This window comes from Bacillus rugosus, assembly GCF_023238245.1.
GTDB classification, from domain to species: Bacteria; Bacillota; Bacilli; order Bacillales; family Bacillaceae; genus Bacillus; species Bacillus rugosus.
The window spans coordinates 1336029-1392216 of sequence record NZ_CP096590.1 but is presented as its reverse complement, the minus strand read 5'-3'; the positions used below and the strand labels follow the sequence as shown (position 1 = coordinate 1392216).

The window sequence follows — 56188 nt, the reverse complement described above, 5'->3', positions numbered from 1 at the left end:
TGTGTGAAATTTTTACATCAATTATAAAAGCAAAGACTGGCTCTTGAGCCAGTCTTTTTTTGATTATCTCACCTTTTCTGTCGTCTCAGCATTACGATACAAATGACAGGCGACAAATCGGCCCGCTTCGATTTCCTGAAGCTGAGGACGGGACTCCCCACATTCAGGCATCGCCTCCGGACAGCGGGTCCGAAACACGCAGCCGCTCGGCGGATTGACCGGGCTCGGCAGCTCCCCTTTTAAAAGGATGCGCTCACGCTTGTCCTCCAATTCAGGATCTGGAATCGGAATCGAGGATAAAAGCGCCTTTGTATAGGGATGCAGCGGTTCACGATACAGTGTTCCGCTCTCTGTAATTTCCATCATGTGCCCTAAGTACATAACACCGATCCTGTCACTGATATGCTTCACCATCGATAGATCATGGGCAATAAATAAAAACGTGAGCCCTTTCTCTTTTTGAAGCCGCTTCAGCAGGTTGACCACCTGCGCTTGAACCGAGACATCAAGTGCAGAAATCGGTTCGTCTGCCACGATAAATTTAGGATTCAGCGAAAGTGCTCTGGCAATCCCAATTCGCTGTCTTTGTCCGCCGCTGAATTCATGGGGATAACGGCTGCCAAAATCGGGGTGAAGCCCCACCGCCTCAAGCAGCTCGTCCACGACGAGAAGCCGCGCTTTATGGGTATTGTAAAGGTGGTGAATTTCCATCGGCTCCAAAATGATTTCTCGAACGGTCATGCGCGGATTAAGCGAAGCATAAGGGTCCTGAAAAATCATCTGCAGCTTGCGGTTGAAGGCAAACTGCTCTTTCTCACTCAGTGCATGAAGGTTGGTGCCGCGGTATTTCACAATCCCTTCTGTCGGTTGATAAAGGCGCATCAGCACCCTCCCTAAGGTTGATTTCCCGCACCCTGATTCACCGACTAGCCCAAATGTTTCTCCTTCATGAATCTGAAAGGTGACCCCGTCGACGGCTTTGACTGTCCGCTTTTTCCCTGCGTCAAAATGCATTTTCAGCTGGCTGACCTCTAGCAGTGGTGTCATGTGTCTCCCTCCTCATTCTGAAAAACAGCGGCGTGCCGCACAAAGCTCTTTTTCATATTCTGTATTTTTCAGCGTGATGATTTCGATCGATTTCCCTGTCTTAGGAGAATGAAGCATTTTTCCGTCTCCTATGGACAGACCGACGTGATGAATTGCTCCTTTTCCTTCCTCATAAGCAAAAAACAACAGGTCACCGGCTTTCATATCATCAAGTGGGATTTCCTCCCCCGCCTTTGCCTGATCTCCTGCATCACGGGGGATGCGGTATCCATTGGCCTTAAATATACTGTACATAAACCCAGAGCAATCAAATCCAAACCCGCTGATCCCTCCCCACAGGTAAGGAAGCCCGAGAAAAAACGCTCCCGTTTGTATGATGTCTTCAGCAGTCCCTTTCTGTTCGCGGACAGGCACTGCATCAGTTTGCTTCACAAACCGTTCCCCAAAAACAGTCGAAACCTTAAAATATCCGTTTTCTTCTGCAATGAGGGGGAGAACCGTCAAAAAGCTCAGTTCAATCTCTTTTTCTCCATTGCTTCTGTACAAAAATGCAGCTGGTTTGCTGATCATGATATCGTTTTGTGTATGGATGGGACTTGTTTTTTTCAGCTGGTTCTTTTTCATCCATCCCGGATATCCGCGCGGATCCTTTCGGGATGGCTGGCTCGGCACGATCACTGAAACCCATTCACCCTGTTCTGCCGTCACCAGTACCTTTTCGCCAAAGAGACCCTGAGTTTGGATCACATTGTCTGTACATAATCCAAGCCGCTCATCATACGTCATGCGCTCCAGCCAGTCTCTGATCAATACGGTAGGACGAAGCATCGCTTGATCAGATGGTCGAGGTGAATCAGGCGCTGTCCAGATGTTAGCGACTGCTGATATGACAGTGTGCATCATAGCTCTTTTGCCCCTTTCAAAAGCGCAGCTCCGGTGATTCCGAGACCCGGTCTTCCAGGCATCGCAATCGTGCTGCCGCTGTATGTGATGCCGCCTTTGATGACATCTGTTTTCAGCATCAGCGGCGCGTCAAAATCAAAGCGTGTGATGTTTCTTTTGCTTGCCGCAAAATGCGCCGCGGCCGTAATGCCCAGCTTCGTTTCGATCATGCTGCCGACCATGCACTCCACTCCGCACGCCTCTGCCATGGCATTGATTTTCTCTGCTCCGCTGATGCCGCCCGCTTTCATCAACTTAATATTGATCAAGTCAGCGCTCCGGGTTTGAAGAACGTCGAACGCCTGCCGCGGCGTGAACACACTTTCGTCGGCCATAATCGGTGTGTCTGTCGCATCTGTCACCTTTTTAAGCCCAGCGATATCATCTTTATGGACAGGCTGCTCGACCAGCTCAATGCCAAGACCGGCATCCTCCATTTTCCGAATGGCTGTTACTGCTTCCTTTGGCGTCCACCCCTGATTAGCGTCTAATCGAAGTTTCACGGCTGATCCGACACGTTTTCTAATTTCCTGAATACGGGCGATATCTGTTGTGATATCATCTTTGCCGACCTTTATTTTCAGCGTTTGAAAGCCTTGTTTGAGATAATTCTCGGCATCCGCTGCCATCTCTTCAGGTGAGTTGACACTGACGGTATAATCTGTTTCCAGCGTATCTCGGTATCCGCCGAGCATTTGATAAAGCGGGAGTCCGCACATCTGCGCCCAGCCGTCGTATACCGCCATTTCTACAGCCGCCTTAGCACTCTGGTTTCCTGTAAGGAGATGCTGGATGTCGTGCAGAATGGCCTCACAGCCAGACAGGCTTTTTCCAAGCAGTGCCGGCTTCAAGACATTGTGAATTGCACTTTCAATGCTATCCATGCTGTCTCCTGTAATCACTATCGTCGGAGGCGCTTCCCCCCATCCGATCGCGCCGCTGTCATAAGTGATCCTTACAATGACAGATTCAGCCGTATGCACAGTGCGTAGCGCGGTTTTAAACGGCTTTGTCAGCGGTACGGCGATTCGGTTTGTTTCTATTCGAGTGATTTTCATGTCTTCAGCGCCCCTTCTGAAACGCCCGCCTCGATGACGACTGTTTTTTGTGCTGTATTCATTGCAGCTTGCGCACCGATCGGAATGGCGAAACTCGGTGAGCAGTGGCCGATTTTAAATCCTCTCAGAGCAGGCTTGCCTGCTGATACAATATAGTCATCAAGCACCTGCTCAAGCGACAGAGATTTCTCCCTCTTCACCGGGACACAGTTGTGAAAATCACAAACAAGAATTCCGGCTGCGTCAGTCAGTTTCCCTGCCATTTTCAGCTGATTCAGCATCCGATCGATTTGATACGGCTCCTCGTCTATATCTTCAATAAACAGAAGCTTCCCTCTCGTATCAATTTCAAACGGTGTACCCAGCGTAGATGTCAGTAAAGAGAGATTTCCTCCGACAAGCTCACCTTCCGCTTTTCCGGGAACAAGCACGGTCAGCGGAGAAAGGTTCTCTGTATATGTGAATTCCGTCTCTTGAAAGAGCTGCTCATACGACGCTTTTGTCAGTGGATGAACGTCGTCGAGGCCAATATCTGAACTGAGCATCGGGCCATGGAAGGTGACAAGACCTGTGTTTTGATGGATGGCAGTATGTAAAAACGTAATATCGCTGTATCCCCAGAAGATTTTAGGATGTTTGCGGATTAAGCTGAAATCAATGCCGGCGGCGATACGTCCTGTCCCAAAACCCCCGCAAGCGCACAGCACTGCTTTTACCTCCTCGGCTATGAACATCTCATGCAGATCAGCCAGCCGCTCATCATCCTGTCCCGCTAAATAGCCGTGCTGGTTTTTTAGTGCCTTGCCCAATTTCACCTGAAGTCCGAGCTCTTTTAAAAATAAAAGCGCGGTGTCAAGCTTTTTTGGATCCGGCGGGCTTGCAGGCGCGATCACTCCGACTGTGTCACCCTTTTTCAGCGCTTTCGGCTTGTGATTCAACTGAATCACTCCTTTCATTTGCTCTGCACCCTACGTATACGTGCAAGAAAGAGAAAAAATACCGCTCCCTCGCATAAAGAAGCAGTATTTTCTCAATCGCCAGCGTTAGTTTTTATCTGCCCATTTTAAATCGATATAGCCGACAGGATGCCGGACGATCCCCTTTACATTTTCGTTTTGCAGGTTGACCTGATTATAGAAATAAACCGGAATGATCGGCGCTTCATTGATCAGCAGCTTTTCCGCTTGATGCATTAGGGAGAAACGCGTTTTTTCATCGGCTTCATGTTTCGCCTGCTTGATCAGCTGATCGTATTCTTTATTGGCCCAGCCTGTGCGGTTCATCGAATTTCCTGTTTGGAAGGCTTCGAGAAAACTGATAGGGTCCGCGTAGTCAGGCAAAAATGAGCTTTGAGAGAATTGGAATTTCAGCGCTTTTTGATCCTCTAAAAATACATTCCATTCCATATTGGCCAGCTTCACATCGACTCCAAGAGTATTTTTCAATTTTTGCTGGATCGCCTCGGCAATCTTTTTATGCTCCGGCTTTGTGCTGTAAGTAAGAGTAATCGCAGGAAGTTTATCATAGTTTTCTTCCTTCATGCCCTTTTCCAGCAGCTGCTTCGCTTTGCTTTCATTTGGCGTGACCAGGTCTCCGCCCGCTTCACGGAAATCCTTGCCGTCAGGCTGCGTAAATCCAGGCGATACAAAGGCGTGCGCCGGTTTTTCGTTATTTTTCGTGACGTACTTTACAATTTCCTCTTGATCGACAGCCATCGCAAAGGCTTTTCTGATGTTTTCATTTTGGAACGGCTCCATGTTCACATTAAATCGGTAGAAATAGAGGCCGGCCTGGTCAACAATGCTGACGTTGTCCTGATCCAGCAGCTGATCGCTTAACTCAGCAGGGACATAAGCGGTATCCAGTTCCCCAGACTGAAACATCTGGTAATCTGTATTTCTGTCACTGACCATCGCCCATTTCACCTTATCAAGCTTCACGGTATCTTTATCCCAATACGTGTCGCTTTTCTCCATTGTGATGCTGTCATCATGCTTCCATTCCGTCAGCTTAAACGGACCGTTCCCGACAAATGTATCGGCCTCAGCAAACCACTTTGGATTTTCTTTATCAACCTTTTCGTTTACTGGAAAATACGCTGGATTGGACACGACGCTGAGAAAATATTTTTGCGGTGCTTCAAGCGTTACTTCAAGGGTTCGATCATCCTTTGCCGTCACCTTCACATCGTCTTTTTTTCCTTTCCCGCTGTTATACGCTTCGCCGCCTTCAATAAAATAGCCGAGAAACGCAGATGAAGCGCCTTTTTTCGGATCAAGCATCCGTTTCCACGCGTATTCAAAGTCTCCAGCCGTTACCGGATCTCCGTTGGTCCATTTCGCATTTTCCCGAATCGTAAATGTGTAGGTTTTTTTATCTTTTGATACAGACCACTTTTCCGCCATTGCAGGCTCGGGCTCATTCTCTTTGCCAAGACGCGTCAGCCCTTCCATGATGTTATTTAACGGCTGCCACGACACATTATTAAAACCGATCGGGGGATCGAACGAAGTCGGTTCATTTTCGTTATTTAAATACAGCACCTTTTCCCCGCTTGTTTTTGCCTTATCATTACCGCTTTCTTTTCCAGCTTGTTCGTTTGCTGTACATCCCATCAGCGCAAATGAAAGTCCTAATGCAAGGCCCACACCCCATAGCTTTTTTACTCGTTTCATCCTCTTCCCCCTTTTCATGATCAATCCTTCGCACCTCCCGACAGCATCGCATGTTCGGCCCGTTGATCTTGCAGCCAGCAGTTGACGGTGTGCGTGTCAGATCTGATGGTCTGGGCCGGGTATACCCTGTCACACACGATCATCCTGTTCGGACAGCGGGCGGCAAACGGGCAGCCTGGCGGAGGTGAAAATAAATCCGGCGGCGTTCCGTCAATCGGAATCAGCTCCGCGCCATCCATATCCAACCGCGGGACAGAGTTCAGCAGCCCTTTTGTATAAGGGTGCTGCGGCTGATAAAAAATATCTTTTCTCGTGCCGATCTCCGCCATTTTCCCGGCATACATAACTGCGACTCTGTCAGCAACCTGGGCAACGACCCCTAAATCGTGTGTAATCAGGATGACAGACACATTCGTTTTTCTCTGAATCTCTTTAAACAGCTCCAAAATCTGTGCCTGAATGGTCACGTCAAGAGCGGTGGTCGGTTCATCTGCGATTAAAATATCAGGCTCGCAAATCAGTGCCATCGCAATGACAATCCGCTGTCTCATGCCGCCGCTGAACTGGTGGGGATACTGCTTCAGACGCTCTTCGGGATCGGGAATGCCGACCAATGACAGCATGGAAAGCACCTCTTCCCTCGCCGCCTTTTTGCTCATGTTTTTATGGCGGAGGAGCGCTTCCCCCAGCTGGTCTCCGACAGTCAGCGTCGGGTTTAACGCCGTCATCGGGTCTTGAAAAATCATAGAAATGTCGGCTCCCCTTATGCTTCTCATTGCTTTGTCAGAGAGACGGCAAAGGTCTTTGTTTTTAAATAGGATGCTGCCGTCCGTCACTTTCGCCGAATAGGGCGGAAGCAAGCCCATGATGCTTTGAGAGGTAACGCTTTTGCCGCAGCCGGATTCGCCGACGATTGCAAAGGTTTCACCTTGATACAAATCAAAGCTCACCCCTCTGACCGCCTGAACCGTCCCGCCGTAAGTCGTAAAAGAAACGTGCAGATTTTTGACTGACAGAACTTTTTCCATACAGCTACCTCCTCAGCTTAGGGTCGAGGGCATCCTGCAATCCGTCTCCAAGCACATTAAACGCATACATCGTCAAGGAGATGAAAAAGGCCGGAAAAAACAGGCGCCACCAATGCCCAGACAAAATCGTTGGCAGACCGTCATTCGCCATCACACCCCAGCTGGCAAACGGAGCCTGTATGCCGAGGCCAAGGAAGCTTAAAAATGATTCTGCGAATATAGCGGCAGGTACGGTTAATGTCATTTGTACGATAATCGCTCCCATTGCATTCGGCAGCAGATTTTTCCGGATAATGCGAAAGGTTTTCGCACCAAAGGTTTTCGAAGCGAGTACATATTCATAATTTTTAATCTGAAGCACCTGGCCTCTTACAATTCTCGCCATGCCGACCCATCCGGTCACAGTCAGCGCCACAACAATGGTCCCCAGTCCCGGCCCCATCAGCACCATCAGCAAAATGACAACAAGGAGATACGGCAGCCCATACAGCACTTCGATAATCCGCATCATGATGCTGTCAGTCCTGCCGCCTTTATAGCCGGCAACGCCTCCATAAATGACACCGATCACAAAATCAATTAACGCTGCCATCACTCCGACAAATAACGAAATCCTCGCTCCATACCATGTTCGGGTAAACACATCCCGGCCGAGCTCATCGGTGCCAAACCAATGATCGGCTGAGGGCGGAAGATTTTGCTCGGTCAGCGATTGGCGCGCGACACTATGGGGCGATAAAAAGGGACCGATAACTGCCATGACAAAAAGAAATAAAAGAATAAAAAGTCCAGCCATCGCTAATTTATTTTTCTTCAGCCTCCTCCAGGCATCCTGCGTGTATGACAAACTCGGCCGCTTGACCGAATCGGCTTCTCGATTGTTTTCCTTGTTCGAGGCAAACCACTCATCCGGCACCTGAATGTGCTGCTCTGGCTGGCGTTCATCCGTTTGTACAGGGAGATTCACACGCTTCACCCTTTCTTATGCAGTTTAATGCGCGGGTCCAGCAGACCATAGGCCAAATCGACCAAAAACAGCATGATGATCAGAATGACGCTGTAGAAAACGGTCGTTCCCATAATCACGGGATAGTCCCGCTGATTAATGCTTTCAACAAAATATTTTCCCATTCCCGGAATAGCAAAGATTTTTTCAATGACAAAGCTTCCTGTTAAGATGCTGGCAACGAGTGTGCCCAGTACAGTAATGACGGGCATGAGTGCATTTCTGAGTGCGTGTTTTACGATAATTTTGAACGGAGAAAGCCCTTTTGCTTTTGCTGTGCGGATATAATCCTGTGTCAGGACTTCGACCATGCTTGACCTTGTGAGCCTTGCAATAATTGCCATCGGCCCTACGGCAAGCGCTGCGGTCGGAAGCACCATATGGATCGGGCTCGTCCATGTGGCAGCGGGAAATAGTTTGAGATTGACGGCAAACTGCTGAATCAGCAATGTTGCCAGAATAAAATTCGGGATGGAGATGCCGAGTACCGCGAGACTCATCGCAGCGTAGTCCAAAAAGCCATTGCGGCGGAGCGCCGCGATTACGCCCAGCACGAGCCCAGAGATCACGGCAATGACAATCGCTGTCATTCCAAGCTCAAAGGAAACGGGAAATCCGCGTTCCAGCATATCATTTACGCTGTCTGACGGTTTTTTAATTGAAGGTCCGAAATCGAATGTAATGATGGATTTTAGGTAGATGATGTATTGGAAAATGAGAGGATCGTCTAAGTGATAGTAGGCTTCGAGATTTTTTTGAACGGCTTCATTTGTGCCTCTCTCCTCGTTAAAAGGAGATCCGGGAATGACCTTCATGAGAACAAAAGTCAGAGTGGTAATTACCAAAATCGTAGCTGCCATTGCCCAAAAACGCTTCATCATGTATCGCGCCAAAGCCTCAACACCCCTTTAGCAGAATGATGTCCGCATCGCAAGCTCAGTCATGACAAGCATCGCCCGATAGGCTTCAAGCATGTCCTTCGCCTGAAATTGAACGGTTGTGGTTCCCGGCTTTATTTCAGTTCCCGGCATCAGATTCGCCCATTCTGCCTGGCCGTAATTGGCGAACTCAATGCTCAGAACCGGTCTGTCAGGCGGTGTGAGCGGTTTGACTTTGTCCTTGTTTTGCAGGGCAAATGCGGTTTTTTCTGTCAGCAGCCGGCCGGCTTTCGCAGGTGACAAGCACTTCACTGCTGATCTTGAAATGGTTTGTTTGACAGCTGCTGTCGTAATATTCGGAATGAGCTCTTCTGCTTCCTTCGCCGCCCGGTCATCTCCGGCTACCATTAATACCGGGACCTCATAATAACCGGCAACGTATGCATTTAACCCAAGCTCACCGACAGGCCGATCGTTTATGTAAAAATGCCGGACGCCGAAAATCATGCTGTGTGACATCACACCGGGAGTCGAGGCTCTCGCATGATAACCGAGAAACAAAGCGCCTGTAAACGTATCGTCCAGCCCCTCTACCATTGAAAATGGTTTGACGTCACCGGAAATCAAATCGGCTTCAGGGTGAAGCTTTTCAACCATTAGATTATTCATCTTCGAATGGCTGTCATTGACCAGCACCTCGGTACACCCGCTGTTAAATGCTTCGGCAATACAGTAATTTGCTTCTTCAGTCATGATAAGCCGTCCGCGTTCATAATTGCGCTTGCCGGAATCCACAAAGGTATCGTCCGGAAGACCCGAAATACCTTCCATATCTACTGACATGTACAATTTCATAACGCTCCTCCTTTTTTACTAAATTATGAATATTCTAACAAATTATATTAAAAAAAGAGGAAAAATGCAATATAGCTGGAGAAAATCACAACGATTCAATGATAAAAAAAGAATCCTCTTTCAAGGATTCAGGTCTGTTTCTCTGTTTGTTCTGTAAGCAGTTCATATTTTTTCAAGGTTCTTTCAAACACCTCATCAAAAACGTCCGGCACAGAAGCGCGTATCACCTCAGCTCCCTCTCCGGTAATTCCGCCTTTCGTCGCGACACGTTCCAGCGTTTCCTCGAAAGACATCTTCTTTTCGATCAGCAGCTTGCCAGTTCCGTATAGTGAATGAATCAGAAAATCAAAGGCTTCTTCTTTGGACAGGCTGCTGTTTCTGACCGCAGACAGCGCCAGTTCTTCGAAGACTGCTGCTATGAAGCCAGGTGCCGAGCTCGTTAAATTGCTGGCGGCATCCAAATTCGATTCTTGGATTTCCCGTACACGGCTGAAAACCGATAACAGTTCATTCAGACGTTCTTTTTTATCTGCTGTCAGCGCTTCACTGTGAACGACAAGCGAGATGCCCGCTTCTGCTTCGGATGTAATGGCAGGAATGAAACGTGATATACCAGCTTCCGTTTCAGCCTCCAAAAGACGCAGCGGCACACCGGCGGCAATGGATACGATATGCGTATTCCTGTTCACATACGGGTGCAGACGGCGCAGTGTTTCAATAACATTTAGCGGCGGGACACATATAAACATCAAACGGCACGTTTTCACCCAGTTCTCGAGCGAATCAGCTGATACATTTGGATAATCTGACATCAGCGCCTGCAGCCGCTCCCCCTTCGTTCTTGTTTCAATAAAGAGCTCATGCTCCTTGATTTGTTCATGCTTCAACAGCTGCCTGGCGATCATATCGGCCATGCTGCCATATCCAATCAATCCAATCTGTACCATCAACTCAGTCCTTTCGTATACAATATGAAGTGTACCGTTTTCCGCACTTTTTCACAATTTCCCATAATCTTTTCATTTTTATCCCACAGTTTTTGTTTATGATAAACTCAAGTCATAAACCTATCATAATCAAATAGAAATTAGTGAAAATAGAGAAACGGAGTGAACATGATGGATAACTATCGAGACGAAAACAGAACGGAAGGTAATGAGAGTGAGGTCTTTCTAGCAAAAGAGAACGATAGCACCTCCTACTCAGCCCGCAATGTCATTCATGATCAGGAGAAGAAAAAACGAGGGTTCGGATGGTTCAGACCGCTGCTTGGCGGTGTGATCGGCGGCAGTCTCGCCCTTGGCATTTACACGTTTACACCACTTGGCGACCATGATTCTCAGGACACTGCAAAACAATCATCCAGCCAGCAGCAAACGCAATCGGTTACAGCTAAAAGCACGTCCTCTGAATCTGGCAAAAGCTCGTCAAGCTCAAGCAGCTCATCTGCATTCAAGAGCGAGGATTCTTCTAAAATCTCAGATATGGTGGAAAACATTTCACCGGCGATTGTCGGTATTACAAATCTTCAGGCTCAGTCAAACAGCTCTTTGTTCGGCTCTAGTTCATCTGGTTCAAGCGAAGATACAGAAAGCGGTTCAGGATCTGGTGTCATTTTCAAAAAAGAGAACGGCAAGGCTTATATCATTACGAATAACCACGTTGTAGAAGGGGCATCTTCACTGAAGGTATCTTTATATGACGGCACTGAGGTGACAGCAAAGCTGGTAGGCAGTGACTCGTTAACGGATTTAGCGGTCCTTCAAATCAGTGATGACCACGTAACAAAAGTGGCAAGCTTCGGTAATTCATCTGATCTCAGAACAGGCGAGACCGTCATTGCGATTGGAGATCCGCTCGGAAAAGATCTGTCCCGCACAGTAACACAGGGAATTGTAAGTGGTGTGGACAGAACGGTTTCAATGTCAACATCAGCCGGTCAAACAAGCATTAACGTGATTCAAACTGACGCAGCGATTAACCCAGGTAACAGCGGCGGTCCATTGTTAAATACTTCCGGAAAAATTGTCGGCATTAACAGCATGAAAATCAGTGAAGATGATGTTGAGGGCATCGGATTTGCAATTCCAAGCAATGACGTAAAACCGATTGCAGAAGAATTGCTTTCTAAAGGTCAAATTGAACGCCCGTATATCGGTGTCAGCATGCTTGATTTAGCACAAGTGCCGCAAAACTACCAAGAAGGCACACTGGGCCTGTTCGGCAATCAGCTGAATAAGGGTGTTTACATCCGCGAGGTCGCTTCCGGCTCTCCTGCTGAAAAGGCTGGATTGAAAGCGGAGGATATTATCATCAGCCTGAAGGGCAAAGAAATCGATACAGGCAGTGAATTGCGCAATATCTTATATAAAGACGCAAACATCGGTGACACTGTTGAAGTGAAAATTCTCAGAAACGGCAAAGAAATGACGAAAAAAATTAAACTCGATCAAAAAGAAGAAACCACTTCTTAAGAAAATAAAGCCTCAGACCGAAAAAGCGGTCTGAGGCTTTTTAGTGGACAAAAGACCTGTTTCTTTATGAAACTTTCTGCCGAGACATTCGTATATCATACAGACTGACATCACTCTAATCTGATACTTGAGGCACCGTTTGAGAAGGAGGGTTGAACATGAAAACCGTGGGATTGAGCATGATCTGCGCAGGATTGGCTTTTCTGCTGCTGAGCTTTCTACTTCCTGAATCAACATTGGTGTGGGGAGTTATAATGGGTGCCAGTATTCTATTAAACATAACTGGTACGGCTCTAATCATGCGTTTGTTAAAAGCCCCTCAATATAACAGCTGACATGCAGCAAAGCCTAAGACGAAAGCTTTTAGGCTCTGCCTTTTTTATTTCAGCATGCCTGAACTGCAGTGCAAGTTCACAATCTCCTATATCCATAAATCGATCAGCATCTTTTCCTTTGATCACCGCGCAGAATATAAAAAAACCCCTGTCCGTTACAGACAGGGGTTTCAGGTTATGACATATGCTGGTCTCTATAGAGTCTTTTATTTTCAATTCCATACGATTTCTGCACGATGTAAAGCGGCCTGTCTTTAGCTTCATCGTAGATTCTGCCGATATATTCGCCGATCATGCCGAGAATTAGAAGAACGATGCCGCTGAACAGAAGCTGGATTACAATAAGGGATGACCAGCCCGTAATCGTGCTGTCTGTGAATAGCTTCAGATACAGCACGATAAACATATACAGAAATCCCGCACCTGACATTAACATCCCCGCGTAGCTTGCCAGCTTCAGCGGTTTGTGTGAAAATGTCGTGATGCCATCCATTGAAAGCTTCAGCATTTTCTTCAGCGGGTACTTTGTTTCTCCGGCAAGCCTTTCATCACGTACGTACTCGACCGCTGTCTGTTTGAAGCCCACCCAGCTGACGAGCCCTCTGACAAAAGGATTTTTTTCTTTTAATCTCTTCATTTCATCACAGACTTTTCTGTCCATGAGGCGGAAATCCCCCGTATCAATCGGGATATCAATATCGGTCATGCTGCTGAGAAGCCGGTAAAACATAGCCGCAGTTTGTTTTTTGAAAAATGTTTCCCCTTTTCGTTTTGTCCGTACGGCGTACACGACCTCGTAGCCTTCCTTCCACTTTTCAATCATATCTAAAATTAGTTCAGGAGGGTCCTGCAAATCGGCGTCAATGACGACGATTGCATTCCCCTGTGCGTAATCCATCCCCGCTGTAATGGCGATCTGGTGCCCAAAGTTCCTTGAAAAATCAATGATTTTCACTCTCGGATCGATCAGGCTGTGTTCTCTTAAAATCTCAATACTGCGATCTTTGCTTCCATCATTGACAAAAAGCAGCTCGTAGTTTTCCTTCGTTTGATCCATGACCTCTTTTAAGCGCTGATAGGTTTCATGAATGACAAGCTCTTCGTTATACACGGGTACAACAACTGAATATTGAATATGTCTGCTCATGTTTTTTCCTCCTATTCATCAGCATTTAGTTCGTATAATGTAGCTGACTGATTCATTCCGCCAGGTCCGCCGCCCATTTGGCTGTTTTCGCCTGAAGACTCGCTATTGCTTGATGTATCAGCCGAATCAGTATTTTCTGTTTTCTGATCAGATGATGATTGTTGATTAGAACTTGATTGCCATTTATCTGAAGACACTTCTTTCCCGTTTTTCTCAACCCATTCAACAATGTCATTGTTTCCGCCTCTTCCCATTCCAGAAGCCAAGAAGTATTTCACTTTCCCTTCTTTTACAAGCTTTTTGAATTGAGTCAGCGTGATAGCCGGGTCAGATCCGCTGAACCCGCCAATAGCCATGACAGCTTTTTTCGTATTAATAATATATGGCGCCGCTGTGTTCGAGTCGGTTGTGGCGAATAGGTATTCAGCTCCAGCGTTATTCTCCTCTAAATATTTGATCAGTTTTTCATTTACAGTTGCATCAGACATTCCCATGCCTTTTCCGCTCATGGATGCGAGCTGAGGACCTGTTTCAGGCTGTGAGCTGTTGCCCCCGTACAGAAGCGGTGTGCTTGCCCAATAAATCGGCATCACGAGCAATGCGAGAAGAGCTGCAAGTGATACATAATAACTGATCGGTTTTTGGCGCTGTTTGAACAGCAGCAAAGCAATCGCTGACACCACGCCGATAACACCTACACCGATGCTCCAGCCTGCTCCGATTTGATCGTTGTAGTTTCTGAGAATAAACAATTCAAACCCTGTTGTCGCAATAATCGTTGCCGGCAGAAGCCAGGATTTCCAGCCTGTCTGATTGCGGTACAGGTGAACAAGGGCAACCCATCCCGCACCGACAAGAGCGGCAATCGGCGGTGCCAGCATAATGAGATAATAATGATGGAAAAATTCTGCGACACTGAAGAATCCGGCAATCGGTACAAGCCATGCAACCCAGAACACCGTTTCCTTCTGCTCTGCAGATAATCTTCTTCTTTCTCTCGCGCCTGCGATCAGTAAGCCTGCAATTCCAAAAATCGCAAATGGTATTAGCCAGCTGATTTGATCAGATAATTCTTGTTGGAAAAGCCGCAGCGGACCAGGTGTTCCCGTTCCGAACATTCCTGAACCTGATTGCATTTTCGAGCCGGTTCCTGTACCGCTTTTCCCTCCGTCTCCGCCAGGGCCGCCAGGGCCGTCACTTGGAGGGCCGACTTGACCGCCGCTTGGCATTTGACCATTTGATGGAGGTGCCGTCATATTGCCATTTGATGATTTGTCATTACTTGATGAACTGCTGCTTGATGACTGATTAGGCGGTGCTTGATTTTGTGTTGAACTGTTATCTGAGGAAGACATTTCTTTTGAAGCGTCTCCGTTTGGTCCGCCCTGACCGCCGCCGGAATTTTGGCCTGTCAGCCGCTGAATCCCGTTATAGCCGAAAGCCAATTCCAAAACAGAGTTTGTCTGGCTGCTTCCGATATAAGGCCGCTTGCTTGCAGGGATATTGTCAACAATGAGTGGCCATGATAATGAAACGGCTGCTAATACGGCTAAAGCACTTACCAAGGAAATGATTTTTTTCTTTATTGTGGCGTTTGCCGCAATCAGATAGAACAATAAGAAGGCCGGTAAAATCATATAAGCTTGCAGCATTTTTGTATTGAAACCTACTCCAACGATGAAAAATGCTGCTAACAGCCAGATCAGCTTTCCTTTTCTGATGGCTTTAAAGAGAAGCCATGTGGCAAGTAATAAGAAAAATACCAGTAATGCATCAACATTGTTTGTACGTGCTACAGCTACAGCAATCGGTGTACATGCCATAACAAATGAGGCAATGCGCGCCGCTGTTTTTCCGAATGTCGGCTTAATCAGCAAGTACATAAGCAGGACTGAACCTACACCTGCTAATGCCTGAGGCAGAATGACGCTCCACCCATGCATACCAAAAATCAATGCGCTGATCGTTTGGATTTGGTACGTAATAGGCGGTTTATCAACTGTTATAAAACCGGCAGCATCGAACGAAGCATAAAAGAAATTATGAAAGCTTTGCATCATACTGGTAACTGCCGCGGTGTAATAAGGATTCACCGTGTCGTCCTTCCAAATGTTATAGATATTTAAAAATGCAGATGCGAGCAAAATGAGGATGAGGACGATATCCAGCTCGCGTTTTTTCTTTTCCACTTGTTTTTCACTCCTTTTTGTCTAACTTTGAAATAGTGTAACAAGCAAATATGAATAAACTATTAATAAACAAAGACAATATTTTTGCCGAGACCATTTCATGCCAATCGTCCATATATACAACGGGTTTTAAGCCATTTCTCCCAATCGGTAGCTGATATTTCCTCCCCAACAATCCATTCTATCTATGTCAAAATTTATTATGATCATAAAAAAGCCTTCCGGCAGCGCCGGAAGGCAAATCAATCACAATTTAATGTATCGGTTTCAATTTTGCTTCAATCTCAGCTCTTCGATGCTCAAGGTATGGCGGAAGAGCGATTGTCTGGCCAAGCTCATCAAGGTTTTCATCAACCATAAAGCCCGGTCCGTCTGTTGATAATTCGAACAAAATGCCGTTCGGCTCTCTGAAATACAGTGCTTTGAAGTAGTAGCGTTCAACGATGCCGGAATTGCTATAGCCTTCCCGGCTGATGATCTGGTGCCACCCGGCAAGTTCTTCTTCATCTCTTACCCGAAACGCAACATGGTGAACACTTCCTTTGCCTTGACGCTCGCGAGGAAGATCGTTTCTTTCTATTAAATGGATTTCCGTTGCCGCACCACCTTCTCCAGATTCCAAAATGACGGCAGTTCCTTGTCCTTCGACTGTTTCACGGCTGATTTCTGTAAATCCAAGAATGTTCGTCAATACGTGTAAGGTTGGTTCAGCGTATGGAACAGTCAGCTCAACCGGCCCTAATCCGCGAAACGAAAATTCTTCCGGAATGCCGCTCTGTTTAACAGGCAGACCATAGCCTTTTCCTTTCTCATCAGCAGTCAGCACAAGGCGCTGTCCTTCATGATCTTGGAATGCCAATATGTCACGTCCGGCTCTTTGGACGATGCCGCTATGCTCCACCTCATGCTCTTCAAAACGTTCTTTCCAGTAATGCAGGGCTTCTGTGCTTGGAACGCGCAAACCAATAGAAGAAATACTGTTTGTTCCTGCATGAAACGGTGCAATGCGGGGGATCTCGAAAAACGTCAGCTCAGTTCCCGGATTTGCCACTTCATCTCCGTAGAACAGATGGTACATTGTCGGTTCATCCTGGTTGACGGATTTTTTGACGAGCTTTAATCCTAATACTTTCTTATAGAAATCTAAGTTTTTTTGTGCGTCGGCCGTTAATGCTGACACGTGGTGAATCCCGTTGACTTTCATATACTGTCCCTCCAGGTCATTTTATCTCGATTTCGAGATATTATATCATAGTTGTATATTTATTGTTCTAATTACAAGGTATTTTATTCGCATGGGAAAGTCAACATATCAGCTTCGACGAAGGTTCGTTATTTTGCTGGGTTCTCATCACATCCTCTTTTTCGGTTAAAACCCGCTTGAAAAACACGAACTTTCCAAGTGTAAAGTCACACATTCATTCGTTTATCACTTATTAAATTAGGTCTTTTCACAGGTTTATCAATCAACACAAAGCAAATATCGAAAATCAGAAAATTTATTTTATTTCACTTTTCTAAAATAGGGTTTACAATATGAAAAATAGATTCTTCATTTTGAAGCTGCAATATTATAGGAGGTTAAGGACATGCATACTGAAGACAACGGTTTGAAAAAAGAGATAGGCCTCTTGTTTGCCCTTACTCTTGTCATCGGAACCATTATCGGTTCAGGTGTTTTTATGAAGCCTGGAGCTGTGCTCGCTTATTCAGGTGATTCAAAGACAGCACTTTTCGCCTGGCTGTTAGGCGGTATTTTAACATTGGCAGGCGGCTTGACAATCGCGGAAATCGGAACGCAGATTCCAAAAACCGGCGGACTCTATACGTACCTTGAAGAAGTGTATGGCGAGTTTTGGGGATTTTTGTGCGGCTGGGTACAGATTATCATTTACGGTCCGGCGATTATCGGTGCGCTGGGTTTATATTTTGGATCTTTAATGGCGAATCTTTTCGACTGGGGATCTGGACTATCAAAAGTAATTGGAATTATAGCAGTTCTCTTTTTATGCGTCATTAATATTATCGGTACAAAATACGGCGGCTTTGTCCAAACGCTGACGACGATCGGAAAGCTGATTCCGATTGCATGCATCATCATCTTTGGCCTTTGGAAAGGCGATCAGCACATCTTCACAGCAGTAAACGAAAGCATTTCCGATATGAACTTCGGGGCAGCCATTTTGGCTACGTTGTTTGCTTACGACGGATGGATTCTTCTGGCCGCACTCGGCGGAGAAATGAAAAACCCCGAAAAGCTGCTGCCACGTGCAATGACGGGCGGATTATTAATCGTAACAGCCATCTATATTTTCATTAATTTTGCATTGCTTCACATCCTGTCTGCGAACGAAATTGTCACACTTGGCGAAAATGCGACAAGCACTGCTGCCACCATGCTGTTCGGGTCAATTGGCGGAAAGCTGATCAGTGTCGGGATTATTGTCAGCATCTTCGGCTGCTTAAACGGAAAGGTCCTTTCTTTTCCGCGTGTGTCATTTGCGATGGCGGAACGCAAACAGCTTCCATTTGCTGAAAAACTGTCACATGTGCACCCGACGTTCCGCACACCATGGATTGCGATATCCTTCCAAATTGCCGTGTCTTTGATTATGATGCTGATCAGCAACCCTGATAAGCTCTCTGAAATCTCTATTTTCATGATCTACATTTTTTATGTGATGGCCTTTTTTGCGGTGTTTATCCTCCGCAAGCAAACAAAGGGAGAAAAGCGCGCCTACAGTGTTCCGCTTTACCCATTCATGCCGATTTTGGCCATCGCAGGCTCACTCTTTGTGTTAGGCAGCACACTCATCACAGATACACTGAGCTGCGGATTATCCATCCTCATCGGCCTTGCCGGACTGCCTGTTTATTATGGGATGAAAAAACGAAAAGCAAGCTGATAAAACGGTTCCCTTGTTTAGGGAACCGTTTTTTGGTGAAACAGAAGATAAAAGTTGACAGGAAAAACACAACTTTTGATATACTTTTTACGTTAAGCAGAAAGGTTTTGCAAACTTGAGTCGTTTTTTTGAACCGAAGTAGGTCAAAATAAGTGGACATGATTTGCCGAAAAAGTCAAGCCGTGTTTTTTTCGACTTTACCTGTTTTTTTTCGACAAAAGGCTATATAATAATTTGATGTGTGCATTGTCTCATTCAAACTATGGAGGGTTTTTAATGATAAGAAGAAAAAAAGATAAGTTCTCACTCCTTTTAACAGAAATCGCAAAAAATATAGACGAAACTGCCGAATATTTTGTGAACTTTAAGGTCACAAACCAAACGACGCTTAAAGAATTCGCTGATACATTAAAGGAATATGAAACAAAAGGTGACAATCATGTTCATGTCATGATTAAAGAGCTTAACAAAGCGTTCATCACTCCTATTGAACGCGAAGATATCCTTCAGCTGACAAACAGCCTGGATGATGTGCTTGACGGAATCGAACATTTCTCTGCCATGATGGAGATTTTCTCGATTACTTCATCAGACGAGCATATCGATAAATTCAGCGGATACATCAGAGAATGTGCCAAAGAAATTTTAATTACAATTGAGCTGCTGGCAGAAAACCGCTTAAAGGATATTCAGCCTCACGCAATCAAAATTAAAGAGTATGAGCACAGCTGTGACAACCTGCACAGAAAATCATTAAAGAATCTTTTCGGAAATGAAACAGATCCGATCAAAGTGATTCAATATCGTGAAATTTACGAAACGCTTGAAGAAATTGCCGACTCTTGCCAAAGTGTTGCCAATAATCTTGAAACCATCATTATGAAAAACGCGTAACGAGGGGTAAAAATGGATATTCTATTCATATTAACGATACTAATAGTCATTTGTGCTCTGGCGTTTGATTTCATCAACGGGTTTCACGATACGGCGAACGCAATTGCAACTTCGGTATCGACAAAAGCGCTGAAACCGCGCCATGCTATTATAATGGCAGCTGTGATGAACTTTATCGGAGCAATGACATTTACAGGTGTTGCTAAAACCATTACGAAAGACATTGTAGACCCTTATACATTAGAAAATGGCTCTGTCGTAATTTTGGCTGCGTTAATCGCTGCGATTGCCTGGAACCTGATCACATGGTACTACGGCATCCCAAGCAGCTCATCCCATGCCATTATCGGAGCTATTGCCGGTGCCGCCATTGCGTCAGCCGGATTTGCTGCGTTAAATTATAAGGGATTCATTAAAATCATTGAAGCACTGATCTTTTCACCAATTATTGCCTTTGTCCTTGGGTTTATTCTTTACAGCATTGTCAAGCTGATTTTTAAAGACAGCAATTTGGCGAAAACGAACAAGCAATTCCGCAGAGTGCAGATTGTAACAGCTGCTCTGCAATCGTATACACATGGAACAAATGATGCGCAAAAAGCAATGGGAATTATCACAATGGCTCTCATCACAGCGAATTTACATACTTCTTCTAACGATATTCCAACCTGGGTGCAATTCGCCTGCGCGACAGCCATGGGTCTCGGAACATCAATCGGCGGCTGGAAAATCATCAAAACCGTTGGCGGAAAGATCATGAAAATTCGTCCGGTAAACGGTGTTTCTGCTGACTTAACCGGTGCAGCTATTATTTTCGGTGCTACATTTATTCATTTGCCGGTCAGTACAACCCACGTCATTTCTTCATCAATCCTTGGCGTCGGTGCGTCACACCGGGTAAAAGGCGTAAACTGGGGTACGGCCAAGCGAATGCTCATTACATGGGTCATCACGCTTCCGATTTCAGCGACACTTGGTGCCATCGCCTACTTTATTTTAAATATGATTTTTTAATGTTACACCGCTTCTGTCAAAGGAGCGGTTTTTTTGATGGAACAGGAAAACCAGCCGTACCTCGCGAATACAATAAGAAGAACCTATTTCAGATGTGAGGGATTGATGTATGCTTTTATTCTTTCAGATCATGGTCTGGTGCATCATGGCCGGATTGGGCTTATACGTGTATGCCACGTGGCGTTTCGAAGCGAAGGTCAAAGAAAAAATGTCCGCCATCCGGAAAACATGGTATTTGCTGTTTGTTCTGGGTGCTATGATATACTGGACATATGATTCCTCTTCCCTGTTTACTCACTGGGAACGGTATCTCATTGTCGCCGTCAGTTTCGCTTTAATTGATGCTTTCATCTTCTTAAGCGCATACGTCAAAAAACTGGCCGGCAGCGAACTGGAAACAGACACAAGAGAAATCCTCGAGGAAAATAACGAAATGCTCCACATGTATCTCAATCGGCTGAAAACATACCAATACCTATTGAAAAACGAACCGATCCACGTTTATTATGGAAGTATAGAAGCATATGCTGAAGGTATTGATAAACTGCTGAAAACCTATGCCGATAAAATGAGCTTAACCGCCTCCCTCTGTCACTATTCGACACAGGCTGATAAAGACCGGTTAACCGAGCATATGGACGATCCGGCAGACGTGCAAACTCGGCTTGATCGAAAGGATGTTTATTACGACCAATACGGAAAAGTGGTTCTCATCCCTTTTACCATCGAGACACAGAGTTACGTCATCAAGCTGACGTCTGACAGCATAGTCACGGAATTTGATTATTTGCTATTCACATCATTAACGAGCATATATGATTTGGTGCTGCCAATTGAGGAGGAAGGTGAAGGATAATGGAACGCGCATTTCAAAACGGATGCGAGCCCCGAGCGGCGAAGCCGTTTAAAATCCTGAAAAAACGTTCAACTACCAGTGTCGCAAGCTATCAAGTCAGTCCGCATACAGCAAGAATCTTCAAAGAAAACGAACGGCTGATTGACGAGTATAAACGAAAAAAAGCATGATCACACTAAAAGGACAAGAGAAAACAGCTCTTGTCCTTATTCCTTTTCTAATAAGGGGTACATATAATAAAACAAACAGAGGATATTGTCAGGTGATATAGTGAAAAAATTGGTGAGGCGTGTGAAGTTTGTTGATTACGGAAGGTTTGGTCTTTCCGTATATTCGCTCCGGGTGAGGGAGCGGAGTGCAGGGATTTTAAAAAAATTGAAGAAGAAAAAATAAATCCCGGAGTTTCTCCGGGATTTTTCGTCAGCTTAATTGCGCTGCGATTTTCGCTTTAGTCGCAGGCCCGTAAATACCGTCTGCGGGTAGACCGTTAACGGACTGAAAACGCGCAACTGCATCAGCTGTTTTCGGTCCGTAAATGCCGTCTATTCCATTGTTGACAGCGCCTTTATCAGGATAAAAATACAGAGCGGCCAATGCTCTTTGCACCTGAAAGACGTGTTCTCCTGAGGTGTAAGGAGTTGTCAGTTTGATAATGCCGTCGGGAAGCGGATAGAGTTCTGGTTCTTCAGCGTAAGATGGCGCACTTACAATTAATACTTGACCGACCTGAATGACATCCGGATCTTCGATATTGTTCCACTCTTGCAGTTGAGCAACAGTAACACCAAACGCTCTTGCTATGGATGTAAGCGTGTCACCTTGTTTCACAACGTAAGTTTGGCTGCCGCCTCCCCCAATTCCTGCTTTAAATATGTCCCACGTATCCAACAGTCTGCGCGGACATTCCTTCCCAGACCAATACTTATGAGGGACGACATTGGCGAGGCTGATATTGTGTTCAGCCATTAATGTTTTGATGAGCCACTGGGCATTTACTGTTGCTTGCGCAAAATCTCCATCTGCATTTTCACAAATTTCAATTCCGATAGAAGCCCGGTTGCCGCTGCCGTTCCCGTCTCCCGCATGCCAGCCGTTTTCATTTAAAGGCAGATGCTGATAAATTTCTGTATCATCAACTGTAAAATGCCAGCTTGTCGCCGTATCTGGATTTTTCAAATAACGGGCATGAGCCTCGGCATCCGCTCCTACTGCGGTATTCGCTGTATTGTGCACCGTAATGTAAAGCGGCGTCATTGCGTAGCCTGGACGATTATTTGCACCGACTGGAATAAAGTCTTGAATAATGTTTACCATTTACATCTCTCCTTATTTGGTCAGATTATTTTCCTTTAACAAGTCACGCTGTTTTTTCCCTTTTTCTGTTACATAGTTGTTTTTAAACCAAGCGGCAAATGTCGTTCCAATTGTGAAAATGACAGATCCGGCAGAATAAAGAGCGTCAGCAAGCTGATTGAGCTGTTCCTCCTGAATGTCCAATGGTGATTTGCCAAGCATCAGCATGGTCTGGTTGATTAATGCAACCAAAAGAAGCACCGTCCTGATGACCGTGCCTTTGTCGTACGTTTTCATAAAAATCCCCCTTTAATGCTGCAGCAGGTTGTACATAATGGCGATGGCCCCGCCAATGATCCCTGTGCATACTGCAGTTATGATGGCACCTGTGATGGTGCGTTTAATCCACGTTGTATTTTCATCAATTTTGTTTAATTTTTCGTTCAGCGTCATGATTTGCTGATCTTGCCGGTCAGACACGCGTTCTAATACGGAAACCCTCTGCTCCAGCGCTTTGTGTTCACCTTTCATGTCTGCTAAATCCTGCTGAACCACATTCACATCTATCTCTTGCTGCATCACTCACTCCTCCTTTACATGCGGATCACCTCCCTTCCGAGGGACGAAATGGTTATGAAACCGCGGTTCCTTTTATCGAAAGAGTCCCGCCGGTGATACTGGCGATCTCCATGATGATCTCCTTAAACCCTTTAATTTCAAAGGCCCACGACTCAGCTTTCCCTAATGTACCGGAGGCAGCGGACGCATCATCAGATTTCACGCCTCTAATCGGAAGTTTCTGTCCTGACAGCGATTTGCCCCAAAATTTGACTTCGCTCATTTCCGCTGTGCCGTCTACTTCAACGAGTAAATGCGCCGCACCGTCAACAGGTAAAGCAGCACCCTCGCCGGCGGACTCTGCATTTTCATGAAAGACAAAGTCAAACGTTTGGCTGGCTTTTACTTTCAGCCGTCCATCGCCTGTCTGAAGCTCCGAAAAGTCAATCTGGGCTTTTTCATTTACACGCACGTCCATTTCTCCTGCACCGACTGATTGGTATAATACAAACTCTGATTGCTGAAGATTTCCGTTCACATAACGGAAACGATAATAGCGTTTAGAAAGGTACACCCAGTCTGTCGCCGTCAGGACCCCCGCTGCGACATTAACTGCTGCTGTCGTTGTCCAAGCATTGTTATTATCGCTTTCTTCTATAAAGAGCGTACCTTCACGATCTGCATACGCCCATCCCTTCACTTTCGAAACCAGAACCGCGCCCAGCCTGTCTTGTCCGAGCTGACTGTATGCTTCAGTCGCTTTTAAGGCAGCGTTTGTTAAAATCTCCGCTACACCCGACAAATTCGAAACAGGTGTCACAAAATCATTTTTTCCTCCTCTATAGGGCTTTACAGCTCCTGCTTTTCCAGTCTTATCGAGAGGAAATTCATATTGATACTTCACCATCTTCCATCCTCCTTTTCATCTAAAAACAGGCAAAATAAAAAAGCCTTACATGGCTTTACCGGTAATTTCTTTATACTGGTCAGATGTAATCAGCTTTTTGTTCACACCCTCTGCCAGATCCTCAATTGAACAGTCTTTATATGCAATGGCCTGTTTCACCATATCCGCTGTCGCCCACTCATAATAGAGGGCAAGCACCCAATAATTCATTCAGCATAATCTCCTTTCAAAGAAAGTAATGAAAGCTTTATATCTGACAGCTCGCTCCCCAACGTTTTGTTCAGCTCTTCAAGCTGCTTGCGTGCCAGCTTTTCCTGCGACAATTCCTGAGCGAGTAGCTCCACCTGATCAGGCGGCTCATACGGTGGGTTTTTTTGCAGCTCCTCCCACCATGATTCGAGTTCTTTTTGAGTTGGGATTGGGGCGCGCAGGTTCCATTCAGCTATATAAGACCCTTCCCCGTCATTTTGAACAATAAAATCTTTAGTTGGGTCTGAATTGGGGTATTTATACATTATTGCTTCTGCGATCATCATTTTGCCTCCAATACTTTATACTGTAGGATAGTTAAGTCCTCCAAGTTCTTGAATGTCTATATAATTGTATAACTCGTTATAATCGGATACACCTCTTCTATCATCACCATGATAGTTGCAATAGCAGTAGATCTCTATATAGTCACCTTTGTTCATAGGAACGGTTACATTACCATTTAAGTCAAGGTTCATTTCATTTTCCTTATCATTAAAGTCCCCTCTCTTATGGTCAACCGGTTTATACAATGATCCATTTAGATAGAGTTTCAAATGAAAATTAATGTATGCCGGTGTATTTATCATATACAGCCCAACTCCTACTAAAAACATTCCATCATTAGGGGCAACGAATCTACTATTTTTTGTATCAAAAGCATTATGGCTATCTTTTATTTTGCGATTGAACTGAATTTTAGTATGGGCTGCTTTATCAAGATACTGAATACCTGTAGTTCGGATATACGCATGAGCGAATCCAGAAATTTTATGCCAAGCTGTCCAGCCAGATCCACTCCACCAGTGCCGTATCCATGTACCGGTACTATCAATGTAACTGCCAGATTCATTTCCAGTCCCATAAAAATATTGTGCAAATCTAAAATCACTGTATTTCTCATTTTTAACGAAGCCATAACGAAGCGGATAACCGGTATTATTTCCTTGACCAATATCTATTAAAGTTAAACCCTGAGGATACTCGTCCCCTCCAGTTCTTGCATCTTGAATTGCATTGGAGCCTGTTAGTTTAGTTAATTTTTGATTTGTATAATTTGTGTCAACATAGTTTTTTGCATCAGCTAAGGCTTTATCTGCTTTTGCTTGTGCTCCTTGTGAATATTCGATCTCCATCCATGGAGTCCACTCTTCTGAATCTTGCTTTTTATTTCTGATAAATTTTCTTCTATTGTCTGGAATTGAATCTGTATATCCCGAATAAGAAGTAAACTCTTGATAAGGATAAGTTTCAACATTATAGACAAGCAAATACCCATTTCTATTAATTGGAGCATTTAATTCCGTGGTCGTTGAATAAATATAATAAAACCCCGTTTTTGTTATATTATTCAAATCTTCAGTGTAGTATTTCCCCAACGTCCCATCATCTTGAGTCAATTTAAAAACCTGGCTGTTATTCCACTTAGTTTTATCATTCTGCGTAACATGAATTTCTATGTTATTTGCATGACTGTCCGTATAAAGCTTTGCTGTATTTAAAACAGATTCTAGTTCATCTGACGAAGGAATGGTAATAAACTCAGTCCAGCCTACAGTATCGTACCAATGGCGAATAAATATTTTCTTTTGGTCCGTGTTTCCGGCATAAAAGAAAAATTGAGCAAAACGGTATTTACTCGATTTTATATTCAGCACTTCACCGTATTCATAGGGATATCCTGTAGATCCCTGAAGAATTGAGACAGTAGTAATGCCAATTGGATAGTTGTTTCCAGAGTACGCTGCGTCTTGATATAGTGACTCATCAGCAATTTTATTGATATTATCACTTTTCAACTCATCTGATGTAACCAAACGTTTCCATCCTTTGAATTCGCCGTTAGTATGAACCATTCCGATCCACATGGTAACTTCAAAGCTTTGGTAAGCAACGATGGTTTTTCTGCCGCTCTCACCCTCTATCACATCGTAGTTATACCAAGCATTATCACCATCAACCGGATTGTTTACTACATTCTTTCCTACTCCATAATAAAAACCCGTTGATAATGATAGAATATCAGTCCCATCAGGAATCCAAGTTCTTCTGCCATTATCTTTCGTTAACTTTGTCAGTTGTGCCCCGTTCCATTTTGTACGTTCAGCATTTGTGATGTGAATATTGCTATTGGCAGTATGATTGTCCGTATAAGATTTAGCATTTTTTTCAGCTTGATCAGCCTTCCGTGTTGATCCACTTTCTGTCTCGAAACTGACCCACTCAGACCATACACCCCCGGTTAGAGTTTTTCTCCAGATGCCCCCATCGTTTGTCATAGCAACCGCTTCCCCTTCTATTTCTGAAGAGTACAGATAAATGCCTTTAGTAGGTTGCGGAGGTGTATTCAGGCCTGTTTTTGCTGTGTAAAAAGTAAATGATCTCTTTTGTTGAGCAGCTACCTCGTTAAAGTCTTGTCCATTGTCAATAGTGATAAAGACTGAACCATCATCTTTCGTAATCTTAGATAACTGACTGCCGTTCCATTTCTCCCGTTCTTTCTCTGTAACATGCCGCACCTGATCTTGCTCATGCTTGTCAAAATCCTTCTTAGCCGCCTGCTGCACATTATCAACATTCCCCAGCCCGATTTGCGCCTTTGTCGTGTTGTGGGGGTTGTTCATGTCGTTTTTGTGGGTAGCTAGGTCTGTGTGGGCGTCTTTTATTCCTTTTTCCCAGCGGTTGACGTCGTCTTCGTTGATCGGGTCGTCCGGGAGCCAGTTTGTTTTTTCTTCGTATGCCATGTTTACACCACCTCAAAAGTAAATCTGAAATCGAGTGTTCTGTTTTCACTGACGTCCAGGTCTGTTTTTCTTTCTGTAATGATGTTGCCCAGCTCGTCAAAAATTTGTACCGTTTCGATATGCTTGATGTCTTCCTCACGTTTTGTCAGAACGGTGACTGTCGCTCCGTCAATGGCGAGTTCCACTATTTCTGTTTCTTGGCCGTTGAGCAGCACGTGATGAATCCTGCTTTTCAGATCGGCAGCTGTGCGTTCTCTGTATATTTTTGAGATCAAGTTAAAACCACCTCATTGTTGTTAAGGGTGACAGAATAACCGACCTTCAGCTCACTGGCTGTTCGGTATCTGCGGTGATTCAGGATCACTCTATCTTTAATTTGAAGCGTCTCGTTCAATCCGCCTCTGAGCGTATACGCCAAATGAGCGGGCTTCATGTTTTCGATAGCTTCGATCAGCTCATTCATATGCTGAAGGTCATCAACATTAATATCCACGTTAAATCGGTATTCGCCGGGCAGCAGGCGGACCTGTGCAGACGGGTTTTTTAAGAAACGGTTTACCGCCTGCTCAATGGCCCTGTAGGTGATTGGCGGGATGTTCGACATTTTTGAAATGAGCCGTAATCGTCTGATCTCAACGGTGTCGCCTGACTCCCGCGGCACGTTTAAAATCTTTTCCCAGCGGCTGAGCCCCCATGTTGCTGTCGGCACGAATAGCTGATCCGTCAGATCAAATATGCTGTTATTCTGTTTATCAAACTCAGGCGCTTCCGCTTTGAGCAGCTCAGCCATTTCTTTAAGGCTGGTGAGAAACGGAGGGAGATACGCTGTCATGTCATCTTGTTTGCTCAATGATCTTCACCTGCCCAAGCTTAGGAATTTCCACATCGCTCAGCACCAAATTTTCGGAGGTGCCGTTGATTTTAATATTGGAATAATCACTGACTGACGGTGAATTATAGACGATATTGTTAATTTGAGAAAGGCGGATGACGTTGTCTTCGAATGCCATTTTCTTAAAGAGATTTAAAACGCCCTTCTCAATTTCTGACTTCACTTCATCAATAGAGTGATTAATCTCAGGCAGCACTTCGGCAGAAATCTCAACGTCCTTCCATACCGCGCTTTCCACTGTGACAACGGCTCCGATTGGCGCCTGTCCCTCCCCTTGTCCTGGTTCAGGATCGATATAATTTTTCACTTTTTGAATTAAGATATCGGAAGCGGGCTCAAGATTAGCATTCGTAACGACAATTTTGACCGTGCCGTCCCCGTTCCAAAGCGGGAAGATCTTTGCTTTTCCAACACCATCCACTTCTTCAGCCCACTCTTTATAGTGCATTTTGTTAGCGCTGACAGCCTCACGCCGAACCCTTGTAAAATACCGTTCTCTTAAGCTGTCGTCTCCTTCTTCCTCTCGTCCCGGGATGAGGATTTCTTTGACAATGGCTGTTTCTAATCCGGGAATGGTATCCAGTGACAGTAAATTACGTCCGGTCAGATTGGCGTTTCCTGCTTCACCAGGTGTTTCACAGATGAGCGTCCCATCTGCTGTATATTGAAAATAAAGATTATCCACATAGAAGCGGGAGCCAGCAGGAATGGTAACTCCAGACGTAAATTCTCCCGCTCTGACCGCCTTTGTCGCGGCTGTCCGTTCAATCCCCGCTTCCGCTGCACGCCGGTCTAAAAATTCGCCTTGCGCGGTATCAGAGAAGACTAGCTCAAGCACAGTATCAAGCCATATATATGACTTCGCAAGCTCAGCTGCCGCCGGGGCTAACGCATTATAAATGACGCTGCCTTCTCTTGTGTCAATATCTGCGGAGATGCTGTTCAGCATACGCTCCATAATCTCTTCAAAGGTCTGATCTTCAAACATCTTCGCCAATCACCTCCTCAATCTCAAGCGTCCCTTCATCTGTCTCAACCACAAAAGAAACATGAAACGCATCGCCTTGTTTTTCTATCTCAAAGTTTGTTACAGCAGATATCCGGTCGTCATAAACCAGCGCCTCTTCTATCAGCCTTGGAATCTCCATTTTTTTGTAGGCATCAGTCGTCTCATGATCTGTCAGCACGTCTTGAAGCTCATTCCCGACATTATGGCTGTATACGGAATACGCATAGCGCTCTGTTTGTAAGGCGATATACACGAACTGCCTGATCGCTTCAAGCCCGCTAATCAGTTCATTTGTAATTCTTCCGTTTTCAAAATCAATTTTGTATGTTATAGAGGTTTCAATGACTTCGCTGTCATCTTCTATATCCTCAAACTCCACTTCTGGTGTCAGGGCCATGATGCCCACTCCTTTTTACATGCTAAATAAAAACCCCTTCATGCGAAGCGGTTTGGCTATACTTTATCTAAAATAAAAAACGATTGTCCGCCAGTCAGAGCCGCGGTCATGATGCGATCCCCCGGCTCGAGTGGATCGTCTCCTCCGGACCGCAGCCGTTTTGGGATGATGATGGCATCAGCCGGTATGATCAGTTTGCTGTTTTCTTTTAATTTGATTTCAACAGGAGAAACGGAAACCACCTCAGCCGGCAGCAGCTCCACCGGAGACTCAGCGTCAACTGCGCCGACGGCCAAATGTTTAATAGCCTCACTCAATCTCATCCGGAAACTCCTTCCGGCATCGTATTCTTTTCGACAACATCAATCGTCATCGTATGTTTCGTTCCTTTAAACTCGTGCCGGTCCGTATCTACCCAGTAGGTTTTCTTGATCCCGGCCTCCGGAATAGAAATATAAACAGGCAAGCCACTCTGCACTTCTGGGATGCCCACTGCCTGAATATTTTTCAGTTCTTTTTTCACGCCCTTTTTTTCAGCAAGACGTACATCTGCCCGCTGCTGAAGCTGTGCCTGGTTGATGTCATCTGTGACCGTTTCCGTATATTGAAGCACGCCGTATTTATTTAAGCCTGAACTGTCCTTCGCAGACGCTTTATATGTCTTATTGTCTTTCTGCCGGCGAAGTACCACCCGAGTAGCAGTGTCGTTTATAGAAGTGCTGTATTGGTAGCCCGTGATATTGACGCCCGTTTCCAGCACCCATACCTCTGACGGATCTGGCCAAGCGCGCAGACCGAGCTTTCCTTTTTCCGAATACAGCTGATAATGTTTTCCTGTCTGGCTTTTCGTTTGTTTCAACGCTTTTAATATGATGTCATACAGGGTCGTATCATTTTTAATGACAAGGCTTTTGATCGTATGGCCTGTATTCGCAATCGAGGTTGTCGGTATTTGAAAATCATTGGCGATCCTTTTGATCATCTGATCAGCACGCTGATTGGAAAACACGTACACATCCTGATTTTTGACAAGGTACTGAAGCATATCGTATGCGCTGAAAGCAAGTGTATGCTCGTCCGGGGTTCTTGCAAAAACAATGCCCCGAAAAAGCTCTTTTCCCTTCCACTTAAACAAGACAGTATCTCCCTCAGTGACGCTGTAATACGTCTGGTCGCCCTGTTTGATGACGATGGTCGCTTCAATAGAGCGCGGCGCCTGATAACGATGTCCTTCCAGCGATACGCTTTCTGCGACCAGTTCAAGCCACTCTGTGTCTTTAATGACGAACAGTTCAATCATCAACATCACCTGTTTCATTGCGGTATCTTTAATTTTTGGCCGGGAAAAATCCAATGCCCCGGCTGTCTGATATTTCGTTTGCTTCTTTTGATCATTGCTGTTTTATTGGCGTTCCAAATTTTGCGCCATTGCGTGCTGTTCCCGTAAAACCTGCCGGCAATGTCCCACAGCGTGTCTCCCTTTTTCACTGTATAGGTTTTAGGAGATGCCTTCGACGGGCGTTTTGCCTTTGTTTTTTTCTTCTGCTTGATTTTTCGCGGGGAAGCGGTTTTGTATTCTTTTAATTGAATATCAAACGAACGATCGCCGATATCCTGCTGGCCTTCGCTATAGGAAAACCCTTCAATGCTGCAAGTCAGATTCACTTTAGTTCCCGTAATCAAAAACTGGACCGGTTTTTTTGCCTTCATCCATTTTTCAATTTTTGTTATCGCATTTTCCGGCGACGGGAAATTTTGATATTCAGCTATCGGACTGTATTTCTTCGGAAAAAACGAAGAGAACGAAATTTCTTTCGCTCCTTGTTCGTCAATAAATGTAAGCTCACCGAACTTGGCTACTTTAACCGTCTCATTCTGAACCGTATTTGAAATATTCAGCTGGTCGGGAAGAACGGGGAGCCGCAGCTTGTCCTTCCCTTGGGAAATCCAAAATTCATATACGGATTTAGTCAAATGCAACGACTCCCTTCGTTCCTATATTGATATCCTTTTGCAGTTCGTCTATAAGCGCCTGCTTGATTTTTGCCGCCAGGGTTTCGGCGTCTTGTCCATTATGGAAGTGCTGGTCACCGTTAAATTGAATATAAATCTCTTTTGATCCGGAAACCGCTGCCGTTGGCCGGCTAGCTGAGGTAACGGCTGAAACTTTTCCTGAGGAAAGCTCAGTCTGCTGGGATTGAGACGGATCTGTCACTTCCATACCAAGAGCCTGTGCCGCTCTCTGAAGGAGGTAGCGGCCGCGTATGCCCCGCTCCTCCGGAATGATCCATTCCCGCTTGTTTCCTTCACCGACACGGGCAATGTGTTCTTTTGTAATCAGTCCGCCGTTTGCATATCCAACATACGGTCCGCCACGCCTCAAGCTTTTAATACCAGGCACATTGTCAATTGAGCCGTATCTGCTTTTAATGTAGCCGATCGCGGCAGCAGCGTTGTGAATCGGATTTCTGATGTTACCCATGCCCGGCGCTTTGTGTGCATTAAATGTGGTCGGTACTGTCTGCATGAGCCCTTGGGATGGATTGCCTGCCTTCGCGTTACTATCCCACAGGTTAATAGAGTTAGGGTTGCCTCCTGATTCAAACTTTGCAATTGTCATCAATCCTGGAAGCCAGCTTAATGGTGTTTTTGTGGCCATCATTGCAGCCATAAGCCACTGTTTCACATTTCCGCCTACTGCACCCATTTCGGAATAAGCAGCTGCCAGTGATCCAGCTTGTTTTTCAGCATATTTTTTGACGTCGACAGAATCCAGACCTTTTACAACACCAACAGAGGCAAAACGCCCCAAACTCATCATGACACGAGAAGGTGAATGGATATCTAACTCTTCACGAAAAGCTTTCTCGACTTTTTTTGCCAGTTCCTTGGCTGCCTCATGGACCTCACTGCCCTTTGAAGTCATGCCTGAAACAAAATTCCCGATCATTCCGGTTCCCCAGCCGTTTGATGATTCTTTAGACCGCAAAAACGGCTTATTGACATGAGTATTTACGTACTGATCAGTACCGGTCTGGGAACTATTTTGTCCGGAAGCAAACCCTTTGATTGTACCTGTTCCCCATGAAGTGGATTTATTCACGGTGTTCTGGAATGGTGTTTTAACTTTCGTCTGTAGGAAGCCATCTGTGCCGGTTGCTGTACCATTTTGGCCCTTGGCATACCCGCTTACTATTTGTTTACCGTAATTAGGTGAAGCAGAAATCATTTGTGTAAATGGAGTATTGATGTTTTTCTTTTTCCAGTCCTCCATTTTGACCGGCTGATTGCTGATGCCTTTACCAAAGCCTTCTGAAAATTGCTGTCCGAGTGCAGACGCTTGGCCTGTAAGATTTGCAGTGTCCATTGATGGAGAGGCTGATCCTGATAACGGGCTAGCAGTTGCTCCTCTTGAAACAGTTACCGGACTTTCAGTTGAAGACGAAGCGGCTCCCATGTCGTCTACGACTTGCATACCGAGCTTAGACGCCGCTTGTGAAAGAAGCATCTTCCCCCGGCCTCGGTTGTTATCAACCGGGATAACGAATTCCTTACCTGCTTCACCGATCCAAGAGATGGTTGGTTTGGTGATGTAGCCGCCTGTGGCATTCTGGCTCAGTGATCGTTGAAGAACAGTCATATTTGTTGGAGATTGAGAAAAAATGTTATTAGTAGTTGTTTTAGAACTAGTTTTCTCTTTCGAACTCTTTTTACTTGTTTTTTTCTCGAGATGAGTAATTTCCTGTCCTCTGTTCGTTACTTTTGTAACAAAACCTCCGACTGCATCTTTAACATATCCTATACCTGAACTAGCAGCATCTTTTAAATCAATTACCCATTGAAATTTTTCAGCAATTTTCTCTGCTACTTTAACCAATGGGTCTTTCACATGTTTATTAAACCAAGTTTCAATTCCATCCCATGCACCCTCAAAAAATTTCCTTGCATCATCAAATTTTTCTTTTATTGAAGTTTTAATATCTTCTACTTTTGTGACAATCGGGTTCCATACATTATCATAAAACCAAGTCGATACGCTGGACCAAATATCGGATATAGTAGTCCATGCATCATTGATTTTTTTCCAAATCCATGTTGCCGCAGTTGTTACTGCTTCACTCACGGGGTTCCACACATTATCCATGAACCACGTTGAAACAGTTGACCATATGCCTGAAATAACTGTCCAAGCGTTACACAATCCAGTCCATATCGTTGTAGCAACTTTAGTAACCGCTCCGCTTATTGGATCCCACACGTTATCCTTAAACCACGGGTAGACAATGTTCCATACTGCCAATATGCCATCCCATGCATAAGCAAACAAACCTACTATAAAATTAATCACGGGTACAGCTACATTATAAATAGGCGTAAACACATACTGGTCAAACCAAGTCGAAACTTTACTCCATGTATCTTCAATCCAAGTAATTGCCCCATTGCAAGTATCAGAAATAGAATTCCATTTTCCACTCCACCACTCTTTGTTAAATAGTGAATTGCTTATGTTCTCCTTCAAATTAGAAGTATCAAACATCTTACCAATGTTCTTACCTGCTTCTTCTCCGCCTATTCCGCCTACTAAACCACCGCCTATTCCGCCGATAGCACCTCCGATTACTGTACCTTCCGGACCTACGAAGGAGCCAATCGCAGCACCTGCTTCTGCTCCGGCAGTTGCACCTGCTTCTGCTCCGGCAATGCGTCCTCCGATTGAACCAACCTTTTCGCCAGCATTATCTTTATTGATTCCGGCTAGATCAAACATGGCTAATGCAGATCCTACGTATGGAACAGCCTTTCCCATTCCTCTGAACGCTTTTCCTAGTTTGGATGAATCTTTCCCTAGTGATTTTAAGCCACCGAACCAGTTCTTTAACTTCGAACCTGAAGTCCGTGGTGCACTTTCACCAGATGTGCCGCTCTGGCGTCTTCTGATCACCTCTCCAGGAACCTTGAGTGTTCTGTTTGGAGCCTTTGTCGGGCTTTTCTTTTTTCTATACGTTTTTTTATTTTTAGTGCCCGGACTGATACTTCCGCCTTCACAGCATCTACAGCAGCAATTTCCTCCTGTATTACGGTTTAGGACTTTATTATCTGTTTCAGAATTTCCTCCAGAGTCGTCCTTTTTTTGGTGGCCTAGAATTTTATCAATGATCTTATCAAACACATCATTTTTCAACTTTTCTATCAATCTCTCTTTGAAACGATCTAAAAAAGCTTTGCCTATTTCATTGAGTGTATCCTTAATCCAAGGCCAAGCTGATTTTGACCACCAATCCTTCAGCCATCCTTTTATTTTGCTAACCCAGCCAGGTTTTTGATCAGAACTCCTACCAGAGTCTTTATCCAAGGGTGTTCCTGATTCTTTCTTAGATTTCTCTTTGTTAATCGGGCTTTCTTTTTTATTGATTTTGTCTGATACTTTTGTCTTAACAACGACCTTGACATAATATGTTTTTTCAAATTTCCTCAAAAGTGCTGTTAATCGATTAACTGTTTTAGTGATTTCATCAATGACTTTTAATTTGACTGTATATCCGTTTTTCAAATTTTTCTTGATATAACCAATAATCTTTTTAACAGTTGAAGTAACCTTGTCATCCGGAACCAAAAGGAATGATAGCTTTTGATTAGATAGCATCTTCTTTATTTTTTTATATGCAGTTGCTGTCCGGTCTACCAAAGATACGGTGAGCTTCGTTTCTTTAGGCAGCCGTTTTAGTTTTTGTTCAATCACTTCTAACTTTGAAGTAACTCGGTCATCAAGTACCACTTTGATTTCAAGTGATTTCGCGAATTTCAAAATGATGTAGTCATTTATTTTTCTCAGCCGGTAAAATGCCTGATCTTCTGCTCTGATGCTGATTTTGATTTGTCGATTGATGGTCTTGACTTTTTTTTCGACCTCTTGGAATCCTTTATGTATCCGTTTTAGTTTTTTAGATACCTTGTCTTCGAGATCAAAACGGGCTGTTAATTTTGCGATATTAATTCCCTCCTCTCCTTGATTCTTTTTCTAATAGATCTAGCTTATATCCTATCAACCCGTATAAAAGAGCTTTATAGTGTTTGGGTGCTTCATATAATTCAAGAAGCTGGGATGGCGAATAATGAAGCTCATGCATTGCATAATACAAATACACAGCTTCCTTTTCGCCATCCTTTACTAGTTTTTTGCTTCTTCTTCTAGATCTTCAAGATCATCCTCAAAACCATTGATTTCAATTGCTTTATTCAGCCAGTTTGCATACTCTCCCCCAACAGATAGTACACGTTTGGCGACTTCTACAGGATCCGCTGTTTTGTATGCTTCCCTTAAATCTTTTGAACGAAAATCAGGATAAATAGTGGATTCGATGGCTATTCTCGCGTAAAAGCGCTGGGAGTCTAAATCTTTGACACGACCGCGGCCTTTCACATTTTTAAATGTGGTATTTTCTTTCTCCAATTCATCAATTCGTTCAGTTGTAATTGGTTTTAAAATAAACGGAATGACATTCCCTTTTTTATCAACAAAACGCTTTGAGATCGGCACTTTGATTTCCTCAGCTTCAATTGTTTTTCCCGGCATAAAAAAGGAAAGATCATATACGTTTTCGTTCTTCTCGCTCATGTAAAAAACTCCCTTATCTTTTAATTGGTTTCATCATGTGAAAAACAGACCTTTCTAAGAAAGGTCTGCGGTATGGCTGGTTCAGCTTTGATTAAAACGTGTCAGAAAGCTTTTCAGGCACGTCGAAGTCTTCGAAAGTAAATGGAACTTCTTCCTCTAACGCTTCTGAATCGACATCAAGGCTTGCGATTTTAGCAGAGTCAAAGTTGACGTCGTACAGGGTGACTCGCTCTGTGCCTCGTCCGGAGGATTGGTCATCCAGGACAGCTTGGAGTGTGAAGTAAGGGTCGCTGCCTTTTTTGACATAGTCCATCATCAGGATCACAAATTTTGATGTGACTTTATAGAACGTTGCTGTTCCTGTCCCGTTTGCCCCTGTTGTTTTATGGCCTGTCATGCGGCGGCCCATAATGTTTACTTCAGACTTGTTTTTCTCGACGTTTGCTTCAAATGTTTTGATGTGCGCCATTTCCTCGCCATCGAGAAATAAGCGGCCTTCTTTTCCTGAGATTGTGTTTTGTGCTTTTAATGCCATATTAGTTTACCTCCACATTAAAGTAGAATTTTTCTGCTGCGTCGATAGGCTGTACAGCCAGATCAATCAAGAAGCCGTCACGGTCCTCATTCATTGAAATTGTGATATCTTCATCAGAATCAAAGCCAGTGATGCCGCCAGCATCCTGAAGAGTTGTCATGTATTGCGTAATCATCGTTTTTACATATTGAAGTCCGTCTTCAGACGCCGGAATATCGCTTCCGCTGCCTTTTCTTGATTTAATTAAGGCTTTCAGTTCTCGTGTTAAATCATTATTCACAGCGTCCAGAACACGGACAATTTTGTTTTTCGCAAATTTTTTGTTTTTCTCAGCTGTGAACGTAACGAGTGAGTTAATGTCCTTTTCTACGCTGACGGATTTATCGCGGGCGTCGAATGTGAATAAAAATTCGCCTTTGCCCAGACGTTCAACAATCGTATCGTGGTCAAGGCGGTGTAACACATCAACGGCGCCTTCGTACTCTACAAATGTAAGTGATTGGTTAAAGGTTGCTCCTGCGCTCGCTCCAGCTACCCAAGCCGTTGCTTTGTCCGGCGTAACTTCCGTGCCATCTTCCAACAGCACACCTTCTGTTACGTTGATAATGCCTTCATAGTCACCGGCATAATTGGCTGTGACCCCTTGCACTTTTTGTCCTTGGCCATCGCGAAGGCGCTTAATGAAAGCAGCAAATGTCGCCTTCAGCTGATCACCTTCCGCAACAGGGAGTACAATCACATCAAAGCTCTCCGTTTCAGCCGCGGCTAAGAAATCTGTATAGTCGGAGTTGACAGGAGCTTTATCCGTACCGCCTGATAAACGGATTCCTGCAGATGCATTCAGTGTCTCAGCTGAAGTGTCTCCTTCTGATCCAGTGAGCGGAATCGTCGAAGAAAGATCGCCTGTTCCAGTAAAGGTGACATAGCCGTTCGCTGTTAATTCTTCAGCCTTTTTGACAGTCTGTTTATCAACCTCTGATTCATCCATATATGTTGTTACATCAAAAGAAGCAGCATCCAGCACATTTGGGTTAATGCGGATGATAATGTCATTTCCTTTTGTTCCGCCATATACCGCAGTTGCTTTGACGCCTTCAGCAATATCAGCAGACGCTCGGACACCTTCGGTTAGACGGTACATCAATACCGTTTTCGCATTTTTCTTTGCTTCGCGCAATAGCAATAAAGATGGATCATCAATGCTGAGGCCCACTTTTTTGTTTAGATCCTCAACACTGGAAATGGAGACGAACGTTTTCGCTTTGCCCCAGCTTGATGCGACCGGAAGTGCGACTGTCCCCCGTTCACCAAGTGACACCCGCTCCTGCGCTGTCGTTTTAAAGTTAAAATAAATGCCTGCACGTTCTTTTTCTTTGCCTGTTGTAAATGTTCCGCCATTCATGATGACATGACCTCCTTGGTTAGAAATGTTTGAATCAATTGATTGGCTTCTGATTTCGTCATACGTGTTTTGTCCACGCCAAATAAAGCCCCCTGAAGGATATCCGGCTTAACTCCGAACAGCTCCTTCGCGTGCTTAATTAAATCCGCTGTATCAAAAAGAGCTTCCCGGCTCTCTGTATGTACAGCTTTTTTCTGTTGTTTGTCCTTTGCCACCGCTTATTTCACCCCGCTGTTCATGTCGATATCCTGTAAGACAGGCTGTTCTGTTTTGTGATAATAATATCGGCTGCTCCACCTGATCACCATGACTGCCTCGCCCCTGTCTCCTACCCTTGTCTCAATTCGGGTGATGCGAACCGTATCCCCCGTCTTCTCACCGGATTCACTGAGCAGCGGAACCATATTTCTCGCTTCTCTGATGGCATCCGCGAGCCTGTCCGCTTCATCCAGCGCCTGAACGGAGTCATGATGAAACAGCTTCACATTGAGACTGTATGTTTTTTTAAACGTGGAGACCGTATCTGTTTCCTCGAAAACAGTTGGCGATGAGACGTATAACGACGGCACCTGAAAGTGATCAGGAAGTTCGCGTTCATAAATGGGAACAGACCACTGGCTGTACAAAAATGCCATGATCGATCCTGTTTCACTGTTCATCCTGCTCCTCCTTTACAGCTTCTTCAGCCACTGGCGCAATTTGCTTTCCAGCGATTTTTCAAACAGCTGTTCATATAAAAGCAGCGCTTGATCCCAGTAGCTCGTGCCCGGGATCCATTTTCTCTTGAGCGCCATTCCCGTGGAAGCCGCAGGATCATAAATAAACCGCGAGCCTTGGAAATGCCCCGGCACCCATCTCACATCTTGTTTTGACGTCCAATGGCCGTCATTAAGAAATGAGGCGTAAACAAGCTGTGTACCCACCTCAAGCGAAAGCCCGCCGCTTTGCACAATCCAGAGATTGTCCTCTGCGCCTTTCTTAAACGAGCTGAGCAGTTTTTCTGTATCAATCGTTTGTGTGCTGATGAGTTCAGATTGGACGATCTCCAGAAAATCTTGCCCGCACTCCTCAAGCCATCGGGACGCCTGACGTGAAAAGCCGCCTGATGCCGCTTTTTTTAATGACGTGTTTAGCTGTTTCAGTCCCGTTATTTTCACAGGCTTTCATCCCTGACGGCGATGACTTCCCAATGATGATGTCTGATCCTTTTCGGCAGCTTTAGTATATATTTATGATTCTCCCAAATGATTTTATCGTTCACACGGATATCCGCTGACAACGGAAAATGGACGAGAAAGCTGTGATATACAGTTTGATCCGGCTCCTCTTGGATCAGCTGCTGCGTTTTTTCAGTAAAATAGCAAGGGACATCTAGTTCATCGGGTGTGTCCGGATATGAAATGACCCGCTGCAGCTTGTCTGCAGGAATCCCGAATCGGCCTGCAGACGGCGCTTGCGCCGCTTCATGATAAATGTCGCAACGATGAATGAGCATCTGCTGATAGCTCATAAAGACCTCACCTTCAGCCTGGAGGACTCAGGGACATAGCCCGGTGTGATAAACTCTTCGAGCAGATGATACACCTCTGGCCGCTGAATACCGCCTTCTTTGGAAATTGTGTAGGAATAATCCCCCATTTTTTCAGACTGATAGCTTGATGAGGCTGATTCATCGCTGTTTACAAGCGCAAAATACTGGGCAAGCTTCAGCAAAGCCAATTTCGCCTTGTCGGGCAGCGGGTTATAAATGCTGTCTTCAAAGCGGTGGCCCGTGATGAGGGCCGCTTCCGCCTCCGCCTCGATGATATCCTGCGCCAGCAATTCTTCCGGCCTGTTTTTCACCCGATCATAGATCGAATAGGAGGCTACGTCAGATGGTTCAATGAGCATGAGCTGACCACCCCGTTTCTATTATTCTTTTACGTTAATTAATTTCGCACAGGCATCCTCTTCTTCGAACTTGCTGTCCAGCTTGGCCGTTAAGACAATAATGAATTTACGGGAGCGGATGTCTTTGTCGACTTCAATTCGGATATTGCGGGAGAAGCCGAGAATGATATTTTTTGGATGTGTGAGAATGATATCAGAAGCGTCATATTGCGCATCTCCCTCACCGACTGTGTACGGCTGAATATTAGAAACCCCTTTGACTGGTACGCCGAATGCTGTTGATAAACCGCCCTGAACAGCCAGGTCCCCAAGGTTTGTCTGGCGGTCTGCTACGCGGTCCTTCCATTCAACTTCTAAGCCGTGAGACGTATAAAATCTGAATTCCTGAGGAATACGCAAATATTTTGGTGGAACAGCCTTTAAGCCTTTCTTGAATGTCGCTCTGGACAGTTCTTCACCGTTCATGTCAACGATGTGGGACACCGCTTGTTTGCGGATGCCGTCCAGCTGAGCCAGATACGGATCAGCTGATGCTGTATCACCGTTTACAATCAGCTCTTCAATATCAACGGCTGCGCGCTCTGCTAAAATTTGCATGATCGTCTGCTGAAGGCCGTCTTTTTCAATATTGTTTTCGAGTGTGTCATACGTAATGTTGATTTCCGCAATGACTTCTTTCGTGTTCAGTTGGACAGTGCTTGTCGTTGGAACTGTCAGCTCGTCATTTGACAGTGCTTTTCCTTCTTGAGCAGCCCGCAGAATACGCTGGCCGAAGCCGATTTTCTCAAATTTTTGCGAGTCATTTTCCATTTGAATCACGCGGGATTCACTGAAAATGGTCGGCGTGTTTTGCACCATGCGGATAAAGGCCGATGCTTGCGCAGGGTTCATAAGTCCGCCGCTTTTTAAAGCAGAAAGCGACATTTCCGCTTTCCGAATGATCTCTTGATTTCTCAATTGATTTCCTCCTCTTTGACTGGTTTTACAGCAGTCCGCTCCAGATAGATTTTTTAACTTGCTCTGTATTGCCGCTTGCATCGTCCGCTGTCTGCTTAGACGCGCCTCGCGCTTTTTCCAAAGCCTCGATTCGTTCAATCAGCGGGGCAAGCATGTCCTCAACGAGCTTTTTCAGACGCTCGTCATCACCCGTCTGCTCCGGCTTTTCCTCCGTGTCTGTATTTTTTTCAATCCGCTCAAGCCGTTTGAGCAGAGGGTAAAGCGCATGCTCGAATGATTCTTTCATGTCTTCTTTTCTCATTTCTTCAGTCTCCTTCCCTGTTTTGTCAGCCAGCATTTGCTTGAACACATTGAAGAATCCCGCTTTTTCAACCGGTTCTTCTTCATATACATCAGCAGTGCCCGCCATGCTGTAGCCGGTGATGATTCCAGCCTTGATCTGTTCCCACACCTCGTCAGATGCTCTCGTCACGAGTACCCACGAACCCTTTGTAATCTGCTTTGTCCCGATCATAAAATCATCGGGCGCCACATATGACTCGACCACGACGCCGGTTCCGCCTTCAAAGCTGTGATTGATATCAATCTCCCGTGCCTCGGCGAGAAAGCCGTGCGCCGCTTTTTCAATTTCCTCAGCAGTCATAAAATCGCCGTGGGCATCTGGAACATCAGGCTCATACACGATTCCGTACACGAGCCTTTGTTCATCCTGCTCACTTTTTGTAAACAGCCGAACCTTTTTTTCAAATGACGGAGGTCCGGATGACTTCGTAAAGAAAAATTCTGTCTGGTTAGCCGCCTTGTCCACATAGCTGACAAAGCTGATTTTGGCATTTCTTAATTCCCGCGCCACCTGCTTGCTTCACCTCCCTTCAGGACGTTTTGATCCCTTCGATGCTTTCTTTCAGCTCCTGCATGAGCGCAGTCAGGTTTGTCTTTTCCGCATCCTGTCCTGCAGGCCGTTTATAAATCTCCTCAGGCCACTCCTCCAGCGTTTTGCCAAGCACCCGTCCGGCAAGATCGCGTAAATCATTCGGTGAGACTGCTCCGGCTGTAATAAAAGGACCGAGCACTTTCGCAATCTCAAGCGGATCACGAAAGTCCGGTCCTTTTAATGTCAGCCGAACGTCATGAATATTCAGCTCCGGCAAAAGCAGCGTGTTCAGTTTATTCACAAGCGTTTTTCGCTCCGGCTGAAAGACCTGCTCCTCCGTAATTTTTCTAGCGGTATCAGCTGTCGCCCGGTTATATTCCTGGGCCTCTCCTGTATACAGCGGCGGGAGGCGGAACGCCGAGCGCAGCTTATTTCTGCTTTTTTCATCGTATTCAAGAAACAAAGCGTCGTTTTGCAGAATTTCCGCCAAGGATTTGATTTCCACGGACACCGGCGTAATATCCTCACCTCCGTGGAGATCCTTCTCTTTTGCGATTCCTTCCGCTTCAATCAGGAGAAATTTATGGGCGTTTTCCACGCCTTCAAGATCATTCATGTACTCTTGCAGCTCCCGGTAAGAAGTTTCCGACAGCATCCCGTTTTCCACTGTGATCGCAGCGGGGACATGACGGCCCTGCTTAAAATACATAAAATTGAGCTCTTCTGCTTTTCGGGCTCCGTATAAATTGACGATATTGCCGACCCAGCGGGGCACGCCGTATACGCCGCTTCCGATTTTGAGGTGAATGGCTTCATTTGCTTGATACTTCTCTGCCAATGTGTTTACATATTCACCCGTACGCATATCCATTTTTCGCGGATCGCCGTATTCCTTGAAAAATACTTTCTTTCCATTGATCATTTGCACATATTTTCGGAAGCGTTTTTGCCTTTTGATTCTTTTCATTTTCCCATTTTCTTCATATACAAATGAGACCTCAACAGGTTCACCGGCTCCGCATACACGCATATATTTCACATCTAAATATTCGATGCCCGCCGGTTTTCCCATCCCGTCGCGAAGCACTTCCATAAAGCCGTTGCCTGTTTTTTCTCTGTCTTCGATGGCATAGCCTAAAATCATTTCGGCTGATTCGTCAAAATGAAGGCATTTATAAAAGGCTTCAAGTCTGGCCCATTCTTTTTCCGCTCTTTTCTTTTTCGTCTGATCGACGTCACTCGCGTTGACATCAAACGTGTACTCAACATCGAAGCCAAAACCTGTAATATTCACCCTGTACGCATCAATGCATTGCTGAAGAATCGTCGAATATTCAGCAATGGTTTTAAGCTCGATGATATTGTAGGGCGGTGCGATAATATCCTCTCCGTACAGCTCAGAAAAGTCATCTTCATAGATTTGCTTTGTCTGAGGTACGGCGGCATTGGCTTTGAACACAGTTGCTCTGACTGTTTGATTGTGCGTCATTTATAACCTCCTCCTTTCCCGGTTCGGCCGGATTCGTTTGTGTGCTGTCTCTTTCATATCAGCAACCTCATAGTCATCTAGCGCATACCAAATGGCAGAAAGCGTATGCGGGTCAATCGTGAATTCATCCTCTATCAGAGCTCCGTTTTTATCTTTAGCATACGTTAGCGTCTTGAGCTCATAGATGACATTTTCACAGTGGTCCGAACAGAATATCTTTTTGAATCGTTTCACCTTTTTGGTGTATTGAAGTCTTGAGCCGGGAAACTTTCTGGCTCCGACCATTCGAAAGCCCTGCTGGCGGAAATATTGGATGCTTTTCGGCTCAGCGGAGTCGGCTTTGATCAATTCCTGTGTGTCAATAAACTCACGAAGCTCCTCAGCCGTCCTGTCATCTGTCATTTTGTTTTGATAATACTCCCAATAAATGTAGAGGTATTTTTTTTCAGGGTCGACTACAAGTCGGACAACAGCATTGTAGGATTCCTCGAACCCAAAATCCATGCCTGTGCGAAAAATTGGCTTGTCGATGGCTGCGATACGTTCTTTTACTCGGTCATGCGGAAGCACCTCAAACTGTGGCAGGACCCTGATCCCGTTGACGCCGAATCGGCCTTTGCGGGCAATCCGGTACAGGTCAGGATCATATGCCTTGAGTCCGTCAAGCTGATTCACATAGCTTTTCGGGAGAAAGAGATTGTCGTTTGCTGTGGAATGATGATAATACGTATCCCCCTTGACAATTGTCCGTTTTTCGTAAAGCTCGCTGTCATCCAGCACAAACCGTTTATTGCGTTCATCCCGAAAAAAATGCCGGTACGTCCAATTGGAGGTGCCGACGGGATTGGTGGTGCAGATCATATGAAGCTTCAGTTCAGGGTGGCGAAGACGTCCGATTAATTCCTTAAAGCCTTCATACTTCACTTCTGAGCACTCTTCTATCCATATTAATGAAATATTATGAACTGATTTCAATTTCGCAGGATTGTCCATTCCTTTGAACATGATCCGGCTGCCGTTTTGAAACCGCAGCTGCAGCGGGGAAGAAAGGGATGCCACAGCCTTTGTGAGGCCGAGCTCTTCGATCACCTCTTGAAACAAGGCAAAGGTCGAATCCCGATGGGTATCGAACACCTCGCGGATGACAAGGGCCGTCCGTTTTTCCTTCAGCAGCTTTAACACGATTTTCAATGCCGTATGATAGCTTTTGGATGAGCCGTAGCCGCCGACGAGAAACTGGTACGTCTGCTCCCAATTGAATACATAATCTTCGAAATGAGGGTTGATTTCTTTTACAATCATGGCTTGTCCTCTTTTCGTTTGATCATGATTTCAATCGGCTCCTGGCTGTCATCTGTTTTTTCAGCTTTTTGTTTGGCAAGCTTTAATTTCTCGTTTTCAATTTTTTGTTTCAATTGATCCGGAAACAAATCAAAATATAAGGACAGCTTCTCGAGCGCCTTCATCTTGTCTGCGAGCTTGATGGCGATGCCTTCTTTGCCAAGCTTCGCTTCCGTCACAATGGTGCCGTCAACGAGCCCGGAATCTTTGACATCGACAAAGCTGATTTCCTTCATAATCGGGTTATCATCTTCATCAAACAGCGGTCCCGACTTCCCGACAGCCTGGACCTCTTTTTTTCCGAAAGTCACATAGTCCGTAATATCTGCAAAAGCGATCTTGATGTAAACCTGCAGCACGTCCATTGCTTCAATAAACATTTCATTGACCATTTCTTTTTTAATGCGTCTGATTTCAGCAGCGACCTTTTCATTCTTTAACAGACGGCTGCCCGTCACGTGGGCGCTGTCCGGTGAATAGCCCGCTTTAATTGCTGACTGTGTGGCATTGAAGCTTTTGACGTAATACAGGCAAAACAGCCGCTGGCGTTCATTTAATTCATTATTGTCTATCCGGCGCTGTGTTTGTTCGTTTCTGGTTTCAGAAAACAAGGCCTGTTTCCATTTGTCTTGTTTTTTCCAGACGCCGATTGTTTTCGCGGAAACGCCGATTGTGTCCGCGATCGCCCGATTTGTGATCTTTCCTTGATGTTGTTGATAGATTGCTAATGCTTGTTCGCGCTGTTGTGTTTTCATGCTACGGCATCACCGCCACCTCCAGCATGGATGTCTATTCATAAAAGCAGCTGATCTTGCCAGCCGCTTATGTGTCATGCTCTATTCACTTATAGGTGGCAAACGTATGACAAGCTTTCAGGCAAGCGATCGATTCATTTCCTCCTGCTGTCTTTGCATCTTTACGATTGCCCGTTTGATGGTCGTTTGCACAGTCGATTTTTTCACACCGAGAAGATCAGCGATCCGTTCATAAGAAAAGCATTCTACCTTATGCAGCAAAAACATTTCTTTTTCTCTGTCCGTTAACAGGGATAACGCTTCTTGGATTCTTTCTCTGTCTTCTTCTGATACCTGTCCGTCCGGCTCAACCATCATTGTGCTGGAAAATGATTCGATGATTCTCGGATCCTTGATCATCAGCCGCTGATACGCATCACGCCGGTCAATCGCCCGTCTGATGCCGGGCTGTCTTCCTTTTTCAAGCCATTCTGTTACATATTCAAGATCAGTAATCATGTTTCTGATGATCTTTTTATCCTTCAGCTCTTCAGCTGAGAGCACGGATTCATCTGCTTCAGCGAGCGGTTTATATTGTGTTCTTGTTTGTTTTAGCGTGCGTTTATATTCAAATAGTAAGTCTTGCATTCTATGATCCTCCTCATTTTTGGCAATAAAAAACGGACACCAATCAACGCACAAATGCTGTGCAGTTGATCAGTGTCCGCAGGCTTTCCGTCTTGGACGTATTCTGTTTTTGCTTTAATTTAATTTGTAGCCGATTTCAAAATCCACGCGGGCAAGGTCTCCCTTTCTCGTTTCGACGAGTGTTTTTCCATGCTCCGGCGCTTCTGTGACCCATGCTTCTTGCTTGATACCGTCTACAATAATCACTCGGATTTTTCCGTCCTCCAGCTGGCTCTCCAGCGTGATAGAATCGATGTTTAGCAGTTTTTTAGGATTGATCAAGTATCTTTTCCTCCCTTTCCGGTCCAGCGCTTGTTTTGGCTTTTTCTAATAGCTGAATGATGCGCTCCTTTGAAAGAACAGAATTCCCTTTCAGAAAATCAAGAGCTGCTTTAGACGCTTCCAGCAGTTCGGGTGCAGCCGCCATCAAGGCGGCATTGCTTTTTTGCGAATAAGAGCTGAGGTTAAATACAGCGGCAATCAGCCGGCCGTTTGAATATGGGAATCTTTCTTTTTCTTCTTCACTGTATGCTGAATAAATATAGATCGGTTTCGTATCCCCGCACAGGACAGCACGCCACGGTGCAGGGCTTTTCTCTGCTTGTTTTGTTTTTGCCAACACTTTCACTTCCCGTCATCCTTATACCATTCTTCAATGTTTTTTTCTGTTCGCTTCGCCCGAAACAGCAAAGCAATTAGAGCAGTCAGCTGTTTAATCATGGCCATTCAGCCTCGCTTTTCCCGCTATCAGCATTTGCTCCAGCTTTCGTATGACCGGCGTTAAATCAGTGCCGGACCGGCAGTTCGGACATGGATGGAAAACGGCTCCAATTCCGGTATATTCCACAATGACTTTCTTTGTTTGACAAAGCTTGCACATTATCTGATGCCCTCCAATCTATGGTTCAGCTCGTACGCTGCCCCTTTAATAATCACTAAATAGTCGCTGCACATTTCGTAGATTCTCGTGCCGAGCGCTTCATCGACCCGTACAAGTGTTTCAATCGTCAGCTCACTCGAAAGCAAAATCGGTTTATGATTTAAATAACGGTAGTTAAGTACAGAATACATTTGTTCTAATTGCCAATCTGTGGCGCGCGGTTTGCCGTTAACCGGTTTAAACAGGTCATCTATGAACAGTACATCTGCCTGCTTCATTCGGCTCAGCTTTGCTTCCAAAAGATCAAAGTCATTTTTTAGATCAGTAAAGCCTTCCACGAACGGAAAATAAATGACCGGTACGTGGCGCGTTCTCATCAATTCATTGGCAGCAGCGGTCAAAAGGTGCGTTTTTCCTGAACCGGGCTGTCCTAAAAGGGCAATGCTATTTTTCCGACTGTCCTTGATTTGTTCATAATCGGCCACATACTCTTTTGCGCATTCAAACGCATCTTTTATGGCCTGTGGCTTTCCCTCCGTGCGAAATTCTCTGAAGCCCAGCTGTCTGAAGGCGTGAGTAATCTCACTGGCACCGAGAAGCCGCTTCACTCTCCGTTCTGCTCTGCAGCTGCACATTGTCCAGACTTCCAGGCCGTTCTGCCGGATAAGATAGCCTCCCTGATCCTTGCATCGCGGGCAATCATACCGGCTTGCGTCTAATTCGGCCGGTTTGTCCGCCAGTAATGGACGTCTCCCTCTTTTCAGCTCGTCCAAAATTTGCTCGATTGTTCGTTTTGTCATGTCTTTCCATCCTCTCATGTTGAATTGCGGCACTCTTTTTGGCCTGCTGCGCGAAAAATCGGTCTTCAATGAATTTCGAGCAATAGCGAAAGGCCTTGATTGTTTCTGAAGCGGCTGTCCGCCGGTTTTCAAAGGCTTGAAAGCATTCCTCAAGCCATTCGATTGTTTGCGTCATAGGAACGCCGATGGCGACAATACGGGCGATGGCTTGATAATCTCTGGAGGAAGGATATACGGTGCGTCCTTCTTGAGCCGACCGTAATTGTGTAAACCGCTTCGCAATGTGATCTACTGCATCATTAACAGCAGTATTTATATTTGTTTTATCTTTATCTGAGCGGACGTCTGTGTCCGGTGCCGGCGGCGAAAATGGCCGTTCCTTTCTGCTCCGGTGTACAGTTTTGTCCGATCTGAAGCTGAATTTTTTGGAATGCTTTACCGAAATGATCAGTCCGTATGGTGCGCGGACAGCTTTTATGTACTCATGGGTTTCGAGAAGCTCCAGCCATCTTCTGACGGTTTTCTCACTCACCCCGAAAACAGCCGCCATTTCTCTCGCTTTTAACGGCTTATGGCCGAGCACGATTCCCCAGCTTACGCCGTCTTTTTCAATTTCTTTTGTTGTTGAGCTGATGAACCAGAGAAACAGCCATAGCGCCGGACCGATTTTGTCATAATGTTCTGAATTCAACAGCCCTGAATACGTAGGAAAAGGATAGCTTTTATCGGTTTTCATTGTACGCCGCATCTCCTTTTAACATCATGTATGTTTGAAACTGTTCTTGCGTTTCAAAGTGGAACACCGGAAGGCCGCATGCCGTAAACGAAATGGTGCCGCAGGATTGTCCGAGATGGCGCTGATCTATGGGATTTTCACTAAAAACAATTTGGATTGGATACATGTGATCACTCTCCTGATCTGTTTTCGATACATTTCGTATCAACTGTTACCAAGTATAAACGATACAATCTGTATCATCAAGTTATTTTTGATACTTTTTTTATCATAACTTTATTTTGATACAGATTGTATCTATAATCATAAGTAACTTAGGGAGTTAAAAAAGAGAGGTCATAGTATGATAGGCAGCAGATTGAAGAATCTCAGGGGGAAAAGGACACAGGAAGAAATCGCATCCCACATTGGTGTGTCGCGGGCACGATATTCCCACTATGAAAACGGGCGAAGCGAGCCTGATTACGACACACTCCAAAAGCTGGCTGATTACTTTCAAGTAACGACTGATTACTTATTAACAGGGAAAGACAAAAAATCCGACGACGATATGTTTTCAGATCCGGACTTGCAGCTCGCATACCGTGATATGCAGGATTTTTCCCCAGAAAGCAAACAGCAGGCCATTGAATTTATCAACTATTTAAAAGAAAAAGAGAAAAACCGGAAACCGAAAAATAAATAAATATTTCTCTGTTCTCTAAAACATATAAAAAATAGACCGATATAAAGAAAAAAGTGTTTATTTTTTTAAGAAAAGGGAAAGATTTCTACACACTTTCCAGTCCTATAAGGGCTTTTCTTTCTCGCTAAAAACAGAACGCATGTTCGAAAGGGAGTATTCAATTGGGCGATTACTTATCACATCTGGAGGAATACGTAAAAAATTTATACAGCCGGCTGGGCATCACCTCCCCCCATCACATTGATATGCTAAAAATTGCAAAGGATCTGGATATTTGGGTTCATTTTGAGGATATGGGGAGCATGATGGTCAAATACGACGGTATGTATAGTATCGTATTGAATCAGAGAAAATCACGGGAAGAGCAATGGGAAGATTTTGGCCATGAACTGTGCCACGTGTTAAAGCATGCAGGCAATCATTTTCAGATGAACAAGCTCTTCAGGGAACTGCAGGAATTTCAAGCGAATCAATTTATGTACCACTTCTGTGTGCCAACCTTTATGCTGTTGCAGATGGAACTGCCGCAATGGAGAAGCCAGGCGCTTGCCACAATCGCGACGGTATTCCGGGTAACAAAGGAATTTGCTGAAAAAAGGCTTGAAATGTTTGAACGGCGTAAAGCAGGTATTCAATTTCAGAAGCGGCTCGCTTACTTATTATCACATAAGCGGCCAAATGTGTACGAGGAAGGCGATCAGCAGCACTTGCAGGTCGCTGAAGAAAAAGCGTTATATCATATCGGCAAATACAGCTGATCAAAAACGGGCTGGGAATATAAATCCTCAGCCCGGCAGAACAACTAGCATTTTGACATTGGAGGAATCGTATTATGCACCCACATAGGCGCCGGTTTAAGGTGAGGTGCAGGCCCAAATGCAATCGGGGCCGGAATATACCTGAATTCTCCCCGGCCGTCAAAGGCTTCGCCATGAGCCCATCTGCCTTGTGAGCTTTCATCCCCTCTGGAGAAATTAAACAGGTCATAAGCCACTTCCCGCTTTTCAAGCTCACGCGGAAATGTCGTTGGAACGACAATATCCCGTTCTCTTTCTTCTAGCTCTTTAATGGCCGCATACCACATATTTTGATGATAAGTATCCCTTGCAATTAAAAATGACAGCATATCTCTTACTCCAGGATCATCAGTCATCGCATAGAGCCTGGTCACCTGAAGGCGACCTTGAGATTCCGCATTTAAGTTTGCGCGGAAATCTGCCAGCAAATTCCCGCTTGCAATAATGTATTTGGCATTCCACGGATAGCCCTCACTATCTGCTGGCATTGCACCCAGACCGGACACAATCGCATGCTGAGGATTCATTCCTGACATCACTGCTGCAATGGCGGGATTGCTTTTATAAGCATCCTCCTGTACATCGGCTGGTGCATTATCCAAAAGCCTGGAAATCATTGTCGCCAACATTTCTACGTGTGCAATCTCTTCAGTACCTACGTCACATAACAAATCTTTATATTTGGCATCCGCCCTGCAGTTAAAGCCTTGGAACAAATATTGCATCATGACACTGATCTCACCGAATTGGCCGCCCAGTATTTCTTGAAGCTTTTTCGCATAAACCGGATCGGGATGAGCTGGCTTAGCTTGATATTGAAGCTCTTTAATATGATAAAACATATGCATTCCTCCCTACACTTTCGCACAACCCTAGCGTATGAAGGAATGGGCCGATCGTGCAGGTCCCGTATCATTTATTCATAAAAACCAAGCTTAACGGCTTCCACATATCGATAAAACAGATCGTTTTGTGTGTAACTTTCTTCACGGCAGCCAAAATTGCGGAATAACGCCTTTCGCTGTGCCGTGCTTACTTCCAATTGCAGTCCCATTTCCCTCTTCGTCCGATTGACAATATTTTTCGGATGGACACCTGCCAACCGGTCTTTCTCACTGGTGAGCTCGGCGCTAAAGCCCGCTTCATTCAGCTGCTCACAAATGCGCTTGGCTTTTTTACGGTCCGCGCCTCCGACCAATGTATGCGGAGTTTTTGGATCATGATACCCATGAAATGCTAATGCGTAATGGTGGGCATTCACTTTTTCTAAAGCCAGCGGCTCGTCAAAACGAGTGCATGTCAGGTGCAAGGAACGGTTGTTTCGCTGCTTCACACCTTCGAACAAGTAAATGGAACATTGATCGGAAAATGCCCGCACCAGCTCACTGACGCCAGGCTCAATTCTGCCGCCGTGGGGACCGAGGACGATAAACTCACTTTCTTTTTTCTCCTCATAAATAATCCGGTACTCCGATTCAGAAGCAGAAAGGGCTGCAAAGTTGTCATACATATCTTTCATTTTGAATGCTCTCCTTTACCAGTCAGCACCAGTTTACTCTACTCACCTATGTATGAAAACCTTTTTTATAGTATGATTTGATAGAATACGTATTAGGAGGTATATCATGGGATTTATTGATGGATTACTTGGCAATGCGTCAACTCTGTCAACGGCTGCGGTGAAAGAAGAGCTAGGTCATATTTTACTCGATGGTGAGAATGTCGATGCCGCGTTTAAATTGGTTCGCGATTTAATTGTCTTTACTGACAAGCGGCTTATTCTTGTAGATAAGCAGGGAATCACAGGAAAGAAAACGGAATTTCAATCGATTCCGTACAAAAGCATTTCTAGATTCAGCGTGGAGACTGCCGGCCGCTTTGACCTTGATTCAGAGTTGAAAATTTGGATCTCCGGCGCAGAACTTCCCGCTGTCTCAAAGCAGTTTAAAAAAGACGAAAGCATTTATGATATTCAAAAGGTTCTTGCCGCCGTTTGTATGTAAGAAAAAAACGGAAGCTTGGCAGCTTCCGTTTATTGATTACAGCTTTTCCTCTATTTTCGCTTTCGTTTTCGGACCGTAAATGCCATCTGCCGTTAATCCGCTGACAGACTGAAAACGTTTCACGGCATTTGCTGTTTTCGGGCCATAAACGCCGTCAACGCCGTGATTTTTTGCTCCTTTATCAGGGTAAAAATAAAGGGCAGCTAAAGCAGTCTGCACCTGCTTTACGTTTGTCCCTTTCGTTAGCGGGCTTGTCACTTTGATCACTCCCGATGGGAGCGGATAGGAAGACGCGGCATGGCTTTTAGAAGAAGTTGCCGCCTGAGACAGTTTAATCACCTGTCCGACTTTGATGTGATCAGGGTTGGTGATATGATTTATGCTTTGCAGCGTTTTCACACTGACACCATGTGATGCGGCAATCCCCGACAGTGTATCGCCTTTTTTCACATGGTATTCAGACGCCGAAGAAGAGGCTGAAGCCTTTTTCGCTGACACGACTCCGTTTAATTCCTTTTCAATTGCCGCCTTCACTTGATCCCAGCGCCCCTCTGATAAAATACGATGTGGGCAGTACTTTCCGCTCCAGTCCTGATGCTTTCTCACCCGGTCTATTCCCCAGCCGCGCTCTTTCAAAAGCTGAGCGACGAAAGAAATCGCCAAGGCTTCGGCCGCCTCATATTTTGGCCCTCCCGATTTGCTGTAGCAAATCTCAACGCCGATTGATTTGCGGTTTCCTGTACCGTTTGTGCCGTCACCCGTGTGCCAGGCGTTTCGGTTTAGCGGCAGACCCTGAATCACCTCTTTATCATCCACCGCAAAGTGAAAGCTTGTCGAGCTGGTGTTCCCAATCATATAGCTGATTTCATTAGCCGCTGACGCATCGTTTGCCGTGTTGTGAATGGTAATGTATTCAGCGGACATTGCATTGGGGCACTTCAGCGCGTATTTTGCTTCAGAAACTAAATTTTTCTTCACTTGAATGCTCACCTATCATCTCTCCTTTTTATTTTTTCATAAATAGGTGGCATTCGTAGGACGAAAAGCTCATATCATCCGTCACCGGTTTATGGATAATTGTGTTAAACTGAAGTTCGATAGGAGGGGGATAAGATGAATACGTACTTAATGCTGACAACGAGAACAGATCAATTCAAACAGAAACATGTAGCCGGCCACTATGAATTTTTGGATCGCTTACAGGCAGAAAAGCGCTTAAAACTGTTCGGGCCATTCAGCGATGCCACAGGCGGAGCCTACGTCATCGAAGCAGGTTCACTGGAAGAAGCGGAGGAAATCGGACATGCAGATCCTCTGGTGACAAGCGGATCTTCTATGCTGACCATAAAAGAATGGAAGCTGAAATAAAAAAGACCCCTGAGGGTCTTTTTTGTCATCATCATGTTTGATTGCGTGCCGCAATGTGGAATGTTTTCCCCTCTGTGTCTGCTGTTTCTCCTGCATGGACCATCACCTGAGTAAAGCTAAACCCGATCGCAACGAGCAACAAACCTGACATCCATTTAGATTTCATATAAACAATCTCCTCTCTGGATTTGTTTTTGTGCGTGCACCATTTTCTCATAAAATGAAAGTGCTTTTTCGGGCTGTCCATTTTCTATATAGAATTGGGCAGCATCATGCGCCAGCTCTTCAATATAAGGATACAGCATATGTTCTTCAAGAAATTGAAAGGTGTGTGAGACTGATTCTGTGTCAATGTTTTTTCCGTATAACGCATGTAAAAATTGAAAAAGCTCCACGAATAATTCATCACTGTATTGACGGGCGATTTCCAATCCTTCACGATACTGTTTTTGCGCTTCGGCATCATTTTTTTGTTTATACAGAACCTGTGTTAAAGAGTAGATAGAATGCGGAAGATTATCGAACTTTTCCGACTTGCAAATAGAAACAGATTTCTCAAAGTATTCGGCTGCCTTTTGCAGTTCACCCATTTTCTCATAGCAGTTGCCGAGGTTGTACAGGGCAGAACTGATCAAGCGGGGATTGCCTTCTTTCTTTGCAAGGTCTAAAGCCAGTTCTAAGTGGGGCAATGCTCTTTCTGGATACTGCATATCATCATAATTTCCTGCAATAACGAATTCACATTGGATTCTGCGGACGGTGTACGTTTCATACATTTGGTACGTTTCTAATGCCTGAACGGCGTAGCTCATCGAAACATAGGTTTGTTTTAAATTGTAAAAAATTTCAGCCATTTTAAAAGCGAACTCGGCCTTCTCAATATCATCCGAGACGAGGGCAAGATTCTTTTCTGCCCGTTTATAATACATCATGGCACTGACAAACATTTTCTGCTTAAATTCATACATTCCTCGAAAAAAATTAAAGTAATACTCAAGAAGCCCTGTCAGCTTGTACTGATTCCCTTCAATGTCTTCTAATAATTCTGAAAACTCTAGCTGCGACGTGTCCTCTCCAAAAGGCTTAATGTAATCCAGCATGACACGATGTCTGAACTCCATTAAAGAATAATACAGCAGCAAATCTTGATCTTCTTCCATATCCTCGATTTCTCTTTCTACTTCGAGCTTGACCCGTTCGGCTTCAGCAACGTGGAACTGCCGGATATGGGTATACCATTCATTAATTTTAAGCCCGACATAAGAGGACGGAATCGTCTGCTTCATCCTCAATTAATCCCCCCTTTTGAGTTACCCGAGATATGTCATATTTTATCATATTTACAAGAAAAAGAAGAACGCAAAAAGACCGCAATTGTCGAATTTCGGCTAACCGCAACAAAAAAGCGCGGGTTTTTCAAAAACCCGTGCTTTCTTTTAGTGAAAACCGACTTTGTTTCTTTCCATCCAGCTTCCCTGCCGGCTTTTTCTTTGCTCTCCTGTCATGTCTTTCACCATGGTTTCAATATGATGATTCCCTTCTTGGTGCCATTGAAGGGCTGAAGATACATATAATTCTCCCAGCTGTGCAAAGGAAAAGCCTTCTGTAAGCTTTGCGGCGTTTTTTATTTCTCCTTCACTCAAAAAGATGTCAAAGCCTCTCATTTTCATATATTCCAGCCGCAGCTCTTCATCCGGAAGCCCAATTTCATAGGCACGGTCAAACCGTCCTGCACGATTCATCAACCCTGGATCGATCTCTTCGGGATAGTTTGTCGTGCCAATGAGAAATAGCCCCTCTTTTGATGTCGCGCCGTCCAGCGTATTGAGAAAAAAGGATCGCACATCCTCCGGCATCGAATCTATATCCTCGATGACCAGAACTGCAGGAGCGAGGCGTCTCGCTGCCTGAAAGACTTCTTCTATTGTCTCGCTCGACGTAAATTCAGTAATTTGCCAATAGGCAACAGGTGCATCGATACTGCCTGCGATCGACTTCACTAATGTCGTCTTCCCGTTTCCAGGAGGTCCATATAACAGAATGCCGCGCTTGTAAGGGATGTCATACGTTTGATAAAACGATTTATCACTATGAAAAAACTGATCAATTGATCTGTATATCTCTTTTTTTAATAGCGGATTCATGATTACCTGACTCCGCTGAACCTCTCTGACAATGGCTTCCTGCTCTCTTGAAGTCCCTCCATCTCCATCCGTAAAAACGGTCACTTTCCGCTTGCTTTTTTCCCAGAGACGCGGTCTGACTCCCTCCAGAAAGGCACGCATCTTTTCATCGTTAACCGCAAACAGACAATCAAAACTCATGATGCTCCCATCTTGAAAATATGGAATTCTGGCAAAAGCAACTCCCTTTTCAGGATACGCGTATACACTGTTTCTTATAGACTTATGGACGGTATAATCCGGTTCTTTTTCATCTTCATCGTAAGCAAAGGTTTTCTTCAAGCTTTTCAAATATATATGCCACATGCTCAGGCTCCAAGGAACCGCTGCGGACATCTTCTACAAGAAGCTCCCAGTATTCCGTGTTCGGGTCATCACTGGCATAGAGCTCATAGAATACACCGTATTGATCATAAAGCGTCTCTTCAATCCGTGTGATAAGGTAACCGAAAGTGCTGTAGCCCGCCGCAGCTCTTTCATTCTCTTTTTCTTCGTACTGATAAATGAAAGGTATGTTTGTCATGTTTATACTCCATTTCATGTTTTGTGAACGTTATATATATGATTGACATAGCATTTTGTTTCATCCCACAGCATATTACTTGTGAATTGATAACCGTTGATATAGGATTTCATTGCACCATTAATTTTTTACATATGGAGGAGATCATATTGAGCCAATCCAATCAAATTGTCAGCCATTTTTTATCCCATCGAAACGTGACCAATGAGCTTGCTGAAAAAATCAGCAAAGACCATTACGGCTACAAACCGGCTGAAACGTCAATGTCAGCGGAAGAGCTGGTCAAACACATTCTTACGTCTTTCCACTTGTTCGCAAATGTCATTAAAGAA

Annotated in this window: 69 protein-coding genes and 1 pseudogene (2 of these 70 only partly in view); 14 read left to right on the top strand and 56 right to left on the bottom strand. The window is 44.9% G+C overall.

Annotation, left to right across the window (positions count from 1 at the left end; genetic code table 11):
- On the top strand, positions 1-27 hold the 3' end of the coding sequence (gene pgl / locus M0696_RS07125) for a 6-phosphogluconolactonase (RefSeq protein ID WP_222142679.1). The gene continues 1023 nt to the left of window position 1, outside the view; the window shows 27 of its 1050 coding nt (coding positions 1024-1050); its start codon lies off the left edge, out of view; the stop codon is at positions 25-27.
- 36 nt (positions 28-63) lie between these two features.
- Here pgl and M0696_RS07120 read toward each other — a convergent pair whose 3' ends face one another.
- The 10 genes from M0696_RS07120 to proG form a co-directional block, all read right to left on the bottom strand.
- Positions 64-1047, bottom strand: coding sequence for an ABC transporter ATP-binding protein (locus M0696_RS07120; protein WP_248602649.1), 984 nt, complete (start codon positions 1045-1047; stop codon positions 64-66).
- A 12-nt stretch (positions 1048-1059) separates the two neighbouring features.
- On the bottom strand, positions 1060-1950 hold the full coding sequence (gene eepC / locus M0696_RS07115; RefSeq protein WP_248602648.1) for a gamma-D-glutamyl-L-lysine dipeptidyl-peptidase: 891 nt from the start codon (positions 1948-1950) through the stop codon (positions 1060-1062).
- Positions 1947-3047, bottom strand: a complete 1101-nt coding sequence (gene ykfB, locus M0696_RS07110; RefSeq protein ID WP_222142677.1) for a dipeptide epimerase — start codon at positions 3045-3047, stop codon at positions 1947-1949. The genes eepC and ykfB overlap by 4 nt, the downstream gene beginning before the upstream one ends.
- A complete protein-coding gene (locus M0696_RS07105; RefSeq protein WP_222142676.1) occupies positions 3044-4003 on the bottom strand; it encodes a S66 peptidase family protein in 960 nt (319 codons plus the stop codon). Before M0696_RS07105 ends, ykfB begins: the two co-directional genes overlap by 4 nt.
- A gap of 87 nt (positions 4004-4090) precedes the next feature.
- Positions 4091-5740 carry a dipeptide ABC transporter substrate-binding protein DppE gene (dppE, locus tag M0696_RS07100; RefSeq protein ID WP_222142939.1) on the bottom strand — a complete coding sequence of 550 codons (1650 nt, stop codon included), beginning with the start codon at positions 5738-5740 and terminating at the stop codon, positions 4091-4093.
- Between the two features lie 2 nt (positions 5741-5742).
- Positions 5743-6750, bottom strand: coding sequence for a dipeptide ABC transporter ATP-binding subunit DppD (gene dppD, locus M0696_RS07095; RefSeq protein WP_166853500.1), 1008 nt, complete (start codon positions 6748-6750; stop codon positions 5743-5745).
- Positions 6751-6754: 4 nt separating this feature from the next.
- Positions 6755-7717, bottom strand: coding sequence for a dipeptide ABC transporter permease DppC (gene dppC, locus M0696_RS07090; RefSeq protein WP_222142675.1), 963 nt, complete (start codon positions 7715-7717; stop codon positions 6755-6757).
- A gap of 5 nt (positions 7718-7722) precedes the next feature.
- Complete coding sequence (dppB, locus tag M0696_RS07085; RefSeq protein WP_003239083.1) at positions 7723-8649, bottom strand: dipeptide ABC transporter permease DppB; 927 nt, start codon at positions 8647-8649, stop codon at positions 7723-7725.
- 15 nt (positions 8650-8664) lie between these two features.
- On the bottom strand, positions 8665-9489 hold the full coding sequence (dppA, locus tag M0696_RS07080) for a D-aminopeptidase DppA (RefSeq protein WP_248602647.1): 825 nt from the start codon (positions 9487-9489) through the stop codon (positions 8665-8667).
- Between the two features lie 128 nt (positions 9490-9617).
- Positions 9618-10436 carry a pyrroline-5-carboxylate reductase ProG gene (gene proG / locus M0696_RS07075; RefSeq protein ID WP_222142673.1) on the bottom strand — a complete coding sequence of 273 codons (819 nt, stop codon included), beginning with the start codon at positions 10434-10436 and terminating at the stop codon, positions 9618-9620.
- Between the two features lie 171 nt (positions 10437-10607).
- Between proG and htrA the strand changes: the two genes are divergently transcribed.
- Both htrA and M0696_RS07065 read left to right on the top strand, forming a co-directional pair.
- Complete coding sequence (htrA, locus tag M0696_RS07070; protein ID WP_222142672.1) at positions 10608-11963, top strand: serine protease HtrA; 1356 nt, start codon at positions 10608-10610, stop codon at positions 11961-11963.
- Positions 11964-12121: 158 nt separating this feature from the next.
- Positions 12122-12298: a hypothetical protein gene (locus tag M0696_RS07065; protein ID WP_222142671.1), complete on the top strand. Its 177-nt coding sequence runs from the start codon at positions 12122-12124 to the stop codon at positions 12296-12298.
- Positions 12299-12473: 175 nt separating this feature from the next.
- On the opposite strand, the gene M0696_RS07060 is transcribed toward M0696_RS07065, so the two are convergent.
- The 4 genes from M0696_RS07060 to M0696_RS07045 form a co-directional block, all read right to left on the bottom strand.
- Complete coding sequence (locus M0696_RS07060; protein ID WP_166853510.1) at positions 12474-13445, bottom strand: glycosyltransferase family 2 protein; 972 nt, start codon at positions 13443-13445, stop codon at positions 12474-12476.
- 11 nt (positions 13446-13456) lie between these two features.
- A complete protein-coding gene (locus M0696_RS07055) occupies positions 13457-15634 on the bottom strand; it encodes a glycosyltransferase family 39 protein (protein WP_248602646.1) in 2178 nt (725 codons plus the stop codon).
- Positions 15635-15641: 7 nt separating this feature from the next.
- Positions 15642-15782: a hypothetical protein gene (locus M0696_RS07050; protein WP_373923671.1), complete on the bottom strand. Its 141-nt coding sequence runs from the start codon at positions 15780-15782 to the stop codon at positions 15642-15644.
- Positions 15783-15887: 105 nt separating this feature from the next.
- Positions 15888-16838: a ring-cleaving dioxygenase gene (locus M0696_RS07045; RefSeq protein WP_222142669.1), complete on the bottom strand. Its 951-nt coding sequence runs from the start codon at positions 16836-16838 to the stop codon at positions 15888-15890.
- Between the two features lie 385 nt (positions 16839-17223).
- On the opposite strand from M0696_RS07045, the gene steT reads away from it, so the two are divergent.
- The 6 genes from steT (at position 17224) to spoIISC (ending at position 21697) form a co-directional block, all read left to right on the top strand.
- On the top strand, positions 17224-18540 hold the full coding sequence (gene steT, locus M0696_RS07040; protein ID WP_248602644.1) for a serine/threonine exchanger: 1317 nt from the start codon (positions 17224-17226) through the stop codon (positions 18538-18540).
- A gap of 276 nt (positions 18541-18816) precedes the next feature.
- Positions 18817-19434, top strand: coding sequence for a DUF47 domain-containing protein (locus tag M0696_RS07035; protein ID WP_003218470.1), 618 nt, complete (start codon positions 18817-18819; stop codon positions 19432-19434).
- 12 nt (positions 19435-19446) lie between these two features.
- On the top strand, positions 19447-20448 hold the full coding sequence (locus tag M0696_RS07030) for an inorganic phosphate transporter (RefSeq protein WP_166853516.1): 1002 nt from the start codon (positions 19447-19449) through the stop codon (positions 20446-20448).
- A 109-nt stretch (positions 20449-20557) separates the two neighbouring features.
- Positions 20558-21304, top strand: a complete 747-nt coding sequence (gene spoIISA / locus M0696_RS07025; RefSeq protein ID WP_248602643.1) for a toxin-antitoxin-antitoxin system toxin SpoIISA — start codon at positions 20558-20560, stop codon at positions 21302-21304.
- Positions 21304-21474, top strand: a complete 171-nt coding sequence (gene spoIISB / locus M0696_RS07020; RefSeq protein ID WP_003239095.1) for a three component toxin-antitoxin-antitoxin system antitoxin SpoIISB — start codon at positions 21304-21306, stop codon at positions 21472-21474. The genes spoIISA and spoIISB overlap by 1 nt, the downstream gene beginning before the upstream one ends.
- Before the next feature lie 85 nt (positions 21475-21559).
- A complete protein-coding gene (spoIISC, locus tag M0696_RS07015; protein WP_248602642.1) occupies positions 21560-21697 on the top strand; it encodes a three component toxin-antitoxin-antitoxin system antitoxin SpoIISC in 138 nt (45 codons plus the stop codon).
- Between the two features lie 27 nt (positions 21698-21724).
- Here the strand turns inward: spoIISC and M0696_RS07010 are convergent, their stop codons facing one another.
- The 36 genes from M0696_RS07010 to M0696_RS06835 form a co-directional block, all read right to left on the bottom strand.
- Complete coding sequence (locus M0696_RS07010) at positions 21725-22618, bottom strand: N-acetylmuramoyl-L-alanine amidase (RefSeq protein WP_166853519.1); 894 nt, start codon at positions 22616-22618, stop codon at positions 21725-21727.
- A 12-nt stretch (positions 22619-22630) separates the two neighbouring features.
- Positions 22631-22894, bottom strand: a complete 264-nt coding sequence (locus M0696_RS07005; protein ID WP_166853520.1) for a phage holin — start codon at positions 22892-22894, stop codon at positions 22631-22633.
- 12 nt (positions 22895-22906) lie between these two features.
- Positions 22907-23176, bottom strand: a complete 270-nt coding sequence (locus M0696_RS07000; RefSeq protein ID WP_014113495.1) for a hemolysin XhlA family protein — start codon at positions 23174-23176, stop codon at positions 22907-22909.
- 52 nt (positions 23177-23228) lie between these two features.
- Entirely contained in the window at positions 23229-24062 is an 834-nt protein-coding gene (gene xepA / locus M0696_RS06995; protein WP_248602641.1) for a phage-like element PBSX protein XepA, read from the bottom strand.
- A gap of 45 nt (positions 24063-24107) precedes the next feature.
- The gene (locus M0696_RS06990; RefSeq protein WP_248602640.1) at positions 24108-24272 is read right to left on the bottom strand and encodes an XkdX family protein; all 165 of its coding nucleotides are present in this window, start codon (positions 24270-24272) and stop codon (positions 24108-24110) included.
- Positions 24269-24598 carry an XkdW family protein gene (locus tag M0696_RS06985; protein WP_248602639.1) on the bottom strand — a complete coding sequence of 110 codons (330 nt, stop codon included), beginning with the start codon at positions 24596-24598 and terminating at the stop codon, positions 24269-24271. Before M0696_RS06985 ends, M0696_RS06990 begins: the two co-directional genes overlap by 4 nt.
- Positions 24599-24613: 15 nt before the next feature.
- Positions 24614-27055: a pyocin knob domain-containing protein gene (locus M0696_RS21125; protein ID WP_428830221.1), complete on the bottom strand. Its 2442-nt coding sequence runs from the start codon at positions 27053-27055 to the stop codon at positions 24614-24616.
- Between the two features lie 2 nt (positions 27056-27057).
- The gene (locus M0696_RS06975) at positions 27058-27330 is read right to left on the bottom strand and encodes a hypothetical protein (protein ID WP_248602638.1); all 273 of its coding nucleotides are present in this window, start codon (positions 27328-27330) and stop codon (positions 27058-27060) included.
- Positions 27327-27905, bottom strand: a complete 579-nt coding sequence (locus tag M0696_RS06970; RefSeq protein ID WP_166853525.1) for a YmfQ family protein — start codon at positions 27903-27905, stop codon at positions 27327-27329. The genes M0696_RS06975 and M0696_RS06970 overlap by 4 nt, the downstream gene beginning before the upstream one ends.
- Positions 27889-28935: a baseplate J/gp47 family protein gene (locus M0696_RS06965; RefSeq protein ID WP_248602637.1), complete on the bottom strand. Its 1047-nt coding sequence runs from the start codon at positions 28933-28935 to the stop codon at positions 27889-27891. The genes M0696_RS06970 and M0696_RS06965 overlap by 17 nt, the downstream gene beginning before the upstream one ends.
- Positions 28928-29353, bottom strand: coding sequence for a DUF2634 domain-containing protein (locus M0696_RS06960; protein WP_166853527.1), 426 nt, complete (start codon positions 29351-29353; stop codon positions 28928-28930). The genes M0696_RS06965 and M0696_RS06960 overlap by 8 nt, the downstream gene beginning before the upstream one ends.
- A 56-nt stretch (positions 29354-29409) precedes the next feature.
- Entirely contained in the window at positions 29410-29676 is a 267-nt protein-coding gene (locus M0696_RS06955) for a DUF2577 family protein (protein WP_166853528.1), read from the bottom strand.
- A complete protein-coding gene (locus M0696_RS06950) occupies positions 29673-30653 on the bottom strand; it encodes an XkdQ/YqbQ family protein (RefSeq protein ID WP_248602636.1) in 981 nt (326 codons plus the stop codon). Before M0696_RS06950 ends, M0696_RS06955 begins: the two co-directional genes overlap by 4 nt.
- Before the next feature lie 14 nt (positions 30654-30667).
- Positions 30668-31327: a LysM peptidoglycan-binding domain-containing protein gene (locus tag M0696_RS06945; RefSeq protein WP_222142656.1), complete on the bottom strand. Its 660-nt coding sequence runs from the start codon at positions 31325-31327 to the stop codon at positions 30668-30670.
- On the bottom strand, positions 31320-35345 hold the full coding sequence (locus M0696_RS06940) for a transglycosylase SLT domain-containing protein (RefSeq protein ID WP_222142938.1): 4026 nt from the start codon (positions 35343-35345) through the stop codon (positions 31320-31322). Before M0696_RS06940 ends, M0696_RS06945 begins: the two co-directional genes overlap by 8 nt.
- Before the next feature lies 1 nt (position 35346).
- Entirely contained in the window at positions 35347-35496 is a 150-nt protein-coding gene (locus tag M0696_RS06935) for a hypothetical protein (protein WP_222142655.1), read from the bottom strand.
- A gap of 29 nt (positions 35497-35525) precedes the next feature.
- The gene (locus M0696_RS06930) at positions 35526-35972 is read right to left on the bottom strand and encodes a phage tail assembly chaperone (RefSeq protein ID WP_003232676.1); all 447 of its coding nucleotides are present in this window, start codon (positions 35970-35972) and stop codon (positions 35526-35528) included.
- Between the two features lie 91 nt (positions 35973-36063).
- Positions 36064-36507, bottom strand: a complete 444-nt coding sequence (locus tag M0696_RS06925) for a phage tail tube protein (protein WP_003239114.1) — start codon at positions 36505-36507, stop codon at positions 36064-36066.
- Position 36508: 1 nt separating this feature from the next.
- Positions 36509-37909, bottom strand: a complete 1401-nt coding sequence (locus M0696_RS06920; RefSeq protein ID WP_248602635.1) for a phage tail sheath family protein — start codon at positions 37907-37909, stop codon at positions 36509-36511.
- Complete coding sequence (locus tag M0696_RS06915; protein WP_166853533.1) at positions 37906-38124, bottom strand: YqzN/YkzM domain-containing protein; 219 nt, start codon at positions 38122-38124, stop codon at positions 37906-37908. The genes M0696_RS06920 and M0696_RS06915 overlap by 4 nt, the downstream gene beginning before the upstream one ends.
- A gap of 3 nt (positions 38125-38127) precedes the next feature.
- On the bottom strand, positions 38128-38568 hold the full coding sequence (locus M0696_RS06910; RefSeq protein ID WP_248602634.1) for a phage tail terminator family protein: 441 nt from the start codon (positions 38566-38568) through the stop codon (positions 38128-38130).
- Positions 38569-38580: 12 nt separating this feature from the next.
- Positions 38581-39066: an HK97 gp10 family phage protein gene (locus M0696_RS06905; protein ID WP_248602633.1), complete on the bottom strand. Its 486-nt coding sequence runs from the start codon at positions 39064-39066 to the stop codon at positions 38581-38583.
- Positions 39063-39419, bottom strand: coding sequence for a YqbH/XkdH family protein (locus M0696_RS06900; RefSeq protein WP_166853536.1), 357 nt, complete (start codon positions 39417-39419; stop codon positions 39063-39065). The genes M0696_RS06905 and M0696_RS06900 overlap by 4 nt, the downstream gene beginning before the upstream one ends.
- Positions 39416-39799, bottom strand: coding sequence for a protein YqbG (gene yqbG, locus M0696_RS06895; protein WP_222142652.1), 384 nt, complete (start codon positions 39797-39799; stop codon positions 39416-39418). The genes M0696_RS06900 and yqbG overlap by 4 nt, the downstream gene beginning before the upstream one ends.
- A gap of 21 nt (positions 39800-39820) precedes the next feature.
- The gene (locus M0696_RS06890) at positions 39821-40756 is read right to left on the bottom strand and encodes a phage major capsid protein (RefSeq protein WP_003220578.1); all 936 of its coding nucleotides are present in this window, start codon (positions 40754-40756) and stop codon (positions 39821-39823) included.
- 25 nt (positions 40757-40781) lie between these two features.
- A complete protein-coding gene (locus M0696_RS06885) occupies positions 40782-41609 on the bottom strand; it encodes an XkdF-like putative serine protease domain-containing protein (protein ID WP_166853539.1) in 828 nt (275 codons plus the stop codon).
- 19 nt (positions 41610-41628) lie between these two features.
- Positions 41629-43119, bottom strand: coding sequence for a phage portal protein (locus M0696_RS06880; RefSeq protein ID WP_222142651.1), 1491 nt, complete (start codon positions 43117-43119; stop codon positions 41629-41631).
- Positions 43120-44421: a PBSX family phage terminase large subunit gene (locus M0696_RS06875; RefSeq protein ID WP_248602632.1), complete on the bottom strand. Its 1302-nt coding sequence runs from the start codon at positions 44419-44421 to the stop codon at positions 43120-43122.
- Entirely contained in the window at positions 44418-45215 is a 798-nt protein-coding gene (xtmA, locus tag M0696_RS06870) for a phage terminase small subunit (RefSeq protein WP_166853542.1), read from the bottom strand. Before xtmA ends, M0696_RS06875 begins: the two co-directional genes overlap by 4 nt.
- 117 nt (positions 45216-45332) lie before the next feature.
- Positions 45333-45842: a sigma-70 family RNA polymerase sigma factor gene (locus tag M0696_RS06865; protein WP_166853543.1), complete on the bottom strand. Its 510-nt coding sequence runs from the start codon at positions 45840-45842 to the stop codon at positions 45333-45335.
- A gap of 114 nt (positions 45843-45956) precedes the next feature.
- A complete protein-coding gene (locus M0696_RS06860) occupies positions 45957-46163 on the bottom strand; it encodes an XtrA/YqaO family protein (RefSeq protein ID WP_166853544.1) in 207 nt (68 codons plus the stop codon).
- Positions 46150-46509 carry a phage portal protein gene (locus M0696_RS06855; protein WP_222142649.1) on the bottom strand — a complete coding sequence of 120 codons (360 nt, stop codon included), beginning with the start codon at positions 46507-46509 and terminating at the stop codon, positions 46150-46152. Before M0696_RS06855 ends, M0696_RS06860 begins: the two co-directional genes overlap by 14 nt.
- An 84-nt stretch (positions 46510-46593) precedes the next feature.
- Positions 46594-46761, bottom strand: coding sequence for a hypothetical protein (locus M0696_RS06850; protein ID WP_222142648.1), 168 nt, complete (start codon positions 46759-46761; stop codon positions 46594-46596).
- The gene (locus M0696_RS06845; RefSeq protein WP_166853547.1) at positions 46761-47561 is read right to left on the bottom strand and encodes an ATP-binding protein; all 801 of its coding nucleotides are present in this window, start codon (positions 47559-47561) and stop codon (positions 46761-46763) included. The genes M0696_RS06850 and M0696_RS06845 overlap by 1 nt, the downstream gene beginning before the upstream one ends.
- The gene (locus M0696_RS06840) at positions 47461-48297 is read right to left on the bottom strand and encodes a phage portal protein (RefSeq protein WP_222142647.1); all 837 of its coding nucleotides are present in this window, start codon (positions 48295-48297) and stop codon (positions 47461-47463) included. The genes M0696_RS06845 and M0696_RS06840 overlap by 101 nt, the downstream gene beginning before the upstream one ends.
- Entirely contained in the window at positions 48284-48463 is a 180-nt protein-coding gene (locus M0696_RS06835; protein ID WP_222142646.1) for a hypothetical protein, read from the bottom strand. The genes M0696_RS06840 and M0696_RS06835 overlap by 14 nt, the downstream gene beginning before the upstream one ends.
- A gap of 177 nt (positions 48464-48640) precedes the next feature.
- On the opposite strand from M0696_RS06835, the gene xre reads away from it, so the two are divergent.
- Together xre and M0696_RS06825 are read left to right on the top strand one after the other, a co-directional pair.
- Positions 48641-48982, top strand: a complete 342-nt coding sequence (gene xre / locus M0696_RS06830; RefSeq protein ID WP_222142645.1) for an HTH-type transcriptional regulator Xre — start codon at positions 48641-48643, stop codon at positions 48980-48982.
- A gap of 161 nt (positions 48983-49143) precedes the next feature.
- Positions 49144-49740 (top strand): ImmA/IrrE family metallo-endopeptidase, encoded by a 597-nt coding sequence (locus M0696_RS06825; RefSeq protein ID WP_166853551.1) that lies wholly within the window; start codon positions 49144-49146, stop codon positions 49738-49740.
- 44 nt (positions 49741-49784) lie between these two features.
- On the opposite strand, the gene M0696_RS06820 is transcribed toward M0696_RS06825, so the two are convergent.
- Together M0696_RS06820 and M0696_RS06815 are read right to left on the bottom strand one after the other, a co-directional pair.
- Complete coding sequence (locus M0696_RS06820; RefSeq protein WP_166853552.1) at positions 49785-50621, bottom strand: manganese catalase; 837 nt, start codon at positions 50619-50621, stop codon at positions 49785-49787.
- 74 nt (positions 50622-50695) lie between these two features.
- On the bottom strand, positions 50696-51298 hold the full coding sequence (locus tag M0696_RS06815) for a poly-gamma-glutamate hydrolase family protein (RefSeq protein ID WP_003220550.1): 603 nt from the start codon (positions 51296-51298) through the stop codon (positions 50696-50698).
- 106 nt (positions 51299-51404) lie between these two features.
- Between M0696_RS06815 and M0696_RS06810 the strand changes: the two genes are divergently transcribed.
- A complete protein-coding gene (locus M0696_RS06810) occupies positions 51405-51782 on the top strand; it encodes a PH domain-containing protein (RefSeq protein WP_003220548.1) in 378 nt (125 codons plus the stop codon).
- Between the two features lie 36 nt (positions 51783-51818).
- On the opposite strand, the gene M0696_RS06805 is transcribed toward M0696_RS06810, so the two are convergent.
- On the bottom strand, positions 51819-52772 hold the full coding sequence (locus M0696_RS06805; RefSeq protein ID WP_003220547.1) for an N-acetylmuramoyl-L-alanine amidase: 954 nt from the start codon (positions 52770-52772) through the stop codon (positions 51819-51821).
- A 123-nt stretch (positions 52773-52895) separates the two neighbouring features.
- On the opposite strand from M0696_RS06805, the gene M0696_RS06800 reads away from it, so the two are divergent.
- On the top strand, positions 52896-53150 hold the full coding sequence (locus tag M0696_RS06800) for a YciI family protein (protein WP_003220545.1): 255 nt from the start codon (positions 52896-52898) through the stop codon (positions 53148-53150).
- 31 nt (positions 53151-53181) lie between these two features.
- Here M0696_RS06800 and phrA read toward each other — a convergent pair whose 3' ends face one another.
- The 3 genes and pseudogenes from phrA to yjoB form a co-directional block, all read right to left on the bottom strand.
- Positions 53182-53316, bottom strand: coding sequence for a phosphatase RapA inhibitor PhrA (gene phrA / locus M0696_RS06795; protein ID WP_003220543.1), 135 nt, complete (start codon positions 53314-53316; stop codon positions 53182-53184).
- On the bottom strand, positions 53306-54442 hold the full coding sequence (rapA, locus tag M0696_RS06790) for a response regulator aspartate phosphatase RapA (protein WP_079288553.1): 1137 nt from the start codon (positions 54440-54442) through the stop codon (positions 53306-53308). Before rapA ends, phrA begins: the two co-directional genes overlap by 11 nt.
- Before the next feature lie 144 nt (positions 54443-54586).
- Positions 54587-55856: pseudogene (gene yjoB, locus M0696_RS06785) on the bottom strand (ATPase YjoB).
- 149 nt (positions 55857-56005) lie between these two features.
- On the opposite strand from yjoB, the gene M0696_RS06780 reads away from it, so the two are divergent.
- Positions 56006-56188: the beginning of a DinB family protein gene (locus tag M0696_RS06780; RefSeq protein WP_003220539.1), read on the top strand. The gene runs 282 nt beyond the window's last position; 183 of the gene's 465 nt are visible here — the first part of the coding sequence; the start codon lies at positions 56006-56008; the stop codon falls past the right edge of the window.

What these genes read in the sequence shown, in the direction of transcription:
- M0696_RS07120 (WP_248602649.1), bottom strand. Translation starts at nt 1,047, where the DNA reads ATGACACCACTGCTAGAGGTCAGCCAGCTGAAAATGCATTTTGACGCA.
- eepC (WP_248602648.1), bottom strand. Translation starts at nt 1,950, where the DNA reads ATGATGCACACTGTCATATCAGCAGTCGCTAACATCTGGACAGCGCCT.
- ykfB (WP_222142677.1), bottom strand. Translation starts at nt 3,047, where the DNA reads ATGAAAATCACTCGAATAGAAACAAACCGAATCGCCGTACCGCTGACA.
- M0696_RS07105 (WP_222142676.1), bottom strand. Translation starts at nt 4,003, where the DNA reads ATGAAAGGAGTGATTCAGTTGAATCACAAGCCGAAAGCGCTGAAAAAG.
- dppE (WP_222142939.1), bottom strand. Translation starts at nt 5,740, where the DNA reads ATGAAAAGGGGGAAGAGGATGAAACGAGTAAAAAAGCTATGGGGTGTG.
- dppD (WP_166853500.1), bottom strand. Translation starts at nt 6,750, where the DNA reads ATGGAAAAAGTTCTGTCAGTCAAAAATCTGCACGTTTCTTTTACGACT.
- dppA (WP_248602647.1), bottom strand. Translation starts at nt 9,489, where the DNA reads ATGAAATTGTACATGTCAGTAGATATGGAAGGTATTTCGGGTCTTCCG.
- proG (WP_222142673.1), bottom strand. Translation starts at nt 10,436, where the DNA reads ATGGTACAGATTGGATTGATTGGATATGGCAGCATGGCCGATATGATC.
- htrA (WP_222142672.1), top strand. Translation starts at nt 10,608, where the DNA reads ATGGATAACTATCGAGACGAAAACAGAACGGAAGGTAATGAGAGTGAG.
- M0696_RS07065 (WP_222142671.1), top strand. Translation starts at nt 12,122, where the DNA reads ATGAAAACCGTGGGATTGAGCATGATCTGCGCAGGATTGGCTTTTCTG.
- M0696_RS07060 (WP_166853510.1), bottom strand. Translation starts at nt 13,445, where the DNA reads ATGAGCAGACATATTCAATATTCAGTTGTTGTACCCGTGTATAACGAA.
- M0696_RS07045 (WP_222142669.1), bottom strand. Translation starts at nt 16,838, where the DNA reads ATGAAAGTCAACGGGATTCACCACGTGTCAGCATTAACGGCCGACGCA.
- steT (WP_248602644.1), top strand. Translation starts at nt 17,224, where the DNA reads ATGCATACTGAAGACAACGGTTTGAAAAAAGAGATAGGCCTCTTGTTT.
- M0696_RS07035 (WP_003218470.1), top strand. Translation starts at nt 18,817, where the DNA reads ATGATAAGAAGAAAAAAAGATAAGTTCTCACTCCTTTTAACAGAAATC.
- M0696_RS07030 (WP_166853516.1), top strand. Translation starts at nt 19,447, where the DNA reads ATGGATATTCTATTCATATTAACGATACTAATAGTCATTTGTGCTCTG.
- spoIISA (WP_248602643.1), top strand. Translation starts at nt 20,558, where the DNA reads ATGCTTTTATTCTTTCAGATCATGGTCTGGTGCATCATGGCCGGATTG.
- spoIISB (WP_003239095.1), top strand. Translation starts at nt 21,304, where the DNA reads ATGGAACGCGCATTTCAAAACGGATGCGAGCCCCGAGCGGCGAAGCCG.
- M0696_RS07010 (WP_166853519.1), bottom strand. Translation starts at nt 22,618, where the DNA reads ATGGTAAACATTATTCAAGACTTTATTCCAGTCGGTGCAAATAATCGT.
- M0696_RS07005 (WP_166853520.1), bottom strand. Translation starts at nt 22,894, where the DNA reads ATGAAAACGTACGACAAAGGCACGGTCATCAGGACGGTGCTTCTTTTG.
- M0696_RS07000 (WP_014113495.1), bottom strand. Translation starts at nt 23,176, where the DNA reads ATGCAGCAAGAGATAGATGTGAATGTGGTTCAGCAGGATTTAGCAGAC.
- xepA (WP_248602641.1), bottom strand. Translation starts at nt 24,062, where the DNA reads ATGGTGAAGTATCAATATGAATTTCCTCTCGATAAGACTGGAAAAGCA.
- M0696_RS06990 (WP_248602640.1), bottom strand. Translation starts at nt 24,272, where the DNA reads ATGAATTATTGGGTGCTTGCCCTCTATTATGAGTGGGCGACAGCGGAT.
- M0696_RS06985 (WP_248602639.1), bottom strand. Translation starts at nt 24,598, where the DNA reads ATGATGATCGCAGAAGCAATAATGTATAAATACCCCAATTCAGACCCA.
- M0696_RS21125 (WP_428830221.1), bottom strand. Translation starts at nt 27,055, where the DNA reads ATGGCATACGAAGAAAAAACAAACTGGCTCCCGGACGACCCGATCAAC.
- M0696_RS06965 (WP_248602637.1), bottom strand. Translation starts at nt 28,935, where the DNA reads ATGTTTGAAGATCAGACCTTTGAAGAGATTATGGAGCGTATGCTGAAC.
- M0696_RS06960 (WP_166853527.1), bottom strand. Translation starts at nt 29,353, where the DNA reads ATGGCCCTGACACCAGAAGTGGAGTTTGAGGATATAGAAGATGACAGC.
- M0696_RS06955 (WP_166853528.1), bottom strand. Translation starts at nt 29,676, where the DNA reads ATGAGATTGAGTGAGGCTATTAAACATTTGGCCGTCGGCGCAGTTGAC.
- M0696_RS06950 (WP_248602636.1), bottom strand. Translation starts at nt 30,653, where the DNA reads ATGATTGAACTGTTCGTCATTAAAGACACAGAGTGGCTTGAACTGGTC.
- M0696_RS06930 (WP_003232676.1), bottom strand. Translation starts at nt 35,972, where the DNA reads ATGAGCGAGAAGAACGAAAACGTATATGATCTTTCCTTTTTTATGCCG.
- M0696_RS06925 (WP_003239114.1), bottom strand. Translation starts at nt 36,507, where the DNA reads ATGGCATTAAAAGCACAAAACACAATCTCAGGAAAAGAAGGCCGCTTA.
- M0696_RS06920 (WP_248602635.1), bottom strand. Translation starts at nt 37,909, where the DNA reads ATGAATGGCGGAACATTTACAACAGGCAAAGAAAAAGAACGTGCAGGC.
- M0696_RS06910 (WP_248602634.1), bottom strand. Translation starts at nt 38,568, where the DNA reads ATGAACAGTGAAACAGGATCGATCATGGCATTTTTGTACAGCCAGTGG.
- M0696_RS06900 (WP_166853536.1), bottom strand. Translation starts at nt 39,419, where the DNA reads ATGAGCTATCAGCAGATGCTCATTCATCGTTGCGACATTTATCATGAA.
- yqbG (WP_222142652.1), bottom strand. Translation starts at nt 39,799, where the DNA reads ATGCTCATTGAACCATCTGACGTAGCCTCCTATTCGATCTATGATCGG.
- M0696_RS06880 (WP_222142651.1), bottom strand. Translation starts at nt 43,119, where the DNA reads ATGACGCACAATCAAACAGTCAGAGCAACTGTGTTCAAAGCCAATGCC.
- M0696_RS06875 (WP_248602632.1), bottom strand. Translation starts at nt 44,421, where the DNA reads ATGATTGTAAAAGAAATCAACCCTCATTTCGAAGATTATGTATTCAAT.
- xtmA (WP_166853542.1), bottom strand. Translation starts at nt 45,215, where the DNA reads ATGAAAACACAACAGCGCGAACAAGCATTAGCAATCTATCAACAACAT.
- M0696_RS06865 (WP_166853543.1), bottom strand. Translation starts at nt 45,842, where the DNA reads ATGCAAGACTTACTATTTGAATATAAACGCACGCTAAAACAAACAAGA.
- M0696_RS06850 (WP_222142648.1), bottom strand. Translation starts at nt 46,761, where the DNA reads ATGTGCAAGCTTTGTCAAACAAAGAAAGTCATTGTGGAATATACCGGA.
- M0696_RS06845 (WP_166853547.1), bottom strand. Translation starts at nt 47,561, where the DNA reads ATGACAAAACGAACAATCGAGCAAATTTTGGACGAGCTGAAAAGAGGG.
- M0696_RS06840 (WP_222142647.1), bottom strand. Translation starts at nt 48,297, where the DNA reads ATGAAAACCGATAAAAGCTATCCTTTTCCTACGTATTCAGGGCTGTTG.
- M0696_RS06835 (WP_222142646.1), bottom strand. Translation starts at nt 48,463, where the DNA reads ATGTATCCAATCCAAATTGTTTTTAGTGAAAATCCCATAGATCAGCGC.
- xre (WP_222142645.1), top strand. Translation starts at nt 48,641, where the DNA reads ATGATAGGCAGCAGATTGAAGAATCTCAGGGGGAAAAGGACACAGGAA.
- M0696_RS06820 (WP_166853552.1), bottom strand. Translation starts at nt 50,621, where the DNA reads ATGTTTTATCATATTAAAGAGCTTCAATATCAAGCTAAGCCAGCTCAT.
- M0696_RS06815 (WP_003220550.1), bottom strand. Translation starts at nt 51,298, where the DNA reads ATGAAAGATATGTATGACAACTTTGCAGCCCTTTCTGCTTCTGAATCG.
- M0696_RS06810 (WP_003220548.1), top strand. Translation starts at nt 51,405, where the DNA reads ATGGGATTTATTGATGGATTACTTGGCAATGCGTCAACTCTGTCAACG.
- M0696_RS06800 (WP_003220545.1), top strand. Translation starts at nt 52,896, where the DNA reads ATGAATACGTACTTAATGCTGACAACGAGAACAGATCAATTCAAACAG.
- phrA (WP_003220543.1), bottom strand. Translation starts at nt 53,316, where the DNA reads ATGAAATCTAAATGGATGTCAGGTTTGTTGCTCGTTGCGATCGGGTTT.